64 protein-coding genes and 1 riboswitch (2 of these 65 running past the window's edge) are annotated in these 56,265 nt (G+C 52.3%); of the genes, 2 read left to right on the forward strand and 62 right to left on the reverse strand.

Annotated features, from left to right (window positions below; genetic code table 11):
* The 45 genes from flhA to smc all read right to left on the reverse strand — a co-directional run.
* Positions 1-1,765 carry the 5' portion of a flagellar biosynthesis protein FlhA gene (flhA, locus tag EVJ23_RS08250; protein WP_070327483.1) on the reverse strand. Its footprint begins 254 nt before the window's first position, so only the first 1,765 of its 2,019 coding nucleotides appear in the window; it begins with the start codon at positions 1,763-1,765; its stop codon lies beyond the left edge, outside the window.
* A 13-nt stretch (positions 1,766-1,778) separates the two neighbouring features.
* Positions 1,779-2,870 carry a flagellar biosynthesis protein FlhB gene (gene flhB, locus EVJ23_RS08255; protein ID WP_131465277.1) on the reverse strand — a complete coding sequence of 364 codons (1,092 nt, stop codon included), beginning with the start codon at positions 2,868-2,870 and terminating at the stop codon, positions 1,779-1,781.
* Positions 2,867-3,637 (reverse strand): flagellar biosynthetic protein FliR, encoded by a 771-nt coding sequence (fliR, locus tag EVJ23_RS08260; RefSeq protein WP_070327485.1) that lies wholly within the window; start codon positions 3,635-3,637, stop codon positions 2,867-2,869. The genes flhB and fliR overlap by 4 nt, the downstream gene beginning before the upstream one ends.
* The gene (gene fliQ, locus EVJ23_RS08265; protein ID WP_070327486.1) at positions 3,634-3,906 is read right to left on the reverse strand and encodes a flagellar biosynthesis protein FliQ; all 273 of its coding nucleotides are present in this window, start codon (positions 3,904-3,906) and stop codon (positions 3,634-3,636) included. Before fliQ ends, fliR begins: the two co-directional genes overlap by 4 nt.
* Before the next feature lie 11 nt (positions 3,907-3,917).
* Positions 3,918-4,583 (reverse strand): flagellar type III secretion system pore protein FliP, encoded by a 666-nt coding sequence (gene fliP / locus EVJ23_RS08270; RefSeq protein WP_016508219.1) that lies wholly within the window; start codon positions 4,581-4,583, stop codon positions 3,918-3,920.
* Positions 4,580-5,074 carry a flagellar biosynthetic protein FliO gene (locus EVJ23_RS08275; protein WP_070327487.1) on the reverse strand — a complete coding sequence of 165 codons (495 nt, stop codon included), beginning with the start codon at positions 5,072-5,074 and terminating at the stop codon, positions 4,580-4,582. The genes fliP and EVJ23_RS08275 overlap by 4 nt, the downstream gene beginning before the upstream one ends.
* Positions 5,071-5,436, reverse strand: coding sequence for a response regulator (locus tag EVJ23_RS08280; protein ID WP_035385909.1), 366 nt, complete (start codon positions 5,434-5,436; stop codon positions 5,071-5,073). Before EVJ23_RS08280 ends, EVJ23_RS08275 begins: the two co-directional genes overlap by 4 nt.
* A gap of 12 nt (positions 5,437-5,448) precedes the next feature.
* A complete protein-coding gene (fliY, locus tag EVJ23_RS08285) occupies positions 5,449-6,558 on the reverse strand; it encodes a flagellar motor switch phosphatase FliY (RefSeq protein ID WP_131465279.1) in 1,110 nt (369 codons plus the stop codon).
* The gene (fliM, locus tag EVJ23_RS08290) at positions 6,555-7,544 is read right to left on the reverse strand and encodes a flagellar motor switch protein FliM (RefSeq protein ID WP_070327489.1); all 990 of its coding nucleotides are present in this window, start codon (positions 7,542-7,544) and stop codon (positions 6,555-6,557) included. The genes fliY and fliM overlap by 4 nt, the downstream gene beginning before the upstream one ends.
* Positions 7,545-7,553: 9 nt before the next feature.
* Positions 7,554-8,003 (reverse strand): flagellar basal body-associated FliL family protein, encoded by a 450-nt coding sequence (locus EVJ23_RS08295; RefSeq protein ID WP_131440263.1) that lies wholly within the window; start codon positions 8,001-8,003, stop codon positions 7,554-7,556.
* Complete coding sequence (locus tag EVJ23_RS08300; RefSeq protein WP_016508262.1) at positions 7,996-8,214, reverse strand: flagellar FlbD family protein; 219 nt, start codon at positions 8,212-8,214, stop codon at positions 7,996-7,998. The genes EVJ23_RS08295 and EVJ23_RS08300 overlap by 8 nt, the downstream gene beginning before the upstream one ends.
* Positions 8,214-9,008, reverse strand: coding sequence for a flagellar basal body rod protein FlgG (gene flgG / locus EVJ23_RS08305; RefSeq protein WP_131465281.1), 795 nt, complete (start codon positions 9,006-9,008; stop codon positions 8,214-8,216). Before flgG ends, EVJ23_RS08300 begins: the two co-directional genes overlap by 1 nt.
* 12 nt (positions 9,009-9,020) lie before the next feature.
* A complete protein-coding gene (locus tag EVJ23_RS08310; RefSeq protein WP_071399604.1) occupies positions 9,021-9,455 on the reverse strand; it encodes a flagellar hook capping FlgD N-terminal domain-containing protein in 435 nt (144 codons plus the stop codon).
* Entirely contained in the window at positions 9,427-10,509 is a 1,083-nt protein-coding gene (locus tag EVJ23_RS08315) for a flagellar hook-length control protein FliK (RefSeq protein WP_236633733.1), read from the reverse strand. Before EVJ23_RS08315 ends, EVJ23_RS08310 begins: the two co-directional genes overlap by 29 nt.
* Before the next feature lie 22 nt (positions 10,510-10,531).
* Positions 10,532-11,098: a MotE family protein gene (locus EVJ23_RS08320; RefSeq protein WP_131465285.1), complete on the reverse strand. Its 567-nt coding sequence runs from the start codon at positions 11,096-11,098 to the stop codon at positions 10,532-10,534.
* A gap of 4 nt (positions 11,099-11,102) precedes the next feature.
* Complete coding sequence (locus tag EVJ23_RS08325; protein WP_016508248.1) at positions 11,103-11,537, reverse strand: flagellar FliJ family protein; 435 nt, start codon at positions 11,535-11,537, stop codon at positions 11,103-11,105.
* Complete coding sequence (fliI, locus tag EVJ23_RS08330) at positions 11,534-12,853, reverse strand: flagellar protein export ATPase FliI (RefSeq protein WP_070327495.1); 1,320 nt, start codon at positions 12,851-12,853, stop codon at positions 11,534-11,536. Before fliI ends, EVJ23_RS08325 begins: the two co-directional genes overlap by 4 nt.
* Positions 12,840-13,565, reverse strand: coding sequence for a FliH/SctL family protein (locus EVJ23_RS08335; protein WP_236633394.1), 726 nt, complete (start codon positions 13,563-13,565; stop codon positions 12,840-12,842). Before EVJ23_RS08335 ends, fliI begins: the two co-directional genes overlap by 14 nt.
* Entirely contained in the window at positions 13,549-14,556 is a 1,008-nt protein-coding gene (gene fliG, locus EVJ23_RS08340; RefSeq protein WP_083273965.1) for a flagellar motor switch protein FliG, read from the reverse strand. The genes EVJ23_RS08335 and fliG overlap by 17 nt, the downstream gene beginning before the upstream one ends.
* A 5-nt stretch (positions 14,557-14,561) precedes the next feature.
* Positions 14,562-16,130, reverse strand: coding sequence for a flagellar basal-body MS-ring/collar protein FliF (gene fliF, locus EVJ23_RS08345; protein WP_131465287.1), 1,569 nt, complete (start codon positions 16,128-16,130; stop codon positions 14,562-14,564).
* A gap of 21 nt (positions 16,131-16,151) precedes the next feature.
* Positions 16,152-16,436 carry a flagellar hook-basal body complex protein FliE gene (gene fliE, locus EVJ23_RS08350; RefSeq protein ID WP_016508240.1) on the reverse strand — a complete coding sequence of 95 codons (285 nt, stop codon included), beginning with the start codon at positions 16,434-16,436 and terminating at the stop codon, positions 16,152-16,154.
* 13 nt (positions 16,437-16,449) lie between these two features.
* Positions 16,450-16,878, reverse strand: coding sequence for a flagellar basal body rod protein FlgC (flgC, locus tag EVJ23_RS08355; RefSeq protein WP_070327498.1), 429 nt, complete (start codon positions 16,876-16,878; stop codon positions 16,450-16,452).
* Between the two features lie 2 nt (positions 16,879-16,880).
* Entirely contained in the window at positions 16,881-17,252 is a 372-nt protein-coding gene (flgB, locus tag EVJ23_RS08360) for a flagellar basal body rod protein FlgB (RefSeq protein WP_131465289.1), read from the reverse strand.
* Between the two features lie 275 nt (positions 17,253-17,527).
* Positions 17,528-18,307: a GTP-sensing pleiotropic transcriptional regulator CodY gene (gene codY / locus EVJ23_RS08365; RefSeq protein ID WP_016508279.1), complete on the reverse strand. Its 780-nt coding sequence runs from the start codon at positions 18,305-18,307 to the stop codon at positions 17,528-17,530.
* Between the two features lie 38 nt (positions 18,308-18,345).
* Positions 18,346-19,716 (reverse strand): ATP-dependent protease ATPase subunit HslU, encoded by a 1,371-nt coding sequence (gene hslU / locus EVJ23_RS08370; protein ID WP_070327500.1) that lies wholly within the window; start codon positions 19,714-19,716, stop codon positions 18,346-18,348.
* The gene (hslV, locus tag EVJ23_RS08375) at positions 19,713-20,261 is read right to left on the reverse strand and encodes an ATP-dependent protease subunit HslV (protein ID WP_070327501.1); all 549 of its coding nucleotides are present in this window, start codon (positions 20,259-20,261) and stop codon (positions 19,713-19,715) included. The genes hslU and hslV overlap by 4 nt, the downstream gene beginning before the upstream one ends.
* A gap of 11 nt (positions 20,262-20,272) precedes the next feature.
* Positions 20,273-21,154: a tyrosine-type recombinase/integrase gene (locus EVJ23_RS08380; RefSeq protein ID WP_131465291.1), complete on the reverse strand. Its 882-nt coding sequence runs from the start codon at positions 21,152-21,154 to the stop codon at positions 20,273-20,275.
* A 187-nt stretch (positions 21,155-21,341) separates the two neighbouring features.
* Entirely contained in the window at positions 21,342-22,649 is a 1,308-nt protein-coding gene (gene trmFO, locus EVJ23_RS08385) for an FADH(2)-oxidizing methylenetetrahydrofolate--tRNA-(uracil(54)-C(5))-methyltransferase TrmFO (RefSeq protein ID WP_370252239.1), read from the reverse strand.
* Positions 22,650-22,651: 2 nt separating this feature from the next.
* Positions 22,652-24,748 (reverse strand): type I DNA topoisomerase, encoded by a 2,097-nt coding sequence (gene topA / locus EVJ23_RS08390; RefSeq protein ID WP_070327504.1) that lies wholly within the window; start codon positions 24,746-24,748, stop codon positions 22,652-22,654.
* 65 nt (positions 24,749-24,813) lie between these two features.
* Positions 24,814-25,608: a DNA-processing protein DprA gene (dprA, locus tag EVJ23_RS08395; protein WP_236633734.1), complete on the reverse strand. Its 795-nt coding sequence runs from the start codon at positions 25,606-25,608 to the stop codon at positions 24,814-24,816.
* A 54-nt stretch (positions 25,609-25,662) separates the two neighbouring features.
* The gene (gene sucD / locus EVJ23_RS08400) at positions 25,663-26,580 is read right to left on the reverse strand and encodes a succinate--CoA ligase subunit alpha (protein ID WP_070327506.1); all 918 of its coding nucleotides are present in this window, start codon (positions 26,578-26,580) and stop codon (positions 25,663-25,665) included.
* A 12-nt stretch (positions 26,581-26,592) separates the two neighbouring features.
* Entirely contained in the window at positions 26,593-27,753 is a 1,161-nt protein-coding gene (gene sucC / locus EVJ23_RS08405) for an ADP-forming succinate--CoA ligase subunit beta (RefSeq protein ID WP_070327507.1), read from the reverse strand.
* A gap of 111 nt (positions 27,754-27,864) precedes the next feature.
* Complete coding sequence (locus EVJ23_RS08410; protein ID WP_016508266.1) at positions 27,865-28,131, reverse strand: EscU/YscU/HrcU family type III secretion system export apparatus switch protein; 267 nt, start codon at positions 28,129-28,131, stop codon at positions 27,865-27,867.
* Positions 28,131-28,976 (reverse strand): hypothetical protein, encoded by an 846-nt coding sequence (locus tag EVJ23_RS08415; protein ID WP_071399590.1) that lies wholly within the window; start codon positions 28,974-28,976, stop codon positions 28,131-28,133. Before EVJ23_RS08415 ends, EVJ23_RS08410 begins: the two co-directional genes overlap by 1 nt.
* Positions 28,977-28,989: 13 nt before the next feature.
* Complete coding sequence (locus tag EVJ23_RS08420; protein WP_236633735.1) at positions 28,990-29,745, reverse strand: ribonuclease HII; 756 nt, start codon at positions 29,743-29,745, stop codon at positions 28,990-28,992.
* A gap of 41 nt (positions 29,746-29,786) precedes the next feature.
* On the reverse strand, positions 29,787-30,647 hold the full coding sequence (gene ylqF / locus EVJ23_RS08425) for a ribosome biogenesis GTPase YlqF (RefSeq protein ID WP_131440287.1): 861 nt from the start codon (positions 30,645-30,647) through the stop codon (positions 29,787-29,789).
* Positions 30,648-30,659: 12 nt separating this feature from the next.
* A complete protein-coding gene (gene lepB, locus EVJ23_RS08430; RefSeq protein ID WP_016508241.1) occupies positions 30,660-31,202 on the reverse strand; it encodes a signal peptidase I in 543 nt (180 codons plus the stop codon).
* A gap of 80 nt (positions 31,203-31,282) precedes the next feature.
* A complete protein-coding gene (rplS, locus tag EVJ23_RS08435) occupies positions 31,283-31,636 on the reverse strand; it encodes a 50S ribosomal protein L19 (protein ID WP_070327950.1) in 354 nt (117 codons plus the stop codon).
* Between the two features lie 110 nt (positions 31,637-31,746).
* The gene (gene trmD / locus EVJ23_RS08440) at positions 31,747-32,466 is read right to left on the reverse strand and encodes a tRNA (guanosine(37)-N1)-methyltransferase TrmD (protein WP_131465296.1); all 720 of its coding nucleotides are present in this window, start codon (positions 32,464-32,466) and stop codon (positions 31,747-31,749) included.
* On the reverse strand, positions 32,456-32,974 hold the full coding sequence (rimM, locus tag EVJ23_RS08445) for a ribosome maturation factor RimM (RefSeq protein ID WP_070327511.1): 519 nt from the start codon (positions 32,972-32,974) through the stop codon (positions 32,456-32,458). The genes trmD and rimM overlap by 11 nt, the downstream gene beginning before the upstream one ends.
* A gap of 53 nt (positions 32,975-33,027) precedes the next feature.
* Positions 33,028-33,303: a 30S ribosomal protein S16 gene (gene rpsP / locus EVJ23_RS08450; RefSeq protein ID WP_021067098.1), complete on the reverse strand. Its 276-nt coding sequence runs from the start codon at positions 33,301-33,303 to the stop codon at positions 33,028-33,030.
* A gap of 81 nt (positions 33,304-33,384) precedes the next feature.
* The gene (ffh, locus tag EVJ23_RS08455; RefSeq protein WP_070327512.1) at positions 33,385-34,725 is read right to left on the reverse strand and encodes a signal recognition particle protein; all 1,341 of its coding nucleotides are present in this window, start codon (positions 34,723-34,725) and stop codon (positions 33,385-33,387) included.
* Between the two features lie 11 nt (positions 34,726-34,736).
* The gene (locus tag EVJ23_RS08460) at positions 34,737-35,060 is read right to left on the reverse strand and encodes a putative DNA-binding protein (protein WP_070327513.1); all 324 of its coding nucleotides are present in this window, start codon (positions 35,058-35,060) and stop codon (positions 34,737-34,739) included.
* Between the two features lie 96 nt (positions 35,061-35,156).
* A complete protein-coding gene (ftsY, locus tag EVJ23_RS08465; RefSeq protein WP_131465298.1) occupies positions 35,157-36,158 on the reverse strand; it encodes a signal recognition particle-docking protein FtsY in 1,002 nt (333 codons plus the stop codon).
* Positions 36,155-39,712 carry a chromosome segregation protein SMC gene (gene smc, locus EVJ23_RS08470; protein ID WP_236633736.1) on the reverse strand — a complete coding sequence of 1,186 codons (3,558 nt, stop codon included), beginning with the start codon at positions 39,710-39,712 and terminating at the stop codon, positions 36,155-36,157. Before smc ends, ftsY begins: the two co-directional genes overlap by 4 nt.
* Positions 39,713-39,827: 115 nt before the next feature.
* Here smc and EVJ23_RS08475 point away from each other — a divergent pair, with 115 nt between their 5' ends.
* Positions 39,828-40,022 (forward strand): DUF1128 family protein, encoded by a 195-nt coding sequence (locus tag EVJ23_RS08475; protein WP_016509709.1) that lies wholly within the window; start codon positions 39,828-39,830, stop codon positions 40,020-40,022.
* A gap of 38 nt (positions 40,023-40,060) precedes the next feature.
* Here EVJ23_RS08475 and rnc read toward each other — a convergent pair whose 3' ends face one another.
* From rnc to EVJ23_RS08530, 11 genes are all read right to left on the reverse strand, one after another.
* Positions 40,061-40,777 (reverse strand): ribonuclease III, encoded by a 717-nt coding sequence (rnc, locus tag EVJ23_RS08480; protein WP_070327951.1) that lies wholly within the window; start codon positions 40,775-40,777, stop codon positions 40,061-40,063.
* A gap of 121 nt (positions 40,778-40,898) precedes the next feature.
* Positions 40,899-41,138, reverse strand: coding sequence for an acyl carrier protein (acpP, locus tag EVJ23_RS08485; protein WP_016509693.1), 240 nt, complete (start codon positions 41,136-41,138; stop codon positions 40,899-40,901).
* Between the two features lie 59 nt (positions 41,139-41,197).
* Complete coding sequence (gene fabG, locus EVJ23_RS08490; RefSeq protein ID WP_070327516.1) at positions 41,198-41,938, reverse strand: 3-oxoacyl-[acyl-carrier-protein] reductase; 741 nt, start codon at positions 41,936-41,938, stop codon at positions 41,198-41,200.
* Positions 41,931-42,848, reverse strand: a complete 918-nt coding sequence (fabD, locus tag EVJ23_RS08495; protein WP_070327517.1) for an ACP S-malonyltransferase — start codon at positions 42,846-42,848, stop codon at positions 41,931-41,933. The genes fabG and fabD overlap by 8 nt, the downstream gene beginning before the upstream one ends.
* Positions 42,849-42,866: 18 nt before the next feature.
* On the reverse strand, positions 42,867-43,856 hold the full coding sequence (plsX, locus tag EVJ23_RS08500) for a phosphate acyltransferase PlsX (protein WP_070327518.1): 990 nt from the start codon (positions 43,854-43,856) through the stop codon (positions 42,867-42,869).
* On the reverse strand, positions 43,853-44,422 hold the full coding sequence (gene fapR / locus EVJ23_RS08505) for a transcription factor FapR (RefSeq protein ID WP_016509712.1): 570 nt from the start codon (positions 44,420-44,422) through the stop codon (positions 43,853-43,855). The genes plsX and fapR overlap by 4 nt, the downstream gene beginning before the upstream one ends.
* A gap of 85 nt (positions 44,423-44,507) precedes the next feature.
* Positions 44,508-46,538 carry an ATP-dependent DNA helicase RecG gene (recG, locus tag EVJ23_RS08510; protein WP_131465302.1) on the reverse strand — a complete coding sequence of 677 codons (2,031 nt, stop codon included), beginning with the start codon at positions 46,536-46,538 and terminating at the stop codon, positions 44,508-44,510.
* Positions 46,525-47,412 carry an L-serine ammonia-lyase, iron-sulfur-dependent, subunit alpha gene (gene sdaAA / locus EVJ23_RS08515; RefSeq protein WP_070327520.1) on the reverse strand — a complete coding sequence of 296 codons (888 nt, stop codon included), beginning with the start codon at positions 47,410-47,412 and terminating at the stop codon, positions 46,525-46,527. The genes recG and sdaAA overlap by 14 nt, the downstream gene beginning before the upstream one ends.
* 12 nt (positions 47,413-47,424) lie before the next feature.
* Positions 47,425-48,087 (reverse strand): L-serine ammonia-lyase, iron-sulfur-dependent subunit beta, encoded by a 663-nt coding sequence (sdaAB, locus tag EVJ23_RS08520; RefSeq protein ID WP_035386362.1) that lies wholly within the window; start codon positions 48,085-48,087, stop codon positions 47,425-47,427.
* Positions 48,088-48,150: 63 nt separating this feature from the next.
* A complete protein-coding gene (locus EVJ23_RS08525; protein ID WP_199749308.1) occupies positions 48,151-49,827 on the reverse strand; it encodes a DAK2 domain-containing protein in 1,677 nt (558 codons plus the stop codon).
* Between the two features lie 22 nt (positions 49,828-49,849).
* Positions 49,850-50,212: an Asp23/Gls24 family envelope stress response protein gene (locus EVJ23_RS08530; RefSeq protein ID WP_016509701.1), complete on the reverse strand. Its 363-nt coding sequence runs from the start codon at positions 50,210-50,212 to the stop codon at positions 49,850-49,852.
* A 252-nt stretch (positions 50,213-50,464) separates the two neighbouring features.
* On the opposite strand from EVJ23_RS08530, the gene rpmB reads away from it, so the two are divergent.
* Positions 50,465-50,653, forward strand: a complete 189-nt coding sequence (gene rpmB / locus EVJ23_RS08535) for a 50S ribosomal protein L28 (RefSeq protein ID WP_015881349.1) — start codon at positions 50,465-50,467, stop codon at positions 50,651-50,653.
* A 57-nt stretch (positions 50,654-50,710) separates the two neighbouring features.
* On the opposite strand, the gene EVJ23_RS08540 is transcribed toward rpmB, so the two are convergent.
* The 6 genes from EVJ23_RS08540 to EVJ23_RS08565 form a co-directional block, all read right to left on the reverse strand.
* Positions 50,711-51,298 carry a thiamine diphosphokinase gene (locus EVJ23_RS08540; RefSeq protein WP_070327523.1) on the reverse strand — a complete coding sequence of 196 codons (588 nt, stop codon included), beginning with the start codon at positions 51,296-51,298 and terminating at the stop codon, positions 50,711-50,713.
* Entirely contained in the window at positions 51,298-51,870 is a 573-nt protein-coding gene (gene thiT / locus EVJ23_RS08545) for an energy-coupled thiamine transporter ThiT (protein ID WP_070327524.1), read from the reverse strand. Before thiT ends, EVJ23_RS08540 begins: the two co-directional genes overlap by 1 nt.
* 74 nt (positions 51,871-51,944) lie before the next feature.
* Positions 51,945-52,044, reverse strand: a riboswitch (TPP riboswitch).
* Positions 52,045-52,063: 19 nt separating this feature from the next.
* The gene (rpe, locus tag EVJ23_RS08550; protein ID WP_070327525.1) at positions 52,064-52,720 is read right to left on the reverse strand and encodes a ribulose-phosphate 3-epimerase; all 657 of its coding nucleotides are present in this window, start codon (positions 52,718-52,720) and stop codon (positions 52,064-52,066) included.
* 1 nt (position 52,721) lies between these two features.
* Complete coding sequence (gene rsgA / locus EVJ23_RS08555; protein ID WP_070327526.1) at positions 52,722-53,606, reverse strand: ribosome small subunit-dependent GTPase A; 885 nt, start codon at positions 53,604-53,606, stop codon at positions 52,722-52,724.
* Positions 53,607-53,649: 43 nt separating this feature from the next.
* Positions 53,650-55,587 carry a Stk1 family PASTA domain-containing Ser/Thr kinase gene (pknB, locus tag EVJ23_RS08560; RefSeq protein ID WP_070327527.1) on the reverse strand — a complete coding sequence of 646 codons (1,938 nt, stop codon included), beginning with the start codon at positions 55,585-55,587 and terminating at the stop codon, positions 53,650-53,652.
* Positions 55,588-55,592: 5 nt separating this feature from the next.
* A protein-coding gene (locus EVJ23_RS08565; protein ID WP_070327528.1) for a Stp1/IreP family PP2C-type Ser/Thr phosphatase crosses the window boundary here: on the reverse strand, positions 55,593-56,265 show its 3' portion. Its footprint extends 62 nt past the window's final position; only the last 673 of its 735 coding nucleotides appear in the window; its start codon lies beyond the right edge, outside the window — the gene reads right to left on this strand; its stop codon occupies positions 55,593-55,595.

Below are 56,265 nucleotides of genomic sequence, written 5' to 3' on the forward strand. Positions count from 1 at the left end.
GAATAAGTTGCTCGGTCTGCCCACCGAGTGTGACGACGTAGAGTGGACCGTCCGGCGGGCTGACTTGGTCAGTCAACTGTCGGGCGAGTCCTTGACGACAGTATTCGCCTAATATATCAGCGTCTTTCGTCACTTTTCCATAATCGGCCATCGTCTCAAACAAGAGCGGCAAGTTGCGAATCGAGACGTGCTCTTTCAATAGATGACGAAGTACTTTTTGGATATCTCCGATCGAGAGCACGGATGGGGTCACATCTTCGACGAGCACCGGATGCGTCTCTTTCAAATGCTCGACGAGTTGTTTCGTCTCTTCCCGTCCGAGTAGGTCGGACGCATGTTTCTTGAGCGTCTCAGTTAAATGCGTGGCGACGACTGAAGGTGGGTCGACGACGGTGTAACCGCTCATCTCGGCCCGCGTCCGCGTCTCTTCATCGATCCAGAGAGCGGGCAATCCGAAAGCCGGTTCCGTCGTTTCAATCCCGTACACTTCAGGGTCTTCAATTCCAGGGCTCATCGCCAAGTAGTGATCGAGTAATAACTCACCTTCTGCGACGACATTGCCTTTCACTTTGATCCGGTAAGCGTTCGGTGACAGTTGCAGGTGGTCACGGATTCGAACTGTCGGTAAGATGAATCCGAGTTCGAGTGCGAGTTGACGGCGGATCATGACGACACGGTCGAGCAGGTCGCCGCCTTGCGATTCATCCGCGAGTGGGATCAGCCCGTAGCCGAACTCGAACTCGATCGCATCGATTTGCAGGAGCGAGACGACGGTCTCGGTCGGTGCCGCTGGTTCCTCATCCGGTAGCGGTTCAGCAATCGCTTGCTTCAGGCTGCGGCGCATCGAGTATGCCCCGAAGAATGTCGCACCCGCGATCAGCGTCGTCACTGGAAGTAAACTTGGCGACACGAAACCGAGCAAGAAGATGACCGTGCCCGCGATATAGAGCAACGTCGGATTTTGACCGAGCTGGTCGACCACGTCTTCCCCGAGATTGCCGTCCGAGACGGCACGGGTGACGATGATCCCGGTCGCCGTCGAAATGAGGAGGGCCGGAATCTGACTGACGAGCCCATCCCCGATTGTCATAAGCGAGAACGTCGTAAACGACTCACCGACAGGTAATCCCATTTGGACAACGCCGATGATGATACCGAAAATCAAGTTGATGACGACGATAATGATTCCGGCAATGGCGTCACCTTTTACGAATTTCGAGGCCCCGTCCATCGAACCATAAAAATCAGCCTCGCTTTGAATCTTTTTACGGCGGATTTGGGCGTCTTTGTCATCGATCAACCCAGAGTTCAAATCGGCATCGATTGCCATTTGTTTCCCTGGCATCGCGTCGAGTGTGAATCGAGCCGAGACTTCCGATACCCGTTCGGCACCTTTCGTGATGACGACGAATTGGATGATGACGAGAATGAGGAATACGACAAATCCGACGAGAACGTTTCCGCCGATGACGAAGTTCCCGAACGTCGCAATGACTTCCCCACCATATCCGGTCGAGAGGATCGAGCGGGTCGTCGACACGTTCAGCCCGAGACGGAACAGCGTGACGATCAGCAAGAGAGACGGGAAGACAGAGAAATCAAGCGCTTCCCGGGCGTTCATCGCCACGAGTAAAATCATGAGGGCGATCAATATATTTATAATGATAAGAAAATCTAGTAAGAACCCCGGTAACGGGATGACCAGCATGACGACAATCATAAGAACGCCAATCAATACTGCGAAATCTTTAGCTTTTACAGCCAACGCATACTCCTCCTCAAGACGGTTGTTTCAGTTGATAGACGAACGCCAGCACTTCGGCGATCGCCTGATAAAACGACTCGTCGACGACTTCTCCGATGTCTAGCTGCGCATAGAGCGCACGGGCCAGTGGTTTATTTTCCACGATCGGGATATCGTGCTCTTTTGCGACGTCACGAATATTGAAAGCGACTTGGTCGACCCCTTTGGCGACGACGAGCGGCGCAAAGTCTTTCGTATCGTCATAACGGATGACGACAGCGAAATGGGTCGGGTTGGTGATGACGACGTCCGCGTTCGGAATCTCTTGCATCATACGCCGCATCGCCATCTCCCGTTGTTGTTGTTTGATTTTCGACTTGATGAGCGGGTCGCCTTCACTGTTCTTATACTCGTCTTTAATGTCTTGTTTCGACATACGGATCGACTTTTCAAAATCGAACCGTTGATAAAAGAAGTCGAGCAGTGCGAGCGCGAGCAACGCGACACTGACCCACAGCCCGAGTTCGATCGTGATCGCAGCGAGTGCGACGACCGATTCACGAACATGTTCGACGGCCATGCGTGACAATTCTTTTTGGTTTTGCCAAAGTATAGCGACCGCAGTCGTCAGGATAATCAATAATTTGAATAAGGACTTTAAAAATTCGACGACTGCTTTCATGCTGATGATGCGCTTGACCCCTTTGAGCGGGTCAATCCGCTCTAACTTTGGTTGAATCGCCTCTGTTGAGAACAGTGAACCGATTTGAAAATAGTTGATTAAAATACCGAACACGACCGCAACGATCAAGAACGGTGCTAAAATGATCCCGGCGCGAATGACCAAATCAATCATCATCCCGGACATGCCTTCTGATAAGTCGTACAGCAAATATGTTGGACCGAGTAGCTCTTTCGTCAGGCCAAACAACTGCTGACCGACAAAAGGTCCGAGAAAAGATAACATGAGGAACATCGCGAACAAGGCGAACGCTCCGGTCAGATCGGCTGATTTCGCAACTTGTCCTTTTTTACGCGAGTCTTCTCGTTTTCGAGGTGTTGCTTTTTCCGTTTTTTCTCCTGCAAAAAACTGAAGATCGACCGATAAAGAGTATAGAGGCTTCATTGAGCGTCTCCTAACAACGTCATAAAATCACGTAATATCTCTTGCAACACCGGGATGAATTGGCTGATCCCATTCAGCGTCAATCCCATCATCATGACCATCACGGAAAACCCGGCGATCAATTTGAACGAGAACCCGATGGCAAAAATGTTGAACTGCGGGGCCGATTTTGCTAAGAAGCCAAGCGCCAAGTCGACGAGAAGCAGCGATGCCATGAGCGGGAACGCGAGTTGCAATGCGACCATCATCGTCATCGTGACGACCTTCACGGCCATCATGAGCGATGCTTCGCTAAAGTTGATCATCGGCTGACCAGGCGGATAAATTTGAAAGCTGTAATAGATACCGTCGATTAACAGTAAGTGCAAATTACTTGATAGCATGATGAACAGCGTAAAGATGTAATAAAATCGTCCGATCAACGGCGACTGTCCGCCAAACATCGGGTCATACGCTGACGCCATCGCCAGACCGAGCTGCAAATCGATGATTCCCCCGGCAATCTGCGGGGCAAAAAATAAGATATTGATCAAAATGCCGAGCAGAAGTCCAATCAGCACTTCGTACAGCACTTGAACGATGAAGGCTTGCCCAAGTTCGAGCGGCTCTGTTACCGTGAACATCGCATAATAAGCTAAAAAAGCACTAAACGCGACACGGTGCATGACCGGGAGCTGCCTTGAAGAAAATAAAGGCACACTTACGAAAAATCCGGATAGACGAGCAAACGTCAATCCATATAAGCTAATGAAATCGACCGCATTCATTTCGAGGCGACCTCGACCATCAGTTCAAAGATCATCCGCGTAAATCCTTCCATCTGTTGCAGCATCCACGGCGCGAAAACGACGAGCCCGATAAAGACCGCGACTAGCTTTGGAACGAACGATAGCGTCTGTTCTTGAATTTGAGTCGTCGCCTGTAAAATCGAGATGACGAGTCCGACGACGAGGGCGATCAAAAGAAGTGGCATCGAAATTTTTAATAATGTCCATACACTCTCTGTCGCCAAATAGATGACCATTTCATGCGTCATAATCGTTCCTCCTACATACTTCTAAGCAATGATTCCACGATTAAGTGCCATCCATCCACTAATACAAACAACAACAATTTGAACGGCAGAGCGATCATGACCGGTGGAAGCATCATCATCCCCATCGACATGAGCACACTCGCCACGACCATATCAATGATTAAAAAAGGCAAGAAAATCATAAAGCCGATTTGAAACGCCGTCTTGAGCTCACTGATGGCGTAAGCTGGTACCATCGCGAGCAAAGGAACGTCTTCGACCGACTCCGGTTGCTCATAATTCCCGTATTTGATAAACAGTTGCAAATCTTCCTGTCGCGTATACTTTGCCATGAATCGTTTCATCGTGTTACCGGCTTCCTCGAACGCCTCATCTTGACTGATCTCGTCGTCCATATATGGAGACAACGCCTTGTCGTTTAAATCAGATAAGACCGGAGACATGACGAACAGCGTGATGAACAAGGCGAGCCCGATGATCAATTGGTTCGGTGGGGTCTGTTGTGTCCCTAAGGCTGGCCGAATGAATGAAAGAACGACGACGACACGTGTAAAACAAGTCATCAAAATCAAGAATGACGGCGCCAGCGTGAGCAGTGTCAATACGACCAATAATTTAATCGAAGTCGACGTGCTGTCCGGCGTTTCTAAATTGATCAGTTGTTCAATCGTCGTCATTGCTTCTTCCTCACTTCTTCAATCTGTGACAGTTGTTGTTTGAACGTATCTAAGAACGTTGATGTGTTCGAAGTGTTCAGTGAAGGCGCGTCATACGCTGCTTCATCAATCGATTCCGCATCGATTCGATCAATCAATTGAATCGATTCACCGACACCGAGCACGTATACTTGCTCCCCTAACTTGACGAGCTGCACCGAGCGGTCCTTCCCAAGCGGTACCCCGCCGAGATGTTTCATATGTTGCGCCGTCTTCACACCTTGCGTCCGTGCGTTTAACCAACGCATCAAGACGAGGAATCCTCCAATTACGACAACTAAACTCAAAACGACCTTGACCAACGTCCCGACCGTCGAGACGGTCGTAGGGACAGATTGATCTTTGGCTTCAGGCTGCTGTTGTTCGAACTGTTTATCCACGGTGGCGGCCTCGACCGTGGCCGGCACAGACAGCCCGACCACGAGCAGGAAAATCAACCACCACTTGTTCATTGTGCGACCGTTTTCGAAACTGCCTCGACGACACGTTCCGCGTTGAACGGTTTCACGATGAAGTCTTTCGCTCCCGCTTGGATCGCATCGATGACCATCGCCTGTTGTCCCATCGCCGAACACATGATGACTTTGGCGTTCGAATCGAACCCGCGAATTTCTTTCAATGCCGCCAGGCCGTCCATTTCTGGCATCGTGATGTCGAGAGTGACGAGATCTGGCGTGAGTTCACGGTATTTTGCGACCGCGTCAATACCGTTCTCTGCCTCGCCGACCACTTCAAACCCGTTCTTCGTTAAAATGTCTTTAATCATCATGCGCATGAACGCCGCATCATCTACCACCAAAATTTTTGCACTCATTATTCTTCCTCCTTAAACGATTCCAATCCGCTCATGCGGTTGGATGATTTCTGTCACACGTACCCCGAAGTTCTCTTCGATGACGACGACTTCGCCGCGGGCAATGCGTTGTTGGTTCACATAAATATCGACAGGTTCCCCCGCCAATTTATCAAGTTCAATGATCGACCCTTGCGACAGTTCGAGCACTTCTCGCACTGACCGTTTCGTCCGGCCGAGTTCGACCGTCACGTTGAGCGGCACATCATACAGCAAGCCTAGGTTTGCCGGCACCGAATCGTTTGACGTCGGGGCGTGGAGTGGCATGAACTCGGCTTGGCTGACCGCCACTTCTGGGGCTGACGTTTTTTCAGTGCGTACCGGAGCAGGTGCCGGAGCTTTCGCTGGTGTGACCGCCGCTTGAACTTTCGGCTGCTCTTGTTTAGGCGCGGCCGGGGCTGACGTCGTAGCTGCAATCAGTTCGTTGACGAGTTGCTTCCCGAATTGAATCGGGGCAATTTGGACAATTTTTGAATCAATCAACGTGCCGACTTTCAAATTGAACTCGATCAGCACCATCGTCTCCCAAAGCTCAAGCCGGTCAATGATCGTTTGATTTTTCGTCGCATCGAACACTTCGACGAGCGGCGGCGAAATATCAATCTTTTTAGAGAACACGGTCGAGAGCGATGTGGCCGCAGCCCCCATCATTTGGTTCATCGCTTCTTGAACGGCCGATAACCGAATCTCATCGAGCCCGTCCGGATCGACGCCGATCCCGGTCCCACCGAGCATCAAATCAGAAATGATGGCCGCGTCTTCGCGGGTCAAGACGAGGACGTTCTCCCCTTTCAACCCTTCGGTGTAACCGACCCGAAGCGCCACGTGAGGTGTCGGATAACGCTCTCTGAGCTCATCGATCGTCACTTCACTGACGACCGGGGTCGTGATTTCTACTTTTTGTTGCAGTAACGTCGACAGCGCCGTCGCGGAATTTCCGAACGAGATATTTCCAATCTCTCCGAGGGCGTCGCTTTCCATCGAGTCGAGATGTTCTTCGCTCTCGTCTACCGGTTTTGGCGAACTGTCGTTCGTTCCTCGTAATAACGCGTCAATTTCATCTTGTGACAACATCTCACTCATTGCTCTTCCTCCTTCACCCGGTGAAGCACTTGGACCGCCATCCGCTTCCCACTCACACCGACTTGCCCTCTGAACACTTTATTTTCCCCTACTAGGACGGATAGCGGGTCTTTCACTAGTTGATCGAGCGTCAAACAGTCACCGATTTCTAAATGCAACAAGTCACCGAACGTGATTGTCGTCTCCCCGAGCAGGGACACGACTTCTACCGTCGAGTTCATCAATTGGGCTTTGAGCGGTTCTTGACTGTTCCCGCTCGCATTGCGGCGGTTCGCCTCCTGCATCCAGTAATGACTCGATAGTTTCGATAGCACCGGCTCGATCGTCACGAACGGCAAGCAGACGTTAATCGTCCCGCTCACTTCTCCGATCGTGACCCCGATCGAAATGAGCACGACCGTCTCGTTTGGTGACACGAGTTGAAGGAACTGTGGGTTCACTTCAACGGCCGTCATTTCGGACTTGATTTCGGCAATCGACTCCCACGCTTCCCCGTAACCGGCAAAAGCTCGTTTATATAGCTGGGTCAAGATTCGCATCTCGATTTCAGTGAAGCTTTCGACTTTTTCAATCTCGACGCCAGGTCCCCCGAGCAGTCGATCCAACATCGCGTAAGAGATGTTCGGATTGACTTCGATGATGAACCGACCGTTAAGCGGGGGCGCCTCGATCAAGTTGATCATCGTCATACTCGGAATCGAATGAATGAACTCATCGTATGGAAGCTGTTCGACTGAATTGACCGTGAACTGGACATACGTCCGAAGTTGGGCCGAGAAAAATGTCGTCAGCATCCGTGTGAAGTGTTCATGGATCCGGGTCAAGCTACGAATTTGATCTTTAGAGAAACGGACGGCCCGTTTGAAGTCATACTGCCGTACTTTTCGTTCTTCTTCTTGATTCAAAAAGGAATCGGCTTCGACATCTCCACTGCTTAGCGCTGATAACAGGGCATCAATTTCTTGTTGAGACAGTACTTCTCCCATGATGCCACCTCACTGTATAATTTTCTTCGTCATATAGACGCGCTGGACCTCACCTTTTTCCAGCAGTCCGTTTAATTGCTCGCGAAGGGATTGCTCGAATTTCTGCATATCTTCCTTCGTCGTGAGCTGTGCCTTCGTCATCCCGGCCAAATCACCAAGGATGACGTTATGGACTTGGAACTTACGAAGTTCAAGATCTTCTTTCGTCTCAGCCGCATCGGTCACAATCGTGAATTGGACGTTGATGAACCGTTCGTCTTGAATGTTCGTCGTCATATCCTCGGTCGTGAAGCTGCGCTCGGCGAGTTCTTCTGCCGTCACTGGTTTCGTTTTAGCCGTCACGTTGTCACCGAATACATATTTATAAGTCATAAACCCAGCGCCCCCCATGACGAGCAGGACGACGAGCAGGATGAGCACCATTTTCATGGCGCCTCCTTTTGGTTTTTCTTCACTCATCTTCTTCACCTCTTGTGACTGTCGTTCCCATCAACCCGATCGAGCCGTAAAATGCCGTCGTCCGATCGATGATTTGATCTTTCGTCTCTGTGACGATATAAGTCTTGCCGTTATACAAATGAATGATCGTGTCAGGTTCGGCCTTGACCGTCTCGATGAACAAGGCGTTCAAGACAAATTCCTCACCCCGCAATGTCGTGACGCGTATCATCAGCGTTTCAAGTTGACGAGTTCTTGTAAAATCTCGTCTGACGTTGTGATGATCCGTGTGTTCGCCTGGAATCCACGTTGCGCGATAATCATTTCGGTGAACTCTTCAGACAAGTCGACGTTCGACATCTCGAGGGCGCCCGAGACGAGTTCACCACGTCCATCTTCGCCTGGAATTCCTGGGTTTGGATCCCCTGAGTTTTGCGATTGAATATAGTTGTTCGCTCCGACTTTTGATAGACCGGCGTTATTGGCAAACGTGACGACTTGAATTTGACCGACGTCTGTTGAAACGCCCGCAGCATTGACATAACTGACTTGTCCGTCTTTTCCAATCGATAGTGACTTCGCTCCGGCAGGCACAGTGATTTTAGCGCCCGCTGTGCTAAGGACGTAAGCCCCATCACCATTGACGATATCCCCGGCATTATCTGTATAAAAGTTACCGGCCCGTGTGTATTGGGTTTGGCCGTTAACGTTTACTGCGAAGAAGCCTTCACCGGAGATCCCGACATCGAGCGCCCGACCTGAGTTTTGCATCGCGCCTTGGTTATAGACGTTATCGACCGTAGCCATCGTGCCCCCGAGACCGACTTCTTTCGGGTTGATCCCGCCGGCTGTTAATCCGTTACCGCCTGAAGCGCTACCGACTTGCTGGCTGACGAGGTCTTTGAACGTGACGCGGCCTTTTTTATACCCGAACGTGTTGACGTTGGCGATGTTGTTACCGACGACATCAAGCTTTGACTGGAAGTTCTTTAATCCACTGATTCCTGAGTACATTGCTCTTAACATGATGAATCCCCCTTATGCTTGTTTGATGGACGTAATATTGTAGACGCTTACCGAGCTGCCGTCTTCGAGATCGGCCATGTAACCTGACTCATCCGTTCTTGAAATCGAGACGACACGTCCCGATCCTTTGATCGTCTCCGTCTCAGTCTCCGTTTTATGGTCGACTGTCTTGCCGATCATATTACTGAACTCGGAAATCGAAGCCATGTGGCGATCGACGAGTACTGAATCAAGTTGCTTTGAAATCGTCTGCATTTGTTCGAGTGATGAAAATTGAGCCATTTGTGAGATGAACTCGCGATCTTCCATCGGTGACATCGGGTCTTGGTTGCCAAGCTGGGCCATCAATAGCTTTAAGAACATGTCCTTATCGTATTGGTTCGTCGCTTTAGGCAGCGATTGATCGGGTAACGTATAATCATTCGTCTTCGGTTGGATGGTCGTCATCGTCGGGTTCCCCTTTCGGTTGTTCCTGTTGTTCTGGTTCAGGTTGGTCTGACTCGCTAAACGTCGATGATTTCGCTTCGAGCGCTTGTTGCGTCAAACTCACTTCGACCCGGATATGCTGCGACAGCGGCTGGAGCGTCTGTTGCAGTTGTTGCAGTTGCGACTGGAGCAACTGTTTTGCTTCTTGGTTGCTCGCGAACAGCTTGACGACGAGTTCACCGTTATGGCGCTCGAGTTTGACGACGAGTTCACCTAGCTGTTCCGGATATAGGCGAACGGTGAACACTTTCGACCCATCGGCCCCGCTTCGGAACGGTGCTCTTTGAAGAGCAGCCTCGATTCGGGCTTGGAGGTTCTCCGGAAGCGACCCTTTAGACGCGTACATGACCATTTCCGAGTCGATCTGTGGTCGTGACCACGTCATGCCTTTCGGCAACCAGTCGACGCTTTCTTTTCCAGCTTGCGGTAATACATTCGCCGGCGTTTCATTTTGATAAGGGAGGGGAATATGTTTTGAAGTCTGGGTTAAACTCCCTTTAAATTGCGAAACGATTTGCTGGATAACTTGGACGTTCTCGTTTACGGTTGGCTGGTTTTGTTTTCCGGCCAACGCCTCGCGTTCCGTCTTTCCTAACATCATCGCGCCCGGTAAAATCGTTTGGGCGGCAGCTAACGTGGTTACGACGTCTGACGAGACCGTTTCCTCGATTGTTCCTGTGCCTGCACCTGCTTGGGCGATGATGCCGATATAGGCGTCCATGAACTTACGATAGGCGTCTTGTGGCAAAGACTTTAACCACTCTAAGCTATCGGGTTGTTGTAACCACTGTTCAAGCTGGCTCGACAAGTTCTCGAGCGGAAGGGCGCTATCTGTCACAATTGGCGCATTCGGTGCGAGTGTCGTCGGCGCAGCTTCCAACTCAGCCAACGCTTCCGTCGAGGCGCCGAGCATCGATGAAAGCAGGTCTAAAAACTGTCCGGTCGGGGTAGATCCTGTCTCCCCGCCTTTCGCTGTCGTTCCTTGGACCGCTTGAGCAAATAAGGCGATATTCATCATCTCTTCCTCCTTTCACGTTTCATTGGAGCAATTGCGTGACGACGGCAGCCTGTTGCGCATCCATCCGTCCCAATATGTCGGCCTGTTGTTTCGGCGACAGTTCTTTTAAGATCGTCGCTACTTGCGGGCTCTCGAGTTCGTTCATGATCGCGGCAGCTTGTTTAGCGGACATTTCTTCATAGACACGAGACACGTTCGACGTGTCTTCCTCCACTTCCTCTTCCGCAGTGGCTCCGAGTTCAGACACGAGTCGGTCCCGCTCTTTGATCAAGTCCGATACTTCTTCTTGTCTCGCTTTCACTTCATTCGTCAATTCGACGTTTTCCGTGCGAAGTTTTTCAATCTCAGCGTTCGCGACTTTTAATCGATTCGTCGTGTCCGCGTCAATGCCGGTGACATTGACTTTTGTTTCAACTGCCTCATCTTTGTCTGCCTGTTCGCGCGTTTCTATAAACGGCACCGATAATAGCGGCCGGTCCATCGCATAGTTCATGACGACGATTCCGCCGACGAGTAAAAAGATTGCCGGGACGAGGACAAGAGCGACCAAGAGCTGTCTACCTCGCTTATTGTTCTCTTTTTCCATCAGCTTACTTCCCTTTCCCGTGATGAATCACTGCCAACTCATCGATAAAATGTTGTTCGGTGAGTTTCGAGACGGCCACTTCATTTTGGCTGACCTTCTCATGCAACGTTACATATTTTTTCTCTTCGACAACTTTTCCGAGCAAACGCTCTTGAGCCAGATTGTAACGGTTCCGCGACTGTTGCACGACGAGTTGTTGCGTCTCAATTTGACGCTTTAACTGTTCCCTCGCCTTTTCACGATATTGGAACATGAGCAGATCAATCACACCAGATTGTTCATCTTGACTCTTCATGAGCGTCTCATACGTCACGACTAATCGATACAGCGTCTCCATCTCGGCTTCGAATCGCGCCTTATGACCTCTCATCTCTGTCGCCGATTCTTCTTTTGCATGCTCGGCAATCGGCATGATGCGTTCTAACAACAGCTTGTTCATGATTCACCTCTCGCAATTCCGACAAGACGATCGAGCGTCTGCTCGATCGATGCCTCTTCTTCAATCGACTGTTTTAAAAATGTGAGCAGTCCCGGATATTCATCGATTGCTGTATCGATCGCAGGATTCGTGCCCTTTTTATAGGCTCCGATGTTAATCAAGTCTTCCGCGTCTAGATAAGTGGCGAGCCAACTCCGAAACGTCTGCGCGGCATCGCGATGTACAGGTGAAGCAATCTGGTTCATGACCCGACTGATCGATTTTAAGACATGGATCGCCGGAAACTGCCCTCGGTTGGCGAGCGAACGGTCCATCACGAAGTGACCGTCTAAAATCCCACGGACGGCATCCGCGATTGGTTCGTTCATATCGTCCCCATCAACGAGGACGGTATAAAACGCCGTGATCGAACCGGTGACGGACGTCCCGCTCCGCTCTAGCAGTTGCGGAAGCATCGCGAACACGGAAGGCGTATATCCTTTCGATGTCGGTGGTTCTCCGGTCGCTAGCCCGATCTCTCGTTGGGCCATCGCGAATCGGGTCACTGAGTCCATCATAAGGACGACCTCTTTGCCTTGGTCCCGGAAGTACTCTGCGATCGCCGTCGCCGTGTAAGCGCCCTTCAAACGCACGAGCGGGGGTTGATCGCTCGTCGCTACGATGACGACCGATCGAGCCATGCCTTCAGGACCAAGTTCTTTTTCGATGAACTCTTTTACTTCTCGTCCCCGTTCGCCAATCAATGCGATCACGTTTATATCTGCCGATGAGCGTTTAGCGATCATGCCAAGCAATGTCGATTTCCCGACGCCTGATCCCGCAAACAAACCGACACGTTGGCCTTTCCCGACCGTCAATAACCCGTCGATGATCCGGACCCCGGTCGATAAAACGTCTAAAATGCGTGGACGTTCTAACGGGTTCGGCGGTTTTCGAAGAACATCGTAGCGTTTCCCAGTCGGCATCGCTTCACCCGATAAAGGGCGCCCGAGCCCGTCAAGGACTTGACCGATCAGTTCGAACCCGACCGGTACTTGGAGCATGTGCCCCGTCCCTTTGACGATACAACCTGGGGCGATCTGTGTCGTTTCTCCGTAAGGCATGAGCAAGACGCGCTCTTCATTGAAGCCGACGACCTCGGTTTCAACCGTTTGGCCGGACGGTAACTCGATCAGGCAGCGCTCACCGATAAACGCGCTCGGACCGTTCGATTCGATCATCAGCCCGACGACGCGGCAGACACGACCGACTTTACGCACATACTCATCTTCTGGAGCAGCGGTGATTGTGTCGAATACGCGGTCAATAAGCGCCATCGGATAGAACCTCCTCAATCTTGGAACGGATTCGTTCAAAACTGTACGATACGTCGAGCTCGTTGCCATGATGTGGCGTCTCGATCCGCACGCTCGTCTCTGTCAACGAGACATCGGCCCGATATTTCAACGGCGGCATCTGTTCGGATTGCCACATCGACTCGAAACGTTGGATTGACGCTAGTCGCGTCGGGTGGACGAAGACGGTCAACGCTTCGGCATCGATCTGGCGAAGCAGTTGTTCGCGGATCATGTCGGCGAACAACGCCTCCTCGTTTCGGACGAGATCGGTCGTGACACGTGCACTGATCTCGACGGCCAAATCAACTAACTTCGTTTCGGCATCTCGCCATTTCTGTTCGAACAAGTTCTCAAGTTCGGCGCTGACCATGTTCAATCGGGCCGTCAGCTCATCGAACTCTGACTTTCCTTCTTGACGTCCTAGGTCAAAACCTGACCCGTACCCCTCCTGATAAGCAGCCTCAAGCGTTTGTTCTCGTAACAGTTCAAGCTCATGTTCCACTGCTTCACGGTGTAGCTTGATCGCTTCTTCCTCTTGGCGGAGGGAAGCGTACCTTACTTCTAACTCTTGTTCATGATTACGTTCGACCATAACCTCTGAAATCGGTTCAAGGAATGGCCGCGAATCAATTCGTTGTGGTTCGAGCGGCATCGCTCGTTGACGTTTGATTACGTTAGACAACGATGTCATCTCCTCCACCACGGCTAATCACGATTTCTCCGACATCTTCTAGGCGGCGGATGATTCCGACGATGCGGCTTTGTGCTTCTTCGACGTCACGCAGTCTGACCGGTCCCATGAACTCCATATCTTCCTTGAACGTATCGACCATTCGTTGCGACATGTTTTTGAAGATGATCTGTTTGACCTCTTCGGAAGATACTTTGAGCGCGAGCAGAAGGTCGTCGTTGGCGACTTCGCGAATAATCCGTTGAATCGCACGCGAGTCGAGCGTGACGATATCTTCGAAGACGAACATCCGCTTTTTGATTTCTTCCGCGAGTTCCGGGTCTTCGATCTCGAGCGCGTCAAGAATCGTCCGCTCCGTCGTCCGGTCGACACCGTTAAGCACTTCGACGACTGCCTCGATCCCACCGGATTGGGCGTAATCTTGCATATCGGTTTGTGATAAGTTCTTTTCAAGAATCTGTTCGATTTCATGAATGACGTCCGGGTTGAGGCGATCCATCGTCGCGATTCGTTTCGCGACCTCCGACTGAATCTCTGGTGGAAGTTCCGACAAGATTTGCCCGGACTTGACCGGTTCAAGATGAGCCAAGATTAAGGCGATCGTCTGCGGGTGCTCGTTTTGAATAAAGTTGAGCAACTGCTTCGGATCGGCTTTTCGGGCAAATTCAAACGGTCGGACTTGCAGCGTCGAAGTGAGACGATGAATCAACGCCATCGCCTTCTCTTCTCCGACCGCTTTCTCTAAAACCGTTTTCGCAAACCCGATGCCACCTTGGGTGATATAACTCTGTGCCATCGCCAGGTCATGAAATTCTCCTAAAATGGCTTCCTTTTGTTCAGACGACACTTTTCGGAGTGCCGATATTTGTAGCGTCAACTGCTCCATCTCTTCTTCGGACAGGTGTTTATATACACTTGCCGCCACTTCAGGTCCAAGCGAGATCATGAGCATGGCCGCTTTTTCTCGGTTCGGTTGTTTTGCGTAGTTCACAGTACTCACTCCTCAGACATCCAAGTACGAAGAAGCTTGGCGAACTCTTCTGGATTACTCTCTGCCAATTTCTCCAACTGTTTCTTCTTGACGGCACCTTCGCCTCGCTCTTCCAAGTCGAGATCGGGTACTTCGTCTTCATACGGTACTTCCCATTCATTCGTTTCCGAAACCGGTTGCTGATTCCGTCTTCGCATGGCGAAGAATAGAAGTGCGAGCAAGACGACGGCACCAGCTGCGGCTGCATACATCCACCACGCTGTCGGCTGTTCTGCCACTGCCGTTTCTTCCGTTTCAGCGAACGGTCGTGACACGACGACGACTTTCTGTTCGAGTTCCGCTTCTGTCAACGCCTCGCCCGTTTTAGCGAGCGACGTCCGGATGATTGAATACATCATCGTCTCAAGGTCGCCCTCAAGTTGCGGGTCGATTGCTTGAGCGCCGTCTGGCGGCTCGACGATCAATTGAACACCGAGGTCACGGATCGTGTAGGGGGCGTTCTGAATTTGTTTCGTGATGCGATTGACCTCATAGTTGATGATTTCATGGTTTTTTTCGCTTTCTTCTTCCCCGGTTCCAGTGGCAGCCGGGAAGTTGACGGTATCGTTCTCGCCGGTCCCTGCCGCTGCTGCCGCACCGGTACCCCCCGTATACGCTTCAGCGATCCGTTCAGCAGACGTCACAATCCCTTCCATCGTATCCTCGTTGACCGGGGTTACCAGGTTTTGCTCTTCTGCCGATTGGGTCGTGTCGATGTCGGCCGTGACCGAGACGAGCACGCTACGTTCTCCGAGTAAGACCGAGAGCATTTGTTGAATCTGTTGACGTACGTCTTTCTCGACTTGGCGCTTCAATGCTAACGGGTCGGTCGAAGTCCCACCGGCCATCGTCGATTGATCCAAATCGTAATACGTGAAATATTGGTCCATGACCGAGATGTTCTCCGGTTTTAAGTTCGGAACACTCTTACTGATCAAATGATAAAGTCCTTTGACCGTCGCCGGCTCAAGATTCGTACCTGCTCCTAAATTTAGGACGATCGAAGCCGTCGGCTCCCCTTGGTCTTCGGCCAAGAACACCGATTTCTCCGGAAGCGAGATAATAACTTTTGCTTGGTTGATTCCTTCGATTTGTGTAATCAAACGTTCGAGTTCGGTTTGCATCGCGCTTCGTTCGATGACTGCCATTTCTCGATCCGTCGTTCCAAATCCGGCGTTCTCACTGAAGAAGCTGTAATCGATCGCGCCTGACTTTGGAATCCCGGCGGCTGCCAAGTTAACTTTCAATTGGTCGACTTGCTCGCTCGGCACGTAGACGCTGACACCGTTCGATGTCGCTTTGATTTCTGACTTCACCCCATCAGCCGTCAGCTTTTCTGTCACTTCTCCGGCCTCTTGGGCCGAGAGGTTCGTGTAGAGAGGAGCCATGTTCGGGCGCGAGAGCCAAACCGTCAAGAGCACCGCGACGACAAGTATGCCGACGATGACTATGCCCCAAATGATTTTACGTTTTGTTTGCATCGCCTTCAGTGGGCCGGCCAGTGAGCTGAATTGTTCTTTTAACTTATCATTCATCGCAACTCGTCATCCTCTTCATTAAACTTGCATTCGCATCATTTCTTGATAGGCCTCAACCGCTTTATTTCGCACCTCAATGGCGAGTTGCATCGCAATCGACGACTCTTCGCTTTGGATCATGACTTGGTGAAGATCGGCTTTACCGACGGCGAGGTCTTTCCGTGCCGTACTCGTTGCCTGTTGAACTTCATTGAGCGACTGCATCGCTTCATTCAAATATGACCCAAACTGAGACGGTGTCTCTTTCACTGTCGGCAGAGCCGCGGTCTGGTTACCGATTAATTGAATCGGGTTAATTTGCATAGTCTGTCACTCCTTATCCTTTACCGATTTCGAGCGCTTTGACGAGCATCGCTTTTGACGCATTCATCGCTGCAATGTTCGCTTCATATGATCTTGTCGCACCTGTCAAATCAACCATTTCTTTTAACAGGTCGACGTTTGGCATCTGAACGTATCCCCGTTCATCCGCATCCGGGTGACTCGGGTCATATGTGAGTTTGTAAGGACTTTCGTCTTCGACGATGCCTGAAACTTTGACGCCTCCGCTCACCGCCGACAGCTGTTGACGAAACGGCGCTTCTTGGAGCACCGTCATTTTCCGTGTATACGGCTGCCATTCCCCATCGACAAGTTTGCCGCGAGTTGTCTGGGCGTTCGCGATGTTCGCCGACACCGTATCCATCCGAAGGCGCTGAGACATGAGTGCCGAAGCGGATATGTGAAAACTATCGAACATACCCATAATTAACGTCCTCCTCTAATAACGGTTTTAAGTCCACCGAGTCGACGGTTCAATTGTTCCATCATCGCCTCATACTGCAGTTGGTTACGGGCCAGTTCACTCATCTCATAATCGAGATCGACACTGTTCCCGTCACTTCGCATCGCTCCTCCGGCCCGGTCAACGATTTTCGTTGCACCACCGCGGTCACTCGGACGGCCACCGGCTAACTTTAGGCGCATCTCGTTGCTTAACGTCTGTTCGAACACAGCCTGTTTCGCTTTAAAGTTCGGCGTATCGATGTTCGACAAGTTATGACTGATCACTTTTTGATTCATGACCGAATGATTGATCGCTTGCTTCATTAATTGATAATCTGTGCCGATCCAATTCATGCGTCTCACTCACTTTCACTTAAAAGAATGCATGTATATACCTTATTTGGAAATTCTACTACTTCATTGAAACAAATCTGTAACAGTTCTGAAAGATATTTTTATTAAAACAGGTAAATGGTATCGTCTGTTTTTGTCGAATTCACGACATATTCTGAAAATAATTACTTTTGCACTAAAAAAAGACGCCCTTTTTCACAAAGGGACGCCTTTTTGCAACTAAAGTCCTAATTGATAGGACTTTTAGCTATAATCTAACGGATATTCGCTCGATTTTAATTTGATTTCAGCTTCTGCAATTCAAACAAGAAGTTATCATTTAATATCTTGATATACGTTCCTTTCATTCCGAGCGAACGTGACTCGATGACGCCAGCGCTTTCAAGCTTGCGCAACGCGTTGACGATCACAGAGCGAGTAATTCCCACTCTATCGGCAATTTTGGAAGCAACTAACAGGCCTTCATTACCCCCAAGTTCTTCAAATATATGCTCGATTGCTTCAAGCTCTGAATAAGACAACGAATTGATCGCCATTTGGACAACGGCTTTCTTGCGCGCCGACGCCTCTGCTTCCGCTGCTTTCTCACGGAGGATCTCCATTCCGACGACTGTCGCGCTATATTCTGCGAGGACGAGGTCGTCTTCAGTGAACTCGTTGTTCAGTCTGCCGAGAACGAGTGTACCGAGTCGTTCCCCGCCACCGATGATCGGGACGATCGTCGTCATTGAATCAAGGAACAGCTCACGGTTCTCGACCGGGAACGCCGTATACTCGCTATCGATGCCGATATTTTCCGTCGTCTCTTTCACGTTGAACAAGTTCGATGCGTACGGTTCAGGGAACTGACGATCGACTAGGAACGCCTTCATCCGCTCGTTCTCAATCTGTTGTTTAATGGCGAAACCGAGCAAGCGACCGCGACGGCTCACGATGAACGTGTTCGCTTCGAGTACTTCACGCATCTTATCTGCCATCTCTTTAAAGTCGACGTGCGCGCTCGCCTCTTGCTGAAGCATCGTGTTCAATTGACGTGTTTTATCTAGTAAGTTCATAATTCTAATTTTCCTCCCTGTATGTGCATACAGAATTCTTATAAAATAAATTGACTAAGGTCTCGATCTTCCGCGATCGAGCCGACTTTTTCTTTCACATACGCCGGTGTGATCTCGACGTGTGTTTGTGGCATGTCGGCCGCCTCAAACGATAAGTCCTCGAGCACGCGCTCCATGATCGTATAGAGACGGCGCGCTCCGATATCATCGGTTTCTCGGTTGACGTGCGTGGCGATCTTCGCGATCTCTTCGATAGCCGAGTGGGTAAATTCGACGCTGATCTCCTCTGACTCGAGAAGGGCCTTGTACTGCTTGATGAGCGCTTGTGACGGCTCCGTCAGAATTTTGACGAAATCTTCCTCGGTCAGGCTACTCAACTCGACACGGATCGGGAAACGACCTTGCAGTTCAGGAATCAGATCTGACGGCTTCGCCATATGGAAAGCACCTGCCGCGATGAATAACACGTGATCCGTTTTGACGGGACCATATTTTGTGACGACGGTCGAGCCCTCGACAATCGGCAAGATGTCTCGCTGCACACCTTCACGAGAGACGCCAGCATGGTCTTGTGACTTCGTCGCGATTTTATCGATCTCATCGACGAAGATGATGCCCATCTGTTCGCTGCGTCGTACGGCCTCGTCATGTACTTCATTCATGTCGAGCAAACTTTCCGCCTCTTCGGCAACGATGAGCGGGCGAGCCTCTCGAACCGGGAGCTTCCGCTTCTTCCGCTTTTTCGGGACGATTTGGCCGAGCATGTCTTGAAGATTCGATAAGCCTTCCATCCCTTGTCCTTGAAACAAATCAACTGTCTGTTTCTCTTCAAGGTTGACTTCGATCAATCGCTCTTCGAGTTCGCCGAGTTCAAGCAACTTACGTAATTGAGACCGATCAGTCGATTGATCGTCCGTCGGTTCTTGCGTCTTCTGTCCTTGACCGCCAAACAGCGCTTCGAACGGGTTTGCGGCTGTCGGCTCAACTTTAGCCTTACCTTGCAGTGCATCGAGAATACGTTCGGTCGCAGCGGCTTCCGCTGGTTCCTTCACGTCTTCTTTCTTTTCTTCCTTCACGAGGCGCACCGAGTCTTCAACAAGGTCTCGGACCATCGATTCGACGTCCCGTCCGACGTATCCGACTTCAGTGAATTTTGTCGCTTCGACTTTCACGAACGGGGCACCGACGAGCTTGGCAAGACGTCTCGCGATCTCCGTCTTCCCGACACCGGTCGGACCGATCATTAAAATGTTCTTCGGTGTGACTTCGTCGCGTAAGTCAGCACTTAGCTTCTGGCGACGGTAACGGTTGCGCAGTGCAATCGCGACCGCACGTTTGGCATCTTTTTGCCCGATGACGAACCGGTCTAGCTCAGCTACGATTTGACGTGGTGTCAATTCACGTTTCATTCTGTATCGCCTCCGATCGTTTCTACGATAACTTGGTCGTTCGTATAGACGCATAATTCACCGGCAATCTCTAGGGCGGCGCGAGCAATCTGTTCGGCTGTTTTCTCCGGTGAGTGACGTACGAGAGCGCGTCCCGCTGCTAGCGCATAATTCCCACCTGAACCGATCGCAAGGATGCCATCGTCCGGTTCGATCACTTCGCCGCTCCCGGACACGAGTAAGAGATGTTCCGCATCCATGACGATGAGAAGCGCCTCGAGCTGACGAAGCATCTTGTCGCCACGCCACTCTTTGGCGAGTTCGACTGCCGCTCGCGGTAAGTTCCCGTTATACATCTCGAGTTTTGATTCAAACTTTTCAAATAACGTGAACGCATCGGCCACGCTACCGGCAAAACCGGCCACGACTTTCCCGCCGTATAACCGTCTCACTTTTTTAGCCTTGTTTTTCATGATGACGGCGTTGCCAAACGTGACTTGCCCATCTCCGCTCATCGCACATTTTCCGTCGTGCCGGACTGCGAAAATAGTTGTTGCATGAAACATAGAATGACCCCCTACTTTCTCGGATGTGTGGCTTGATAGACCGCTCGCAGGCGTTCAGTCGATACGTGTGTGTAACGACCGGTCGTCGATAGTGACTCATGTCCGAGCAACTCTTGGACGGCACGTAAATCGGCCCCGCGTTCGAGCAGGTCGGTCGCAAAACTATGACGTAACGAATGCGGTGTTAACGGTTTTTGAAGTCCGCCGAGTTTCCGGAGTCGCTTCATCACGTAACGAATTTGGTCTGTTGTCACTCGATTCCCTTTTTGACTAACGAATAATGCCGTTTCGTGTGCCGCGGCGCAGTTTTGCCTTACCTCAAGGTAATGCTCCAACGATTCGACGGCAAATTGCCCGAGCGGGATGTAACGTTCTTTCTTGCCTTTCCCGATGACATGAACGAATGAGAGCGCCGCATCATATGACGATATGTCCATGCCACAAAGTTCGGCGACACGCATCCCGGTCCCGTACAACACTTCGACAAGCGCGACATCACGTGCCCGCAAGAACGGGTCGTCTTGGCCGTTTGCCGTCATGAGCAGGTGTTCGACCTCGCTCGGTACGGCAAACGTCGGCAGCGTCTTGCGACGTTTCGGCGACGTCAAGTCATGAAACAGCGGTTCACTCCCGGTTTCTCGAGCCACAAATTTCCCGAACTGTTTGAGGCAGGAGATTTTTTGGGAAACGGTCGTCGTCGCCGCTTCATTCTCGTAAAGGACATATAAATAACGCCGCGCCGACTGCACATCAAATGGCTCTTGATGTGTCGATTGGCAATAAGCGGCGTACTGTTCGAGTGTTTGTTCGTAAGAGCGTTTCGTATGAGGCGACAGTCTTCGTTCGACTTGGCAATAGCGTAAAAATGATTGTTGATCCTCAGCGAATCCCATCCTCTCGCCCCCTTGCTTTCAGCTTAAAAACGCATGTTCCCGTCAAATCGAAATTAGCATAGCATACAGAATCAGAGGTGACAATAGAAACCCCTTCAATAATCTGAAAATTTTCAAAGTATTGCACAAATTACACAATTGAAATTTAAATTCACAAAAAAAGGAACCAAAAATTGGCTCCTTTCCCTTAAATCTCTTTATATTGCTGAATCGTCTCAAGGGCACGATTCGCATAGCGCTCATAGCGTTCTTGCTTTTTCATCTTCTTCGGCGCATCTTCGAGCGACGGCACGAGACCGAAGTTTGCATTCATCGGTTGGAAGTGCTTCCCGTCTGTCGTCGTGATGTAATGCGCCATCGAACCGAGCATCGTCTCGCGCGGGAGGACGAGCAGCTCTTCACCGGCAACCATCTTCGCCGCGTTGATTCCGGCGAGTAGTCCTGACGCGGCTGACTCGACGTAGCCTTCGACACCGGTCATCTGACCGGCGAAAAATAGCGTATCGCGAGTACGGGCCTGATACGTCGGTTTCAACAGGCTCGGTGAATTGATGAACGTGTTCCGGTGCATGACACCGTAACGGACGATCTCCGCATTCTCGAGACCTGGGATCAATTGAATGATCCGTTTTTGCTCGCCCCACTTGAGGTGGGTTTGGAACCCGACCAAGTTATAGAGCGTTCCGGCCGAATTGTCTTGGCGGAGTTGGACGACCGCAAACGGACGTTTACCTGTTTTCGGGTCTTCGAGTCCGACCGGTTTCATCGGTCCGAACAAGAGCGTCTTCTTCCCGCGTTGAGCGATCACTTCAAACGGCATGCAGCCTTCGAAGTAAATCTCTTTCTCAAACTCTTTGAGCGGTACGACTTCGGCTTTGACGAGCTCTTCGTAAAACAGATTAAACTCTTCTTCCGTCATCGGACAGTTGAGATAAGCCGCCTCGCCTTTGTCATAACGTGACTTCAAGTAGACCTTCTCTCGGTCGATCGTCTCTCCGTCTAATATCGGAGCGGCCGCATCGTAGAAGTATAAATAATCTTCACCGGTGAAAGCTTTCAATGAAGCAGACAAGTCAGGAGACGTGAGCGGTCCCGTCGCCATGATGACGATCCCGTCCGGAATCTGTTTAATCTCTTCGTTGTGTACCGTCACGAGCGGATGATTCTTGAGCGTGTCGGTGACGAAGCCCGCGAAGTCGTGACGGTCGACGGCGAGGGCGCCACCGGCCGGAACGCTTGCCGTATCCGCCGCTTTCAAGATGAGCGAGTCGAGTGTGCGCATCTCTTCTTTTAACACACCGACCGCATTTTGAAGTCCGTTCGCCCGAAGCGAGTTCGAGCAGACCAGTTCAGCAAACTGATCCGTATGGTGCGCCGGCGTCTGTCGGACTGGTCTCATTTCATACAAATCGACTTGAATCCCGCGTTTTGCGAGTTGCCAAGCCGCCTCGGAGCCGGCGAGGCCCGCTCCGATCACAGTTACACGTTGCTGCAAGGTTAATCCTCCTCTAACTGATGTACCTCGGTATGGGTACAGTTCGTGCATTGATATTTGACGCCATCTTTAATCTTTTTCTCAACCATCAACTTACCGCATTCAGGACACGGTTTCGCGACCGGTTTGTCCCATGAGACGAACTCACAGTCTGGATAGTTCGAGCAGCCATAGAACAGGCGACCTTTCTTACTGCGGCGCTCGACGACTTGTCCGTCTTTACAGTTCGGGCACGGGACGCCGATTTCGACTTGAACCGGCTTCGTGTTCGTACAGTTCGGGAATCCAGAACAAGCCATGAACTTGCCGTACCGTCCCATCTTGATGACCATCGGCGAACCGCAGATCTCACAATCGATACCGGCTGGCTCGTCTTTCACTTCGATCTTCTCAATTTCGGATTCGGCCCGTTTCAAACGTTTCTCGAATGACCGGTAAATCGGGGCAACGACTTCCGTCCACTCGACTTCTTCATTGGCGATCGAATCAAGAAGCGTCTCCATGTCGGCTGTGAACTGTACCGTGATGAAGTCGTTAAAGTACTCATCGATCATCTCGATGACAAGTTCTCCGAGCTCGGTCGGAATGAATTTTTTCTCTTCAAGCACGACGTAACCGCGCTTTTGGATCGTGTCGAGTGTCGGCGCGTAAGTCGACGGACGACCGATGCCGAGCTCTTCCATCGCTCGGACGAGTCTCGCTTCACTGTAACGCGGTGGTGGCTGGGTGAAGTGTTGCTTCGGCTCGACCGTCTCGAATGCGACCATGTCGTCGACTTCAAGCGGCGGAAGCAATCCTTCCCGCTCTAAGTTCGTGTCTTCGATATCGTCGTCTTTTGACTCGATATACACTTTCATGAAACCTGGGAATTTGACGGTCGATCCGTTGGCACGGAAAATCATGCCGTTCGATTCGACGTCGATTTTCACCGTATCAAGAATTGCTGGCGCCATTTGACTCGCGACCAACCGTTCCCAGATGAGTTTATACAATCGGAGTTGATCCCGTGACAAGTACGCCTTCATCGAAGCCGGGTCACGTAACGCCGACGTCGGCCGGATTGCCTCGTGGGCATCCTGTGCGTTCGCCGCTTTTTTCTCTTTCTGCTTTTGAGAGGCGACGTACTCTGCACCAAACGTCGATTCGATATACGATTTCGCTTCGTCTTTCGCCAAGTCAGAAATTCGTGTCGAGTCGGTACGCATATACGTGATCAACCCGACAGTCCCTTCTTTCTTACCAAGGTCGATTCCTTCGTAAAGCTGTTGGGCGAGCATCATCGTCTTCTTGGCGCGGAAGTTCAGTTTCCGGGCCGCATCTTGTTGGAGTGAACTTGTCGTGAACGGTAGCGATGCGTTACGCTTCCGCTCTTTCTTCGTGACATCGATGACTTTGAATGACTCATCGATCGTCTTGAGGACGGCGTCGGCATCCGCTTCCGTCTTCAACTCCATCTTTTTCCCGTCTTTTCCGTAGAACGATGTCTCAAACGTCTCACCCTCATGGTTGAGCATCAGTTTAATCGTCCAGTACTCTTCCGGGTCAAAGGCGTTGATTTCACGTTCGCGGTCGATGATCATTTTGACAGCGACGGATTGAACACGACCGGCTGACAAACCTTTTTTGACTTTCTTCCATAACAACGGGCTCATCCCGTATCCGACAAGACGGTCGAGAATCCGTCGCGCCTGTTGGGCGTCGACGAGATCGTGATTGATCTTGCGTGGATGTTTAAATGATTCTTTAATCGCATCTTTTGTGATCTCGTTGAAGACGACACGACATTCTGTCGTTTCATCGACGCCGAGGGCACGGGCTAAGTGCCAGGCGATTGCTTCCCCTTCGCGATCCGGGTCAGCCGCGAGAAAAATTTTCGTCGCTTTTTTAGCGGCCGTCTTCAGTTCTTTTAACACTGGGCCTTTTCCACGGATCGTGATGTACTTCGGTTCAAAGTCATGTTCAACGTCGACACCGAGTTGACTTTTCGGTAAATCGATGACGTGACCCATGGACGCTTTGACCGTGTAGTTTGATCCTAAATAACGTTTAATTGTCTTTGCTTTCGCAGGTGATTCGACGATCACCAAATATTTTGCCATACATCTGCTCCCCTTTTGGAGGTCATTTAAATCCCTACCATAATATTCATGTTACCGACCGTTTGTCAACGTGCAATCATCGCACCATTCAAAATTTGGTCGGGATTCGTCAAAGGAATCGCTCCTTCTTCAATCAATTTATTCGGTCCTTCCGCTAACGGATCGAGCGGACTTCCCGGCACCGCAAACACCGTCTTGCCTTGCTCGAGCGCATGACTCACCGTATTCATCGTCCCGCTCTTTCGTCTCGCTTGGACGACGACGAGCCGGTCGCCTAATCCACTGACAATTCGATTTCGTTCTAAAAATTGAAATTTTTTGACAGGTGTTTCCGGAGTATATTCACTGAGGAGCAATCCTTGTTTCGAGATCTGGTCGAACAGTTGGTGATGAACATGTGGATACATGTGCGAAAAGCCGGAACCGAGGACCGCAATCGTCGGTCGGTTCCGCCTGACTGCCAACTCATGAACGAGTCCGTCAATACCGAGCGCACCGCCTGAAATCGATACAGTTTCTTCTATTAAAGGGTGTAAATATTCAACGAGCGGTCGACTGATCCGATTCAATTCACGACTCCCGACCAAAGCGGTCGTTTGTTCTTGTAGTACCTCTAAATCGCCCTGATAAAACAAACAGTACGGAGGGTTGGGGATATGTAATAGCATTCGTGGGAACAATTCGTCCTCCCACGTCAAAAAACGGTCATACGTGACCGTTGAACGGAACGCCCGATTCGCTTTTTTCCATACGTTCGGATGGAACGAATTCCGTTCCGTCAGCCCCGAATTTGATAAGTAATGATGGACGAACTCGACCGGCAAACGTTCTGCCGCAAAACGAGCTATTGTTTGATTCATCACAATCTCCTTTAAAAAAATGAGGGATGCGCGCACCCCTCATTCCGATTGGTCTTACGTCGTCGGTTGTCCCGTGACACAAGCATCATACAGACCTTCATTTTTAAGCACACGGATGAGTGTCTCACCGATGACAGCAGGTGTCTCGGCGACTTCGATCCCGTTTGCGTTTAACGTCTTGATCTTTTCAGCGGCCGTTCCTTTTCCGCCTGAGATGATCGCTCCAGCGTGGCCCATCCGTTTGCCTTCAGGAGCCGTCTGACCACCGATGAAACCGATGACCGGTTTCGTCATGTTCGCCTTGACCCATTCAGCGGCTTCTTCTTCAGCCGTCCCACCGATCTCGCCGATCATGATGACCGCAAGCGTGTCTTCATCTTCGTTGAACGCTTGGAGCGTGTCGATGAAGTTCGTCCCGTTGACCGGGTCCCCACCGATCCCGACCGCAGTCGATTGGCCGATTCCGGCCGTCGTCAACTGATGGACCGCTTCATACGTGAGCGTCCCTGAACGTGAGACGATGCCGACATGGCCTTTCGTGTGGATGTAGCCTGGCATGATGCCAAGTTTCGCCTCACCCGGCGTGATGATCCCTGGGCAGTTCGGTCCGATCAAACGGGCCGGTTTGTCCTCGAGATAGCGGCTCACTTGGATCATGTCGATGACAGGAATCCCTTCCGTGATACAGATGATGAGTTCGATGCCGCTATCAGCCGCCTCCATGATCGAGTCGGCCGCGAAAGCTGGTGGCACGTAGATGATCGATGCGTTCGCACCGGTCGCCTCGACCGCGTCAGAGACAGTGTTAAACACAGGTACGTTGTCGAGTACGGTCGTACCACCTTTACCAGGTGTGACCCCGCCGACCAGTTTCGTGTTATACGCTAGCATCTGTTCGCCGTGGAACATACCTTGTTTCCCCGTGATCCCTTGAATGATCACTTTTGTATCTTGATTCACCCAAATACTCATGTCGTTTCCCCCTTATCGAACGAGTGCCGCGATTTTTTCTGCCCCATCATCCATCGAGGTCGCAGAAGTGATCGCAAGTCCAGATTCATCGAGAATGCGTCTTCCCGCATCCACGTTTGTTCCTTCTAAGCGGACGACGAGTGGCAAGTCGAGTCCGATTTCTTTTGTCGCCGCGACGATTCCTTCGGCGATGATGTCACACTTCATGATGCCACCGAAGATGTTGACGAAGATTCCTTTGACTTGGTCATCCGACAAAATCAATTTGAACGCTTCTGTGACTTTTTCTTTTGTCGCACCGCCGCCTACATCGAGGAAGTTAGCGGGTTCGGCGCCGTAGTGCTTGATGATATCCATCGTCGCCATGGCGAGGCCGGCACCGTTTACGAGACAGCCGATATTGCCGTCAAGGGCGATATAGCTAAGGTCGTGTTTCGACGCCTCGACTTCACGCGGATCTTCTTCCGTCGTGTCACGAAGATCGACGATGTCGGTATGACGATAAAGCGCGTTGCTGTCAAAGTTCAATTTCGCATCGAGCGCGACGACGTTACCGTCTTTCGTCGTGACGAGCGGGTTGATCTCCGCAATCGTGCAGTCCGTCTCGACGTACACTTTATAAAGCTTCATGACCATGTCGCTAAACTTGTTGACGAGTTTAGTCGGCACTTCCATCTTGAAAGCAAGACGGCGCGCCTGGAACGGACGGAGTCCGACGACCGGGTCGACGATTTCTTTATGAATCTTTTCAGGAGTATGTTCAGCGACTTCTTCGATGTCCATACCGCCTTCAGATGAACCCATGATGACAATTCGGCCGATCGAACGGTCAAGCACAAGTCCTAAGTAAAATTCTTGATCGATGGCAGAACCTTCTTCGATATAGAGGCGCTGCACGACTTTTCCTTCAGGTCCAGTCTGGTGCGTGACGAGCGTCTTACCGAGAATCTCTGTCGCGTACTGTTTTACTTCTTCATCCGTTCTGGCAAGTTTGACGCCGCCGGCTTTCCCGCGGCCACCTGCGTGGATCTGTGCTTTGACTACTTTCAATTCACCGTCTAGCTTGGCGGCGGCGGCAACTGCTTCTTCTACCGTGAAAGCCGGATAGCCCGTAGGTACGGCCACTCCAAACGTTCTAAGCAATTCTTTCGCCTGATACTCATGGATATTCATTTAGTTTCCCCCTTAGTCCCCTTTAATATCGGCATATCTATTGTAACGAAAAACTGAAAGCGCTGTCTATCGTTCTTGCTTTAAGTTTTCATCTTTTTTTCACATCTACCCCTAGACATTTTCGATTTTACCTTGTTCCATCTGATAGAGAAACACAAAAAGCTCGGCGATCACTTGATACAGGTCGTCCGGAATATGCTCTTCGATCTGTAACGCCGACAGGAGTGACAACAGCGCCGGGTCTTCATGGATCGGGATACCGTTCTCTTGTGCGAGGGCGAGCATCCGTTCGGCGACGAGGCCGCCGCCCTTCGCGACGACGCGCGGAGATTCCATCGATTGTTCGTAAGACAAGGCGATTGCTTTTTTACGGTCCATCATACATGAAAATCCACCTTTCCTAACGGGGCGAACGTCTCGGGGAGCGATTCTTGTCTCACTTCGAACGAGAATCGGGACAGTTCATAGCCGTTCGCTTTGAGCGCACTGCCGAGCAGCGGCTCGTACGCTTTGATGAACGGGGACAAGTCGTGTTGTTCGTTGAATACTTTCACGGTGACGTGCCGCTTTTGAACGAGCAGGTCGATGCCCGTCTCGCCGAAGCGAGGCGTTTCTAGAAATAAGACGATACGGGCATGGTCTGCGTCGATCATCTCGCTTTTCGGGGCCTCAAGCCGGAACCTGACTTGTTCGAACGGTCCTAATTGCGGTATGTGAAATGCTTGGACGACGAACGGCGGCGTCTGGACCGCGTTGAACGTCTCTTGGGCCCGCACGAACTGTTCAAACTTCGGGTCGCCTTTCGCCTTGAACAGTTCCCCGACGAGCTGTTTGACGTCACTTCCGGCCCCGCTCTCGAGCAGTTGCCGTCCCATCGCTTTGACGGATTCCGGTGTCTGGATGGCCTCTTTTGAGAAGCGGCCGAGTTGTTCTAGGAGTAACGTCACCGGTGTCTTCCCGGCCTGGGCCGGTTCCGCCGTAGGCGGCATCACTTTCAGGACGAGTTTCGGCTCGAGCTCGGTGACGACCATCTTGTACGTGACGTTCTCTTTAACGTCTGCGTTCACCCCGACCCGGAACAGTCCTTGCGGCAGTTGCATGACCGCTTCGTTCCCGGGCAAGAGCTGGAGTACCCTGCCGACGACCGTGTTGCCGACGAGCAGCTGACGCGACGTCTGTTCGGTGACTTTGAACGGCAGGACGCCTTGGTGATCGATCCGCATCGGGCTCCCCCTTTCATATCATATGTTTAATCGGTGCGAACGACTTGCGATGAATCGGTGTGATGCCGCGCTCGTTCAACGCGTTCAAATGAAGTTCCGTCCCGTATCCGGCGTTGCGTTCGAAACCGTATCCCGGATACGTCGCGGCGAACTCTTCCATCATCTTGTCGCGGACGACTTTGGCGACGACGCTCGCCGCCGCGATCGAGACGCTCAACTCGTCCCCTTTAATGAGCGACGTCTGCGGCAAATCGAGCTCGAGTGTCATCGCGTCAATCAAGAGCGCGTCGGCCCCGTCAAGCTGTCGGACCGCCTCGGTCATCGCGAGCTTCGTCGCTTCATAAATATTGATTTGATCGATCACTTCTGCGTCGACGATTCCGACCCCGACGAATGCCTCGTCGAGGATCCTTGCATATGCTCGTGCCCGTGCCGCTTTCGTCATCTTCTTTGAATCGTTCAGTCCCGGGCTGTAAAAATCGTCCGGCAAGACGACGGCCGCCGCGACGACAGGACCCGCGAGCGGTCCCCGCCCGACCTCGTCGATGCCAGCGACCAACTTGAAGCCTTGCTGTTTCAGCTCGGCCTCATACTGCAGGCGGCGTGTATAGTCGTCCCGCTCGTCCCGCTCCGCGTCAAACCGTCTCTGACGTTGCTGCAGGAGTGCCTGGACGCCCGCGCGCGGGTCATCCTTCAGTTCGGCCCGGACATCGTCCCACTCTTCATATCGGACGGTTTTTAGCCGTTGTTTAATCTCTTGAATCGTCACGATCTGCCTCCTATCCAAAAAAGCCCTGTTTTCACAGGACTTCACGCCATATTATGATCTGCCGGCGTCTCAAGCGAGACACGTCCGATCTTCTCATGACGAAGCTCGTTCAATAATAGTTCGCTCGCTTTTTCGAAATCGACGTAGCCGCCGCTGAGAAGGCCACGTTTTTTCCCGATCAACTCGAGCAGTTCGACCGCGTCTTCCGGCAAGTCGTCGAGTTTAAACCGCTCTTTCAACTGTTCCGGGTAACGGGCGCGCAGTTCACGCGCTGCATACATCGCGATGTCATCAAGGTTTAAAATGTCGTCCTTGATCGCACCCGTAGCAGCTAAGCGATATCCGACCATCTGGTCCTCGAACTTCGGCCACAGAATACCAGGCGTGTCGAGCAGTTCCATCTCGCCGCCTTTCATCTTGATCCATTGCTGCCGTTTCGTCACACCAGGGCGGTCCCCGGTGATGGCGATGTTGCGCCCGGCGAGCCGGTTGATCAGTGTCGACTTCCCGACGTTCGGGATGCCGATGATGAGGGCGCGGATCGGGCCAGGATTACGGCCTTTCTCACGCATGCGGTCGTGCTTGTCTTGCATGAGCTTCTCTGCGCCCGTCATGAGCTGCTTTAAGCCTTTGCTATGCTTCGCATCGACGGCGACGACTTCGATGTCGTCACGCTTCAGGGCGCGCATCCAGGCGTCGGTGACGGCTTGATCGGCCATGTCAGCCTTGTTCAACACGATCAGCCGCGGTTTACCCGCCGTGATCTCATCGACCATCGGATTTCGGCTCGATTGCGGAACACGTGCATCGACGAGTTCGATGACGACGTCAATCAGTTTTAACTTCTCTGTTACTTGTCTTCGCGCCTTGGCCATGTGGCCAGGGAACCATTGAATTGCCAAAAAAACACCACCCTATTCTTCTACCGTCCCGAAGTCACCCATCGGCCAGAACACAAAGTTCGTTTTGCCGACGACGCTTTCTTTCGAGACAAAGCCGATTTCACGGCTGTCTTTCGAGTTTTGTCGGTTATCTCCCATAACGAAGTATGAGCCTTCCGGTACGACCGCTTCACCTGTCACTTGTTCGAGCGTAAAGTTCTCGGTTAGAGGAAAGCCGTTCATTTGGGCTTGAAAATCCTCTAAATACGGTTCTTCGACTGCTTCTCCGTTCAAGTAGAGCGTATCGTCCCGATATTCAAGCGTATCGCCAGGAATGGCGATGACGCGTTTAATATAGTCCTTTGATTCAGTCGCATGAAAGACGATAATATCGCCCCGGTCGAGTTCACCGACGTAGTTAGAGATTTTGCTGACGATCATCCGATCGGCGTTTTGGAGCGTCGGCATCATCGACTCACCTTCGACGATGACAGGTACAAAGATGAACGTCCGGATCACGAACGCGATGACGAGCGCCACTACGATTGCTTTAAGCCAACTGAACACTTCTTTCAAATTGCCTCACTCCTCTGTCCGTTTGAACTTATTGTACTAGAAAAAAAGAAGCTTGTCGCAAGCGACAAGCTTTCCCCATCTTAACGACGGATTTCTTTAATACGTGCTGCTTTACCGCGAAGGTTGCGGAGGTAGTAAAGTTTCGCACGGCGAACTTTACCGTAACGAACGACTTCGATTTGCGCGACACGCGGTGAGTGAAGCGGGAATGCACGCTCAACACCTACGCCGTAAGAAATCTTACGGACTGTGAATGTTTCGCTGATGCCGCCACCTTTACGCTTGATGACTACGCCTTCGAAGATCTGGATACGCTCACGCGTTCCCTCTACGACTTTAACGTGGACACGTACTGTGTCACCAGGACGGAAAGCAGGGACGTCCGATTTGAATTGTTCTTCTGTGATTTCACGGAACAGTTTTTGTGCGTTCATGAATTGATCTCCTTTTTCTTCAATGTTCATATCTTCGTTTGCCTCGGCATCCAATAGCGGAACATCGGTAATCGGTGGGGCTAACCCACATGCTCAAACATAGCATAATTTTATGAATCGCGCAACGATTCGATGAAGTTTTTATCGGCCGGCGACAGATCGATTTGGTCTAACAGTTCCGGTCGACGCCTGAACGTTCGTTCGAGCGAACGCTCGCGGCGCCACGACTCGATTTTGGCGTGATTGCCCGACAGCAGGACGTCCGGGACTTTGAGGCCGCGGAAGTCAGCCGGTCTCGTATAATGCGGATATTCGAGCAGTCCGGTCGAGAACGAGTCGTCCTCGTGGCTCGCTTGATCGCCGAGCACTTCCGGGATGAGGCGAACCGTCGCGTCGATCATGACCATCGCCGCGAGTTCACCACCGGTCATCACGAAGTCTCCAATCGACACTTCGTCTGTCGCGAGTTCGTCGTGGATCCGTTGGTCGAATCCTTCGTAATGTCCGCATAAGAAGATCAAATGCTCTTCGTTCGCCCATTCTTCGGCGACACGTTGATTGAACGGTCGCCCCGTCGGCGTCGTCACGATGACGCGCGGCTTCGACTTTGCGAGCGAATCGAACGCATCAAACATCGGCTGCGGCGTGAGTAGCATCCCGGCGCCGCCTCCGTACGGAGCATCATCGACTTTATGATGTTTGTTCGTCGAGAAGTCACGGAAGTTCGTGAACTGCACTTCGACTTGGCCGAGTGTCCGGGCACGCCCGACGATCGAATGATCAAGCGGGGCGAACATTTCCGGGAACAAGGTCAAGACATCAATTTTCATCGTCGATCATTCCAGGGATCGGCGTGATGATGACACGTTTCGCTTCGACGTCGATGTCTTTGACGACCGACTCGATGTACGGGATGAGCGCATCCGTCTTGCCGGGACGCTTGATGACCCAGACGTCGTTCGCGCCATTGGTCTCAAAGATGTCCTCGACGACACCGATCACTTCTCCGTCGACGACGGCCTCGCATCCGATGATCTCGTGGTAGTAAAATTCATGCTCCGGAAGCTCGTGGACGTTTCCGGCATGGACGTAGAGCGACATCCCTTTGTACTTCTCGACGAGATTGATGTTGTCTAGCCCTTTGAACGTGACGAGATGGAACTGTTTGTGCGGACGATACGTCGTCACTTCGAGCGGCATCTTCTTCCCGTCGACGTCAAGGTAGAGCGTCTCACCAATTTTAAAGCGTTCTTCTGGAAAATCAGTCGCGGCGAGCAACTTCAATTCCCCTTTTAAACCGTGCGTGTTGGCGATTTTGCCTACGTTTAACCAATCCATCATAAAACCTCCTCAAAAAAATAGGCCGACCTCATAAAAGGTCGGCCACAGGGTTACTTCGCGTTTTTCGCGTTGTGGAATTTCTCCATGATCCCTGCTTTAGAGAACAAGTTGCGGACTGTGTCAGATGGCTTCGCGCCGTCTGCCAACCATTTGAGCGCGAGTTCTTCGTTGATGCGAACTTCTGCTTCTGGTTTTGCAACCGGGTTGTAGTGACCGAGTTGTTCGATGAAACGGCCATCACGTGGTGAACGTGAATCTGCTACAACGATCCGGTAAAAAGGTGATTTATTTGCGCCCATGCGCTTGAGACGAATTTTAACTGCCATGGTAATATACCTCCATTATGTGTTTAAGAATTGACAACTTTAATAGTATACTGCTTTTTTGCCTGACTGACAAAAGTTTTCTTAGAAGAATGGAAGGCCGAGACCTTTTTTCTTCCCTTTCATTTGTCCTGACATCTGCTTCATGAGCTTCTTCATGTCATCGAACTGTTTGATGAGACGGTTCACTTCCTGGATGGAACGACCGCTCCCTTTTGCGATCCGCTTGCGACGACTGGCGTTGAGCACTTCAGGATTCGTGCGCTCATGCTTCGTCATCGACCGGATGATTGCCTCGACATGATCGAGTTGCTTCTCGTCGATTTGGACGTTCTTCAACCCTTTCATCTTACCTGCACCAGGTAACATCGAGAGTAATTCATCAATTGGGCCCATGTTTTTCACTTGACCCAATTGCTCGATAAAATCATCGAACGTGAACGATGCATCACGAATTTTGCTTTCAAGCTCTTTCGCGGCATCTTGGTCCATTTGTGACTCCGCTTTTTCGATGAGCGTGAGCACGTCACCCATTCCAAGGATCCGTGACGCCATGCGCTCCGGATAGAAAGGTTCGAGGGCATCCAACTTTTCACCGAGACCGACGAACTTAATCGGCGCTCCCGTGACTGCCTTGATTGAAAGGGCTGCCCCACCACGTGTATCACCGTCGAGTTTTGTCAACACGACGCCGGTAATTCCGAGCAAATCATTAAAGCGATCGGCCACGTTGACCGCATCTTGACCCGTCATCGCATCGACGACGAGGAAGATTTCATTCGGTTTGGCGATCGTTTTCACATTTTCGAGTTCGCCCATGAGCGTCTCGTCGATATGAAGACGACCGGCCGTATCTATCAACACGAAATCGTGATGATTAACTTTGGCGTGCTCGAGCGCTTTTGTGACGATTTCTTCCGGCGTCACTTGATCGCCAAGTGAGAACACCGGTAAATCGAGTTGCTTGCCGAGAGTCTCGAGCTGTTTGATGGCCGCCGGCCGATAAATATCAGCAGCGACGAGAAGCGGACTCCGGTTATGCTTTTTGCGAATCAAGTTCGCGAGCTTTCCGGTCGTCGTCGTCTTACCCGCACCTTGTAATCCGACCATCATGACGACTGTCGGTGGTTTTGAACTAAAGGTGATCGGGACGACGTCACTCCCCATCAAGGTCGTTAATTCTTCATGAACGATCTTGACGACTTGTTGTCCAGGTGTCAACGATTTCATGACGTCTTGGCCGATTGACCGTTCTTTCACGTCGTTGACGAACTGTTTGACCACTTTGAAGTTAACGTCGGCCTCAAGGAGCGCGAGACGAACTTCTCTCATCATCTCTTTGACGTCTGCTTCGGAAATCTTACCTTTCCCCCGCATTTTCGCCAATGTCGATTGCAACCGTTCTGATAATCCTTCAAATGCCATGCTTCAGCCCCCTACTCTAAATTCTCAAGCGCCGAAACCGTCTCCGTCACGTCGGGCATTTGCTCGACTTGACGTCTGAGCGTTTGGAGAAGCAGTTGCCGTTGCTCGAATTTCTCAAACAGCTCCAGCTTTTCTTCATACTGCTCAAGCATTGCTTCGGTACGCTTTATGTTATCGTAGACCGCTTGACGGCTGACTTCAAACTCTTCCGCAATCTCTCCGAGCGAGTAGTCATCTAGGTAATAAAGAGACATGTAGTTGCGCTGTTTCGGCGTGAGAAGCGCTTGATAAAAATCGAATAAGTAGTTCATTCGATTCGTCTTTTCGAGCGACATACCTCTCACCTCCACATGTTAAGTGAAATCCCTTTACAACTAACAATAGTACAGCCGTCCTAACGTCTTGTCAAGTTTTTTTCTTAACAGTGAAAGTTAGGCGAGGTCATCGTTTGTCTGGTTTTTTTCTTCAAATACGTCACCGAATAGTCCGAGGACGAACTGCTCTGGGTCGAACGCCTGTAAATCATCAATTTTTTCACCGAGACCGACGTATTTGACCGGAATATCGAGCTCGTTTCTGATCGCGAGGACGATGCCGCCTTTGGCCGTCCCGTCTAACTTCGTAAGCACGATCCCGCTCACGTTCGTCGCTTCCTGAAACGCCTTCGCTTGAAGCATCGCGTTCTGTCCCGTCGTCGCGTCTAACGCGAGCAAGACTTCGTGCGGACCGTTTGGCACTTCGCGTTCGATGACCCGTTTCACTTTCTCGAGCTCTTTCATCAAGTTGACCTTGTTTTGGAGTCGTCCTGCCGTATCGCAAATCAAGACGTCGACACCGCGTGACTTCGCGGCTTGGACAGCATCAAACACGACCGCGGCCGGATCTGACCCTTCCGCTTGGCGAATGACGGGGACACCGGCACGTTCACCCCATACTTGCAGCTGGTCGATCGCGCCGGCCCGGAACGTATCTCCCGCCGCAAGCATGACCGAACGACCTTCTGCTTTCAACTGATGGGCGAGTTTTCCGATTGTCGTCGTCTTGCCGACACCGTTCACACCGACGAACAAGATGACGGTCAACCCGTCCTGCATGTTCAACTCGCGGTCTGACTCGTCTTCTTGTAGACGTTTCGCCACGACTTCGACGAGGGCGTCGCGGACGGCGGCCGGGTCTTTCAAATTGCGACGCTTCACTTCTTCTTTTAAATCTTCGACGAGGTCCATCGTCGTCGTGACGCCGACGTCCGCCTGGATGAGCAAATCTTCAAGTTCATCGAAGAAGTCCTCATCGACTTCACGGAACCGATAGACGAGGTCGTTGACGGCGCTCGCAAACCCGTCACGTGTTTTCGTCAACCCGTCTGTAAACTTTTGCGACACCTCTTGTGTCGAGGTCGTCAATTTATCTTTTAATTTTTTAAAAAAACTCAAGTCAATTCCTCCATCTCTTCATCTGTCTCGACGACACGTTTCGCTTCTGATAATTCGACCGAAAGTACCTCCGAGACACCGTTTTGTTGCATCGTCACGCCATAGAGCGTGTCGGCCGCCTCCATCGTCCCTTTACGGTGGGTGATGATGACGAACTGTGTATCGATCGACAACGTGCGGACGTATTCACCGAACCGGTGGACGTTCGCCTCGTCGAGCGCTGCTTCGACCTCGTCGAGCACGCAGAACGGGACAGGGCGCGTCTTTAAAATCGCAAATAAGAGCGCGATCGCGGTCAGTGCCCGTTCGCCACCAGACAACAGACTTAACGTCTGTAACTTTTTGCCGGGCGGTTTGGCGACGATATCGATCCCTGTGTTTAATAAATCAGTCGCATCGACGAGTTTAAGGTCGGCCTCGCCGCCTCCGAAAAGTTCTTTGAACGTCTGTTTGAAATGCGTGCGGACGGTCGCATACGTCTCGTTGAACAACCGTGTCACTTCTCGGTCCATTTCGGAGATGACGTCGTACAGGTCCTGTTTCGCATTGACGAGATCGTCTCGCTGTTCAGACAAGAACGTGAACCGTTCATTGACGAGTTCAAACTCTTCGATCGCACTCAAGTTGACAGGTCCAATCTCCTCGATTTGACGGACGAGCAACTTGAACTCTTCTTTCGCCTCGTCGAGCGGGATCGATAATACCGGGAGCAGGTCATAGACGAGTCCACGTTCTTCGAGGGCGTCTAGTTTCCACTGCTGTTTCAACTCGAGTTCATTCGCCTCAGTTTCAAGCTTACGGACGTCGGCCTCGAATTGGCGGCGAACGTCCGTCGCCTGCTGTTCACGCTGTCTGAGGATACGATGTGACTCTTCCTCTGTTTTCAGCGTTTGCGACTGCGCTTCAATTCGCCCTTTCAACACTTTCATCTGCTCCGTCGCCTCGTCATGCTCGATTCGAAGTTCCGCGGATGAGACGATCCGTCCGCTTTCGAGCCGCTCGAGTTCGTGTTTGATTTGATTGAGTCGGGTTGTCTGTTTGTCGACTTCGGCAACGAGCCGTTCGACTTCCGTATTCACCCGATCCAGGTCAAGCGTATGACGTTGCAGGTCGAGCTCGTTTAGACGGATTGCTTCTTGCAATTGCCCCGTCGTCTCCGCGCCTTTCGCCTGCTCCGCACGCAACTGCTCGAGCTCTGTCCGCAGCGACGTCTGCAACACTTCCGTCGCCTCGAGTTCACTTGCGAGGCGCGTCAATTCTGCCGAAGATGTTTCAATCGTATGCGTATAGCGATTCATCTCGTGATCGAACAGTTCGAGTTGTGCTTTCGCGTCCTGGGTCGTCCGCTCTAATTCCCGGAACGAGGTCTCTAACGCCCGGAGCGTCTCTTCCTCTTGCCGTTTCCGTGTTCTGAGCGTGTGGAGCGACTGTTTGAGGCGACTCGTCTCCGCTTCATACTCCGTCACACGAAGCTGCTGTTCGTGCAGCATGGCCAACCCTTGCGTCAATCCTTGTTTCAAATCATCGAGCTCTCTTGACTGGGTGAACAGGGCGACGCCTTGTTTCCGGCTCCCCCCTGTCATCGAACCACCGACGTTGACGATATCGCCGTCGAGCGTGACGATCCGGTAGCGATAGCCCGTCGTCTGAGCGATCCGGTTCGCGACCTCGAGCGTCTTGGCCACGATGACGGCCCCGAGCAAGGACCGTTTCAATTTGTCAAACAAAGGTTCCGTCGTCACGAGATCGGATGCGATGCCGACGAAGCCATCCATCGCCTCGAGACGATGGGCGACCTCGCTCGGGATAAAGCGCTCTTTCACCGTCGTCATCGGGACGAACGTAGCCCGCCCGGCATTAGCCCGGCGCAACTTGTCGATCTCACGGCGGCCGACCGCTTCATCTTCAACGACGACGTGTTGTTGCGTTTGACCGAGTGCCGTCTCGATGGCGGCCTCATATGATGGGAGCACTTGAATCAGCTCTGCAACCGCTCCGAGCACACCGCTCGCACGGTCTTTCAATACGAATTTGACGGCATGGAAATACCCTTCATATGATTGCTTCATCCGCTCTAACATGTCGATCCGGTCTTCGGTCTTTTGACGGCGCCGGTCGAGGTCATGATACGATTGTTCGGCTCGCGACAACTTTTCTCGGAGCGCGACTTCCTTAGCGACCAATGCCTCTTCTTCGGCCAGCAGTTCCTGCCAAGCCGTACGTACCGCTTCAAGACGATCTCGGTTTGCATCGAGCGAGGCGGTCTGTTCGGTTCGAACATCAAGCCGGTCCTTGTTCTCACGCAGGAGACGTGCTTTCGCTTCCTCTGCCTGTTCGATGTCACGTCGTTCCCGTTTCTGTTGGTTGCTGAGCGTGGCTCGTGTCGTTGCTAGTTCGAACGCTTCACTTTGAAGCTGTTCGATCTCCGCGTTGAAATCGCGAGTCGCCGCCGTAAGCTTCCGCGCGAGCTCGTCACGTGTCACCTCAACGGTCTGCAACGCTTCTGACTTCAAGTCTTTGTCCGTTTGAGCGACCGACAATCGCGACTGCAATTGCTCTGTCTCTTCGACCAACTCCGCGCGTTGGCGCTCGAGTCGTTCTTTCGTCTCTGCCCCATGCTCTTCTCGCGCTTTGGCGAGTTTAATATCTCCCGAGAGCCGTTCGAGCTCAGTCGCTTGAAGACGCTCATCCTGATGGAGCGTCTCGAGGACGGCACGATGCTCGGTCAATGTTTCCTCGAGCGCGGCCCGTTCGGTGACGAGCGCGTTCAGCGCCGCTTCTTGGTTGCGTAACTGTTCTTCTGCTGCCGTCTGTTGTGTTGTGGCGAAAGTGATTTTCGCCTTGAGCTCGGTGATCTCGGCACCGAGAATCCCGGTCTCGAGGTCGTCATGCCGCGCCTTGGCGACTTGGAACTCTCGAGCGAGTGCCGCTTGTTCACGAAGCGGTTCGACCCGATCGGCAAGTTCATATAAGATATCGTCGACGCGCGACAAGTTCAGCTCTGTGTCTTGCAACTTTCGTTCCGCTTGTTTTTTGCGTTGGCGGTACTTCAGCACGCCGGCCGCTTCTTCAATGACGGCGCGGCGATCTTCCGGTTTACCCGAGATGACTTGTTCGACCCGTCCTTGCCCGATGATCGCAAACGCATCACGGGACAAACCCGTATCCATGAACAAGTCGATGACGTCTTTCAGGCGGCACGGCTTTTTATTCATGAAATAGTCGCTGTCGCCACTGCGCGTCACGCGTCTCGTCACGCTCACTTCTTCATACGGCAGGCGCAAGTGCGCATCGCTATTATCTAAAACGAGCGTCACTTCGGCGACGTTGCGGTGGTTCTCGCCTTCGCTACCGGCAAAGATGACATCTTCCATTTTCGCCCCACGGAGCGATTTGGCCGACTGTTCGCCTAGTACCCAGCGAACAGCGTCCGATATATTTGATTTCCCGCTCCCGTTCGGTCCAACCACGGCTGTCACACCGGGACGGAAATCTAGTTCAATCCGCTTGGCAAACGATTTAAAGCCAGCGAGTTCGATTCGTTTTAAGTGCATCGTGACCATCCTATCCTAAGTAAGCATTCATTCGTTTATTTTACCACAGTTGCTAGTTCGTCAAAATGCTAGAATCATGCTATTCTAAAAAGAACTGTAGAAAGGGGTACTACACATGACGAATGAACAAATGATCGAGGAAATCCTCGATAAAATGAACATCATCAACCGCGGTGCGATCAAGGCGGAAGAATATAACAAAGCCGATGCATCGGCCGTGAAAGAGATTTACGACTACGTGATGAACCGGTCATCACTCTCGATCTCTGAAGTCGACGGTCTCGTCGAGGAACTTGGCCAATTGACGTAACCAAAAGGAGTGGACCCGCGCGGGTCCACTCCTTTTTTTTATAGGCCGGCGTATCGCCGATTGAATTCGATCAACGCTTCTTTAGCCGCGATCTGCTCGGCTTCTTTCTTCGAACGACCGATCCCTTCGCCGACGATATCGTCACTGAGACGAGCGTGGGAGACGAATTCACGGCTATGGGCCGGACCGCGTTCTTCGATGATCGTATACGTGACCGGGCCGAGCCCTTCGCGCTGTACACTCTCTTGAAGTTGACTCTTATAATCGGTCTGCTCTTCAAACACACCGGCTAAGACTTTCGGAAAAACCGCTTCGGCGAGGAACTGTTCTACTGGTTCGATCCCTTGGTCAAGGTAGAGGGCGGCGATGTATGATTCGAACACATCGGCGAGTAACGCGGGACGTTTCCGTCCGCCTGTCAGCTCTTCCCCTTTTCCAAGCAAGATAAAATCAGAGAAAGCGTAGGCTTCGGCAAAGTTCACGAGCGACGGCTCACAAACGATTGCCGCCCGTAACTTCGTTAATTCCCCCTCGGAGCGCTCCGGATACGTCTCATATAAAAACCGGGACACTGTCAACTCGAGCACCGCGTCTCCTAAAAACTCTAACCGTTCATTGTCTTTTTTCAAACCGCGTTGTTCATTGACATATGATGAATGGGTGAACGCCTGCATTAACAGTTCTTGGTTCGTAAACTTCACACCAAGTCGTTCCTCGAGTGACGTGAACTTCTCCACGATGCGTGCTCGCTCCACTTCATTTCGTCGGCGTCTTTGCGCCGACCCTTGACGGTCGAACCGTCGCTTATCCTTTGTCATAAGTCCCTCCGTGTATAAGCACAAGCCCACCGCTCATTATGAGCGGTGGGAGGCTTGATTACAATTTTGTTTCGATGTAAGACACGACGTCGCCCACAGTTGCAAGCTTCTCGGCATCTTCGTCTTCGATTGTGATATCGAACTTGTCTTCAAGGTCCATGACCATTTCCATCACTTCGAGCGAGTCCGCACCGAGGTCGTCTTTAAATGATTTTTCGGCTGTGATTTCAGAAACGTCTTTCCCGAGTTTCTCTGCTACTGCTGCTTGTACGTCTACTAAGATTTGTTCTTTTGTCATGATAAAATCCCTCCAAAGTAAATTATATTAAATGTACTACAATTGGTAAAGTTCTGTTTTTACGCCATCGTCATGCCGCCGTCGACGGCGATCGTCTGCCCGGTCACGTAAGCGGCCTCGCTTGACGCGAGAAACGAGACGATGCTCGCCACGTCTTCGACTTGGCCGAAGCGATTGAACGGAATTTGTCCGAGCGTCGCTTCGCGCTGCGCGTCTGTCAACGCACCGGTCATGTCGGTCTCGATAAAGCCTGGACAGACCGCGTTCACCGTCACGTGACGGGCCGCGAGCTCGCGCGCCACCGATTTCGTGAGTCCGATGAGTCCAGCTTTCGCTGCCGCATAGTTCGCTTGTCCGGCGTTCCCCGTGATTCCGACGACCGAGGCGATGTTGATGATGCGCCCTGATTTCGACTTGAGGAGCGGACGCGTCGCCGCTTGCGACGTCAAGAACGCGCCTTTCAAGTTCGTCGCGAGCACATCGTCAAAGTCGGTCTCTTTCATGCGCATGAGCAGACCGTCTCGTGTGATCCCGGCGTTGTTGACGAGGCAATCCAAACGGCCGAACGTATCGACTGCCGTCTTGACGAGTGCTTTCACATCGTCAGCGTTCGAGACGTCCGCTTTGACGGCGATCGCCTCGCTGCCCGCCGCTTCAATGGCTGCAACGACTGCTTTTGCTTGCTCGACACTACCCGAGTAATTGACGACGACTCGAAAGCCGTCTTCCCCTAAACGCTTCGCGATGGCGGCCCCGATACCCCGGGACGCACCCGTCACGATTGCTACTTGGTCATGCACGCACTTCTCCCCCTAACGCTGCAACCTCTTCTAACGTCGTCACTTGTTTAAGTGTTACGTTTTTATCGATTCGTTTGATGAGCCCGGACAACGGTGACGTCGAACCGAACTCGATGAACGTATCGACCCCCTCAGCAATCGCTTTCCGGACACAGTCCTCAAACCGGACCGAGGCGTACAGTTGCTCGGTGAGAAGCGCTTTTAGTTTCTCGGCGTCAGTATGGACCGCCGCGTCGACGTTCGAAATGATCCCAATCGTCGCATCTTTGAACGGTGACGATGCGAGCACATCTTTAAACCGTGTCGCAGCAGGCATCATATACGAGCTATGAAACGCGCCTGACACGTCTAGCGGCAACACGCGTTTCGCCCCAGCCTGTTTTAAGTCTGTCTCTGCTTGTTTGACCGCGTCGACGTGACCCGAAATGACGAACTGGCCCGGACAGTTGTAATTGGCGATTTGTACAAGGTTTCCGCTGGCACTGATCTTCTCGGTCAAGTGGAACGCTTCTGCGACATCGGTCATGCCGATGACCGCTGCCATCGTTCCGTCCTTCACCTCGGACATGAGCTTACCGCGCTCACGTACGAGCACACACGCTTCTTCGAGATCGATGACGCCCGCGACGACGAGTGCCGCATACTCACCGACACTATGGCCAATCACGACGTCCGGTTTGGCACCGGTCTTCCCGTGTGCGAGCGCGAGCAGCGCCGCGTGCGCCACGATGGCAGGTTGTGCGACTTCCGTTTGTTGAAGCTCTTCTTTTGATCCGGCCGCCATGACGTCGAGTAAATCAAATCCGAGTCGACGATCGATCGCTTGCATCTGTTCAGGATCGTCTAAGAACGTTTGACCCATACCGACTGTTTGTGACCCTTGGCCGGGAAATATCCACGCTTCTCTCATGTACTCACCTTCTTTACGTTAGTCTGTTGCTTTCGCTTGTTTGATCTTCGCGACGACATCATGGTCAACCATGATTTTCGCCTGTTTGAGCGCACTCATGATGGCTAGTGCGTCACTCGACCCGTGCGCTTTGATGACGGGGGCGTTGATTCCGAACAAGCCCGCACCACCTTGCTCACGATAATCTAATGTTTGTTTCAAGTTTTTCAGTTTCGGTTTTAAGACGAGAGCGGCAAGCTTCGAGACAATATCGCTCGTGAACTGTTCTTTCAACATTTTCATGAGCATTGACGAAGCACCCTCCACACCTTTCAATAAAATGTTTCCGGCAAATCCTTCTGTCACGATGACATCGACGTCACCTGACATCGCCTCGCGGGCCTCGACGTTTCCGACGAAGTGGACCGGAGCCTGTTCGAGGAGGGGGAACGCTTCTTTCGTCAGCGCGTTTCCTTTCCCAGCCTCCGTCCCAATGTTTAGGAGCGCGACACGTGGGCGCTTGATGCCGCGGACGTGCTCGGCGTATAGCGAACCCATGATCGCGTAATCAACCAAATGTTCTGCCTTAGCGTCCGGATTGGCCCCGACATCTAAGACGACGACACCGCTACCCGTATATGTAGGGAACGTTGGCGACAGTGCCGGACGTTCGATTCCAGGAATCCGACCGATGACAAAAAGCGAAACCGCCATGAGCGCCCCGGTGTTCCCGGCCGATACGAGTCCATCTGCTTTCCCGTCTTTGACGAGCTGAGCCGCTACGACGAGCGAGCTGTCTTTTTTCCGGCGAACCGCCCGGACCGGTTCATCTTCGCCTGTGATGACTTCGCTCGCAGGAACGATTGTAATCCGCGGGTCGGTCAACCCGTAGGACGCAAGCTTCACTCCATCACCGACTAGAAACAGTTCCATCTGCTCGTCCGGAAAACTTTCAGCAAATTGTTTTACGCCGTCCACGATTGCTTTTGGGGCATGATCCCCACCCATTGCATCAATTGCTAACTTCATACTTGTTCCTCCTCACCGCGACGATAAATCGTGAAGTCTCCGCTAAAGACACACTCTTCGCCGACATAACTATCCACTGAGACGTCCGTCCGTCCGTCTCGACGCAGTTTGACAACACGAGCCTTGGCAACGACTCGCTCTCCGAGATGAACTTGGCGACTAAACCGGATTTCCGCTTTAGTGGTCAACGCCAGTTCGTCGTCGATGAGCGCCACCGCTAACGAGTTGGCCTGAGCGAACAAGACGTGTCCACGGGCGATCTCATTGCGGCTAAAGACGTGTTCTCTTTCCATGTCGAGAACCGAGATGGCCGATTCGTCGAGTTTCAAGTCAATCATATCACCGATGACCTCGCTCATTGCGAGCGACTTCACTTCATCGAGGTGCTCTGAAGCAACATGCTTGATCCGTTCCCGGACTTCAGGAATTTTAAGCTCCATCCGATCAAGACGGATCGTTTGAATGCTGACGGCGAACTGCTTCGACAGTTCGTCGTCTTTAATGAACGGGTTATGTTCAATCGTTTCTTGCAGTAAGCGTTGCCGCTCCTTCTTAGGTACCCGCATTCAGTTCCCTCCTAAACTCTTCCCTAAAGAACTTAATACCTGGTACTAATAGCAGTATATATTCTTTAGTTTTAATTTTCAAGTGTTATTCTAACCTTTCGCCGACAAGTAAGTCGAGTCGCTTCAAGTATTGACGCAGCGGTCTGTACGAGGACTCCTGCCAAAACGTCTCGCTGCCGAGCAAGCGGACGGCGTCTTGCATCGCCACTTCCATCACTTTGAGGTCGAGGACCGGGTCGGCGACACGGAAACTCGGCAACCCGCTTTGGGCTGTCCCAAAGAAGTCGCCGGCGCCGCGGAGTTCTAAATCTTTTTCCGCTAACACGAATCCGTCGTTCGTCTCCGTCATCGTCTTCAAGCGGAGCTTCCCGACATCAGACTTCGGGTCTCCTACTAATATACAATAAGATTGATGTGCGCCTCGACCGACGCGCCCCCGTAACTGATGGAGCTGGGCCAAACCGAACCGTTCCGCATCGTGGATCACGATGAGCGAGGCGTTCGGCACGTTTACCCCGACCTCGACGACCGTCGTCGACACGAGAATTTGCAGTGAGTTGTCAGCGAACGCCTCCATCACTTCATCTTTCTCGGCACTCGACAGTTTTCCGTGCATGAGTCCGACCGCATAGTTCGGGAATCGCTCATTGAGTAAATGATACAACTCAGTTGCGCTCTCGACTTCGAGCGTATCGGATTCCTCGATCAATGGCGCGATGACGTACGCTTGATGTCCGAGTGACAGTTCGCGCTCGACCATCGTATGCACCCGGTCGATTTGATCCGTTTTCGCCCAATACGTCTCGATCGGCTTCCGGCCTGCCGGCATCTCATCGATCGTCGACACATCCATCTCCCCGAACGCGCTGATCGCGAGCGTCCGCGGAATCGGCGTCGCCGTCATATACAAGACGTCCGCAAGATCGGCCTTGTCTCGTAACATTTTCCGCTGCTCGACGCCGAACCGGTGTTGCTCGTCCGTGATCGCCAAGTGCAGACGCGAAAACTCAACCGGCCCTTGAATCAAGGCGTGCGTGCCGACGATGATGTCGACGTCACCGGCTTTGATCGCTTCGAGCAACGTAGCGCGCGCCTTCCCTTTGACCGAACTCGTCAATAAGGCGACACGGATCCCGTACGGCTCGAACAGTTGTTCAAGCGAAGCGACATGCTGCTCGGCCAAAATTTCGGTCGGCACCATGAGCGCGCCTTGATAACCCGCGTTCACTGTCGCATACAAGGCGATCGCGGCAACGACTGTCTTCCCGCTCCCGACATCCCCTTGCAACAGGCGATTCATGCGTTCAGGCTTCTCGATATCACTCACGATCTCACGAATGACGCGCGTCTGTGCACCCGTCAACGGGAAAGCGAGCCGCTTGACGAACTCGTTCAGTTGCGTTTTTTCGAGCGTGAGCGCCCTCCCTTTCCCGGAACGCTCCATCTTTCGAAACGCCTGAAGCTTCAATTGATAGAGCAGGCATTCTTCGTACACATAACTGCGGCGCGCTTGTTTGTACATCTCGATCGAATCAGGGAAATGCATCCCTCTGAGCATCGACGCCCGGTCCTCCAAGCGGTAACGCAAGCGGATTGATTCCGGCAGTCGGTCCTCAAACGTCGTCGTCTGATCGAAGGCGAGTTTGACGATTCGACTGAAATTCTTTTGCGTCAATCCGGCCCGAAGCGAATAGATCGGCTGTAACCCGTCCGCGAGCTCACCGAACTCGAGATCGGTCGCACTGATCGTCATCCGGTTCATATCCCATTTCCCTTTGACCGTAACCGTCGCACCAAGCGCCAATTTGTCTTTATAGAAAGCGCGGTTGAACATCGTCACATGGACGACGTAGCGCTCTTCTAACAACAGCCGGAACTGAAGTCGATTTTTGCCTTTACTATAATAGCGGACGAGCGGTTCCGCTTGAACGGTACCACTCCATTTGACGAGGTCCCCGTGGACTGCCGTCGTCACGGTACCGCTGTTATAATTTTCATAACGAAACGGGACGTGCTCTAGCACGTCCTCGATTCGTTCGAGACCCATCGTCTCTAATTTTTTGGCCATCTCTGGCCCGACCCCTCGGAGCGTCGTCAACGCGTCACTGTTTGGCATTTTCTTTCTCTCCAAAAATATTGCGTTCGATCCGACGTGCTGTCGGTGTGTTGGCGAGTCCGCCCCGTGCCGTCTCTTTCAAGGCGGTCGGCATCATTTGACCGATCTCGTACATCGCTGAGATGACTTCATCGCACGGGATGCGGGACGTGATGCCGGCGAGCGCCATATCAGCCGCGACGACCGCGTTCGCCCCACCCATGGCGTTCCGTTTGACGCAAGGTACTTCGACAAGACCCGCTACCGGATCGCAGACGAGCCCGAGCATGTTTTTCAAGGCGATCGCAAACGCCGTCGCCGACTGTTCCGGTGTCCCGCCGGCCGCTTCGACGATGGCTGCTGCAGCCATACCGGTCGCGGAACCGACTTCGGCCTGACAGCCTCCGGCCGCACCCGAAATCGAGGCGTTGTTCGCGACGACGAATCCGAACGCGCCCGAGGTGAACAAATACCGAATCATCGCATCGCGGTCCATCTCGAGACGGTCCTTGACCGCAAATAGCGTCCCCGGTACGACCCCGGCGCTCCCCGCCGTCGGTGTCGCGCAAATCCGTCCCATCGCCGCATTCACTTCGTTCGTGCCGATCGCTTTGGCGACGGCATCTAAAATCAAGTCACCGGCAAGTGATTTGCCCGACCGGACATAGTCTTGCATGAGCACGGCGTCATTCCCAGTCAGCCCCGTCACAGACGTCACGCCTTGCATCGCCCGCTCGACCGCTTCTTCCATCACTTCAAGGTTACGTTCCATCATCGCCATGACCTCTTCTCGTGTCGAGCGTCTGACGTGGACTTCTTGCTCGATCATCACTTCAGAGATCGGAATGTTTCGTTCCGTTGCCGTCCGTACTAATTCTTCTACTGATTTAAACATAGTCGTTTCTCCTTATTCCCCAAAGATGGCTACCCGTTCGATTTGAGGTAACCGTTCCAGTTCCGCTAATACATCTTTTGGCATCGGTTCATCCATTTCAATCGCCATCAAGGCTTGCTTGCCTTTTTCATGACGGCTCACTTCCATATGCCCGATGTTCAGTTCGTGCTTGGCGAGTATGCCCGTCACGGCCGCGATCGCCCCGAAGCGATCGTGATGCAAGACGACGAGTGCCGGTCCACCGCCGGAAAGCTTGAGCGGGAATCCGTTCAATTCGGTGATTTCAATCGTGCCACCGCCAATCGAGATCCCAACGATCTCAAACGTTCCCTCCGCGTCCTCGAGATGAACCCGAGCCGTGTTCGGATGATCCGTGAGCGCGTCGCTCGTCTCAAAGACGACTTCGATTCCCCGCTCTTTCGCGATGTCGAGCGCTTGCGGGATGCGAAGATCGAACGTATCGAACCCCATGATGCCTCCGACGATGGCGACATCTGTCCCATGACCTCGATACGTGTCGGCGAACGACCCGTAAAACGTGATCCGCGCGAGGTCCGGCGTTCGGCCGAACAGTTTGCCGGCCATAAGACCGATGCGTGCGGCTCCGGCCGTATGCGAACTCGATGGTCCGACCATGACCGGTCCGATAATATCAAACACACTGCGATATTTCATCGCATTTCCCCCTTTCAAAAAAACCCTACCTTCATTATACAGAAGGCAGGGCTGAGATACAGCTTATTCCACACTAAAAATGTAGGAGTAGAGCGGTTGTTTACCGTCGTGAACTTCGATTTCAATCTCATCGTTCTTCGATTCGATGTAAGCCGAGAGTGCTGCGACGTCTTCCGCCGACGAACCTTCGCCCGTCAAAATCGTGACAATCTCATCATCCGCGTCCACAAGTGCATCTACGAGCGCTTTTGCCGCTTCTAGACTCGATTTTGATGATGCGACGATTTTCTTCTCAGCAATCGCCATATGATCATCTTTACGAATCTCGACACCGTCGATACTCGTGTCACGGACAGCGTATGTCACTTGTCCTGACTTGACCGTAGTTGCGGCCGTCTTCATGACCGACTCGTTCGTCTCGACATCCGCTTCAGGATTGAACGCGATGGCAGCCGCTAGTCCTTGTGGTACCGTCTTCGTCGGAATGACCGAGACGCCGCAAGGTGCGACCGATGCCGCTTGCTCAGCGGCCATGATGATGTTCGAGTTGTTCGGGAAGATGAAGACGTGCTCGGCGTTCGCCGCTTCAATCGCTTTGACGATGTCTTCCGTCGACGGGTTCATCGTCTGCCCGCCTTCGATGACATGTGCGGCACCGAGCGAACGGAACAGTTCACTGACACCTTCACCCATGGCGACGGTGACGATCGCGTAAGGCACTTTCGCTTTGACGGCAGTCGCTTGAACGCCGTGCTGGTTGGCACCGTGCTCTTCTTCAAGAATCGTCGAATGCTGTTGACGCATGTTCTCGATCTTGACCGCGACAAGCTCACCAAAACGTTGTCCTTTCGTGATGACGTCGCCCGGCGTCTCGACGTGAACGTGGACTTTGAGCAATTCTTCGTCGGCGACGACAAGGAGCGAGTCTCCGAGTTCAGACAACTCGTTACGGAACACGTCCTCATCGAACGGAGTCTGTTTCAACTTTTCGTCTTGGAAACGGACCATGATCTCCGTGCAATATCCAAATTCGATATCTTCCGTCGACATGAAACCTTGCGCAGCATGGTGTTCTGCCTCAACGAGGGCATCCATGACCGGTGCGTGCGGCTTCTCGAGCTCTTTCCCTTCAAGGCTCGCGAGGAACCCTTCATAGATGACGAGGAGACCTTGACCGCCTGAGTCGACGACACCGACTTCTTTTAAGACCGGCAACAAATCAGGTGTCCGCTCGAGCGACGCTTTCGCTTCCGTGATCACTTGCTCCATGAACTCATTGAAGTCGCTCGTCGACTCAGAGGCACGGAGCGCTTCGTCGGCCGCTTCACGAGCAACCGTCAAAATCGTTCCTTCAACCGGTTTCATAACCGCCTTGTATGCCGTGTCGACGCCACGTTTGAGTGCCTCGGCAAAGTCGAGTGTCGACAATTCTGTCTTTCCTTCGATCGATTTACCGAAACCACGGAATAATTGGCTCAAAATAACACCCGAATTCCCACGGGCCCCCATAAGTAGGCCGCGGGCAAACTTCGATGACACGTCAGCGATGTTCGCTGTGTCGAGTGCGGCCACTTCCTTCGCACCTGAAGTCATCGTCAAATTCATGTTCGTTCCCGTGTCGCCGTCTGGGACCGGGAAGACGTTAAGCGAATCCACGTAATCTGCATTTTGGCTCAAGTTGGCTGCACCGTTTGCGACCATTTGCGCAAACACCAATCCATCTAAACGTTTTAACCCCACACCAAATCCTCCTTCGTTCTCGTCAGTCATTCGTCAGACGAACGCCTTGTACGAATATATTTACCGACGAAACGTTTAATCCTAAAGTTTCACCGAGCGTGTATTTTACACGACTTTGCACGTTGTAAGCGACTTCCGACACTTTCGTCCCGTAGCTCACGATGATGTGCATATCGATATGTACGTCTTCTCCATCTTGACGTACGACAACGCCACGCGCATAATTCTCACGTTTGAGCAGTTCTGCGATCCCGTCTTTCAGTTGAGCTTGTGACGCCATTCCTACGACGCCGAAACATTCCATCGCCGCACCGCCCGCGAGTGTCGCGACCACGTCGTTCGTGATATCAATATTGCCATATGTTGTCTTCATTTCAATTGCCATATGGAGTAGCCTCCTTTATTCGGAATGATTCCTACAGTATATTCTACAATAAGTACCTAGTTATTAAAAGGACATGCCCCTAAACTCGGTCAATTGTAACCGCAACCCTCATTCATTATTAAAATCCTCATCCGTAATGTCAAGTTTTTTTCTTGTCATCCGGTTATTTTCTAGTTGCATCGTGAAAAAACCCATGCTAATATAAACGAGTGTCTATTAGGACGAACCCACATAAAAAAGGAGGGGAAACGCATGGCACGTAAATGCTACGTAACAGGTAAGTCACCTAAGTCAGGTAACAACCGTTCGCACGCACTCAACAAGACAAAACGTACTTGGGGTGTAAACGTACAAAAAGTTCGCATTCTCGTTGACGGTAAACCTAAACGAGTTTGGGTTTCAGCTCGCGCTCTTAAATCAGGTCTCGTTGAACGCGTATAATTACCATACACGAACGAAATAAATCCCAGCGGCATGCGCCGATGGGATTTTTTTTGTTTATTTCTTTATATACATAATCAAGACGTTGCCGCTATGAACGAGCAAATCCGCCTCTTCCGCCGACCACTCGTTTGAGATCGTCAGCGCCTCATGGCTGACGACGTCATGGTTCTCGAGCGGGTACTTGACGCCACGAATCGAGACCGAGGCCCGTTTCCAAGGTACGAGCGACAAGTAATGGTCAGGACGACGCGGGAGGCGATAGTCCCCTTTTCCGACGAGGCGCACTTCTTGCCCGTCTGCGAACAACCGCATCTCGGGGTACGCCTCGAGCAGACCGACGTTGCTGAGCGTCATATCGAGTCTGCCCCCGAGTGCACCGTACACGTCGATCACGTCCGCCCCTTTCCCTCGTGCCGCCTCGAGAGCGATCTCAAGGTCGGTCACGTCTTTTTCAGACGGATAACGGACAGCTTCCTCCGGCACGGTGCCTGTGAACGAATCAAAGTCACCGACGAGCAGGTCCGGCTTCATCCCACGGTCGAGCAGCGTATGATAGCCGCCGTCGACGCCGATGACGTAATCGGCGTTCCGAGGAAGCTCAGGGACCGCTTCCGGGCTCGCAGCCACAATCAAGACACGCATTATCTGATGTCCCGTGTCGCGAGCGTCGCGAAACGCGGCGCCGACGTGAACAAGAGCACGATCACGACCGCCGAGACGAGGAACGACGGCAACATATACGTCAAGTTATAGCCGAGCGAGTACAAGACGACCGGTCCTTCCGCATACTCGGCGAAGAAGACGATGCCGGAGACGACGTGCGCAACGTAGCGGAGCGCCGAGCCGATCAACGCCCCGAGAATCAAATAGAACGTGAGCGTTTTCTTGGCGCCGTCTTTTGCCGACTGTTTGACTTGCCCGGCGAAGATGCCGGCGACTCCGACGAGGCCGTAGGCGACCGTGTAGTCGAGTAAAAACTGGACCGGCGTGAAGATATAGGCCCCAAATAACAGTTGTAGCGTCCCGACGAGCGCGCCTGTCGCGAGTCCGCCTCTCAATCCATGCCGATAAGCCATCACGAGAATCGGCAGCATCGCCAAGCTGACTGCTCCGCCTTGCGGCAACCGATATGGGATGAGCATGTCAAAGATCAGTCCGAGCGAGGCGAACAGCGAGATTTCAATGAGCGCCTGTAGTTTTAAACGTTGTTTCATCTTATTCCCTCCTTGATATGAGTGAACGACAAAAAGCAGCATGACGTAAACGCCATGCTGCTATCGTGTAGCAACGTGCATTTTCGCCACATCCCTACGTCCGTGTGAACGGAACAGGTTCAAAGGGTTAGCTCATGCCTCTCAGCCACAGATGTGACACCCCTTGCGACAATATTTGTTGTTCTACAGACGATTATACACGAGACGCGTTGCGAATGCTATCGATTGCGTCTTTATAGCTCGGTTCGTTATAGATGGCTGAACCGGCAACGAGGACGTCGGCACCTGCGTCGATACAAAGTTTTGCCGTCGCAGGATTTACCCCGCCATCAATCTCGATCTCGAAGTCGAGACGACGCGCTTGGCGCATCTCGCTGAGCGCCGCGATCTTCGGGACGACCGCTTCGATGAACGCTTGGCCGCCAAAGCCAGGGTTCACGGTCATGAGCAACACCATATCGACATCACCGAGCACGTGCTCGATTGATGACAACGGCGTATGTGGGTTCAAGACGACACCACACTTGGCGCCGGCTCCTTTGATTTGTTGCAATACGCGATGCAAATGGTTTGTCGCCTCGACATGGACCGTGACGATATCGGCGCCTGCTTGAACGAAGTCCTCGACGAACCGTTCCGGTTGGTCGATCATCAAATGGACGTCTAATACCATGTCCGACTTGTCACGCAAACTTTTGAGTACCGGCAGTCCAATCGAGATGTTCGGCACGAACTGACCGTCCATGACGTCAAAATGAATGTAATCGGCCCCTGCTTCTTGGACCGCTTTGACCTCTGCCTCAAGGTTGGCAAAATCGGCCGACAGGATCGATGGTGCGATTTTAATCATGTTAGTACCTCCGTTGTCTATCTTTTAATTCCTCCATAAACGTAACATAGTTCGCATAGCGGGTGGAAGCGATTTCTCCGGCCTCGACCGCCGCTTTGACGGCACAACCTGGCTCGTTCAAATGGGCGCAACCACGGAATTTACAGTCATCGTGCCGCAAGACGAATTCAGGGAAACACCAACGCATCTCCTCGACTTCAAGTTCTTCCGGGAACTCAAGACTCGAGAATCCAGGTGTATCGGCGACGAACCCGTCCGCGAGTGTGATGAGCGTGACGTGACGCGTCGTATGCTTCCCGCGGCCAAGCGCTTTCGAAATTTTACCAGTCGCGAGTTCGAGCTCCGGTGCGACCGCGTTCAGCAACGAACTCTTCCCGACGCCGGTCTGTCCGGCGAACACGCTCGTCTTGTCTTTGAACGCGCTGCGGATGAGCTCGATTCCAGCTCCGTCTTCGGTCGACGTCTCAATGACTTGATAGCCGATCGAACGGTATAGCGCTGCCGCCGCACTAATTTTTTCTTTTTCAGCTTCTAGCAACAAGTCCATCTTCGTCAACACGATGATTGGGTGAACTTGCTTCGATTCGATCAAAATGAGAAAGCGGTCAAGCAAATGAAACGAGAACGCCGGCTCTTTCACGGAAAAGAGCAGAAACGCCTGATCGATGTTGGCGATCGGCGGACGGACGAGATGGTTCGACCGCTCATCGACAGCCATGATGTAGCCGGTCCCGTCCCCTTGGTCTTGAATATCGACGTCGTCCCCGACGACGGGCGAAATGTTTCGGTTCCGGAAGTTTCCCCGGGCGCGACATCTGATTTCAACTTTCGTTTCGGTCATGACATCATAAAATCCACCTTGCAAGCGAATAATCGTTCCTTTCATCCTGTTTCCTCCTTAGAAAAGAGGTGACGCGCACGCCACCTCTTCATTGTGAATCTTTTGCTTGGGCGTATGTCACCGTATCGGTCCGAACGACTTCTCCCTCGACTTCAATCGTCGCGGTACCGACTTCGTCCGGAGCAATGACGAGCGTATAGGAATACGTCGTCGTTTCTGTGATCATATCACGCAACACTTCGATCTCACCACGGGCATCGACGGTACGGATGACGACTTCGACCGGCTCCGCCTCTTCACCTTCTGCCGGCGGTTCGATTTCGACGTCCACTTCTCGCTCGATCGAGATGTCGGTCGGCTCGACCCCTTGTGAGACGATGACCGTCAGTTCCGTTCCCGGGTCGACCGCCGTCCCTGACGTCGGAAGTTGACGAATGATTTGATTCGCTGGGATGCTCGTCGAATACTCATCGCGTTTCACGATTTTCAAGTTGTTTTGCTCGGCATAAGTTGACGCCTCTTCGAACGTGTAGCCCGTCAAATTGGCGAGCTCGATTTTATTGCTGCCGGTCGAGACGACGAGCGTGACCGTCTCTTCCGACGCGATAACTTCTTCACCTGGCGTGATCGACTGCGAAATCACATCTCCGCTGTCGACCGTTTCGGACGCTTCGGATTGGATTTCAATATCTGTGAAATCAAGATCTTTCAACGTTCGTTCCGCTGCTGTTTGAGACAACCCTTCGACGTCAGGCATCTCGACCGTCTCTTTCCCAGCAGACACGACGATGGTGACGACCGTTCCACGCTTCGGCTTCCGTCCAGGTTGCGGGTTTTGCGAAATCACGTCGCCTTCAGACACGTTGTCACTCACTCGGTCCGTCGTCTCAACGACGAATCCGGATGCTTCCAGTTCAGTCGTCGCATCACCGACGCTCATACCGACGACATCAGGCACGACGGCACGTGACATTTCATCTGCAACCACATACGCGGCAACCCCGCCACCAATCAATAGAAGCACGAGCAATAGCCAGAGCCACCACTTCTTTTTCTTTTGTTTCTTCGGCGTCGCTGATTCCGGCTCGACTGCAGCTGCCGGCTGCTTGACGACTTCTTTCGGTTCTTCCGGGACGACAGGCGCCATGACGAGCGTCTGATCAAACTCGTCTTGTTCTGTCGGCATCCGTTTCGGTTCGTCCGCGCGGTCTGGGCTGAGCGACGTCAAGCAGTCTTTTTTAAAAGCAGCGACCGAGGCATGTCGTGCCCCCGGCGATTTGGCGAGCGCCTGCATAATACAGTTCTCAAGCGCTTGCGGAATTTTAGGGTTCAAGTCGAGCGGTCGGATCGGATCATCTTGCAAATGTTGCAACGCGACCGCGACCGGGGTCTCACCGATGAACGGGACTCGTCCTGTCACAAGTTCGTACAGCACCGCACCGAGCGAATAAATGTCTGACTTCTCATCGGCAAACTTGCCACGCGCTTGTTCCGGAGAGAAGTAGTGGACCGACCCGAGGACTGACATCGTATGGGTCAGCGTCGCGTTCGACATGGCCACGGCAATCCCGAAATCGGTCACTTTGACGTTCCCGTTTTGGTCGATCATCATGTTTTGCGGTTTGATATCCCGATGAATGATGCGATGGGCATGGGCATGATCGATCGCATCACAGATCTGTCCCATGATCCGTAACGCTTCCTCGATTGATATGTACTCTTCCTGTAAATATTGTTTGAGCGTCATACCATCGACATGTTCCATGACGATGTAATAAATGTCTTGTTCATCTCCGACGTCATAAATGGCGACGATGTTTGGATGGTTCAGACTGGTTGCCGCATGGGCTTCTCGTTCGAACCGGCGTATAAATTGTTCGTTATGCGAGAATTCAGATCGTAACACCTTAATGGCGACGGTTCGGTTTAAAATCTCATCGTGAGCCCGGTAGACATTTGCCATGCCGCCGCTACCGATTTGTTGTTCGATCCGATAACGATCGTTGATTCGTTCTCCACTTCGCATCGGATTCATCCTCTCTTTCTATCTGTAAATTGGACGAGCGCCACAGTGATGTTGTCGCTCCCACCCAATCGGTTGGCTTGATCGATCAACATGTCCGCCTTAGCGTCCGCAGAGATGGGACGAGTTAAGGCGTGTTTGATGGCTTCATCTGTCAGGTGAGTCGTCAAGCCATCCGTACAGATTAAAATCGTGTCGAACTCGGGGTCGGCAAACACTTGCAGATCAGGTTCGACGTGCTCTTTTGAGCCGATCGCACGGGTGATAATATTTCGTTTCGGGTGGATCCGCATTTCTTCTTCCGTCAATTCCCCAAGTTGTTTTAGCACGTTGACGTAAGAATGGTCTTCCGTCAATTGTTGGAGTGTTCCGCCACGAAGGGCGTAGACGCGGCTATCGCCGATGTGCACGATGACAATCGTTTCGTCATGCCAACAGACGCCAGCGATGGTCGTCCCCATCATGACGAGATTAGACTGCTTCGCGAATTCAAGCACTTGCTCATTTGCCAGCTCCACGTTATCACGGAACCACGTCTCCATCGCTAACGGTGTGGCCGGAAGCGTCGGAAAGGCGCGACGAAACTGCTCGATGACGAGCCCGCTCGCGACCTCTCCTGCCTCATGCCCCCCCATGCCGTCGGCGACGAGGGCGATCCCGGCATGCTCGTCCCCTAAAATC

This window comes from Exiguobacterium sp. SH1S1 (genome assembly GCF_004337245.1).
GTDB lineage: Bacteria > Bacillota > Bacilli > Exiguobacteriales > Exiguobacteriaceae > Exiguobacterium > Exiguobacterium aurantiacum_A.

What these genes read in the sequence shown, in the direction of transcription:
- flhB (WP_131465277.1), bottom strand. Translation starts at nt 2,870, where the DNA reads ATGAAGCCTCTATACTCTTTATCGGTCGATCTTCAGTTTTTTGCAGGA.
- fliR (WP_070327485.1), bottom strand. Translation starts at nt 3,637, where the DNA reads ATGAATGCGGTCGATTTCATTAGCTTATATGGATTGACGTTTGCTCGT.
- fliQ (WP_070327486.1), bottom strand. Translation starts at nt 3,906, where the DNA reads ATGACGCATGAAATGGTCATCTATTTGGCGACAGAGAGTGTATGGACA.
- fliP (WP_016508219.1), bottom strand. Translation starts at nt 4,583, where the DNA reads ATGACGACGATTGAACAACTGATCAATTTAGAAACGCCGGACAGCACG.
- EVJ23_RS08275 (WP_070327487.1), bottom strand. Translation starts at nt 5,074, where the DNA reads ATGAACAAGTGGTGGTTGATTTTCCTGCTCGTGGTCGGGCTGTCTGTG.
- EVJ23_RS08280 (WP_035385909.1), bottom strand. Translation starts at nt 5,436, where the DNA reads ATGAGTGCAAAAATTTTGGTGGTAGATGATGCGGCGTTCATGCGCATG.
- fliY (WP_131465279.1), bottom strand. Translation starts at nt 6,558, where the DNA reads ATGAGTGAGATGTTGTCACAAGATGAAATTGACGCGTTATTACGAGGA.
- fliM (WP_070327489.1), bottom strand. Translation starts at nt 7,544, where the DNA reads ATGGGAGAAGTACTGTCTCAACAAGAAATTGATGCCCTGTTATCAGCG.
- EVJ23_RS08295 (WP_131440263.1), bottom strand. Translation starts at nt 8,003, where the DNA reads ATGAGTGAAGAAAAACCAAAAGGAGGCGCCATGAAAATGGTGCTCATC.
- EVJ23_RS08300 (WP_016508262.1), bottom strand. Translation starts at nt 8,214, where the DNA reads ATGATACGCGTCACGACATTGCGGGGTGAGGAATTTGTCTTGAACGCC.
- flgG (WP_131465281.1), bottom strand. Translation starts at nt 9,008, where the DNA reads ATGTTAAGAGCAATGTACTCAGGAATCAGTGGATTAAAGAACTTCCAG.
- EVJ23_RS08310 (WP_071399604.1), bottom strand. Translation starts at nt 9,455, where the DNA reads ATGACGACCATCCAACCGAAGACGAATGATTATACGTTACCCGATCAA.
- EVJ23_RS08315 (WP_236633733.1), bottom strand. Translation starts at nt 10,509, where the DNA reads ATGAATATCGCCTTATTTGCTCAAGCGGTCCAAGGAACGACAGCGAAA.
- EVJ23_RS08320 (WP_131465285.1), bottom strand. Translation starts at nt 11,098, where the DNA reads ATGGAAAAAGAGAACAATAAGCGAGGTAGACAGCTCTTGGTCGCTCTT.
- EVJ23_RS08325 (WP_016508248.1), bottom strand. Translation starts at nt 11,537, where the DNA reads ATGAACAAGCTGTTGTTAGAACGCATCATGCCGATTGCCGAGCATGCA.
- fliI (WP_070327495.1), bottom strand. Translation starts at nt 12,853, where the DNA reads ATGGCGCTTATTGACCGCGTATTCGACACAATCACCGCTGCTCCAGAA.
- EVJ23_RS08335 (WP_236633394.1), bottom strand. Translation starts at nt 13,565, where the DNA reads ATGACATCGTTGTCTAACGTAATCAAACGTCAACGAGCGATGCCGCTC.
- fliF (WP_131465287.1), bottom strand. Translation starts at nt 16,130, where the DNA reads ATGAATGATAAGTTAAAAGAACAATTCAGCTCACTGGCCGGCCCACTG.
- fliE (WP_016508240.1), bottom strand. Translation starts at nt 16,436, where the DNA reads ATGCAAATTAACCCGATTCAATTAATCGGTAACCAGACCGCGGCTCTG.
- flgC (WP_070327498.1), bottom strand. Translation starts at nt 16,878, where the DNA reads ATGGGTATGTTCGATAGTTTTCACATATCCGCTTCGGCACTCATGTCT.
- flgB (WP_131465289.1), bottom strand. Translation starts at nt 17,252, where the DNA reads ATGAATTGGATCGGCACAGATTATCAATTAATGAAGCAAGCGATCAAT.
- codY (WP_016508279.1), bottom strand. Translation starts at nt 18,307, where the DNA reads ATGAACTTACTAGATAAAACACGTCAATTGAACACGATGCTTCAGCAA.
- hslU (WP_070327500.1), bottom strand. Translation starts at nt 19,716, where the DNA reads ATGAAACGTGAATTGACACCACGTCAAATCGTAGCTGAGCTAGACCGG.
- hslV (WP_070327501.1), bottom strand. Translation starts at nt 20,261, where the DNA reads ATGTTTCATGCAACAACTATTTTCGCAGTCCGGCACGACGGAAAATGT.
- EVJ23_RS08380 (WP_131465291.1), bottom strand. Translation starts at nt 21,154, where the DNA reads ATGGGATTCGCTGAGGATCAACAATCATTTTTACGCTATTGCCAAGTC.
- topA (WP_070327504.1), bottom strand. Translation starts at nt 24,748, where the DNA reads ATGGCAAAATATTTGGTGATCGTCGAATCACCTGCGAAAGCAAAGACA.
- dprA (WP_236633734.1), bottom strand. Translation starts at nt 25,608, where the DNA reads ATGAATCAAACAATAGCTCGTTTTGCGGCAGAACGTTTGCCGGTCGAG.
- sucD (WP_070327506.1), bottom strand. Translation starts at nt 26,580, where the DNA reads ATGAGTATTTGGGTGAATCAAGATACAAAAGTGATCATTCAAGGGATC.
- sucC (WP_070327507.1), bottom strand. Translation starts at nt 27,753, where the DNA reads ATGAATATCCATGAGTATCAGGCGAAAGAATTGCTTAGAACGTTTGGA.
- EVJ23_RS08410 (WP_016508266.1), bottom strand. Translation starts at nt 28,131, where the DNA reads ATGGACCGTAAAAAAGCAATCGCCTTGTCTTACGAACAATCGATGGAA.
- EVJ23_RS08415 (WP_071399590.1), bottom strand. Translation starts at nt 28,976, where the DNA reads ATGCGGATCGATCACCAAGGCGTCCTGCCGTTCAAAGTCACCGAACAG.
- rplS (WP_070327950.1), bottom strand. Translation starts at nt 31,636, where the DNA reads ATGAACGCACAAAAACTGTTCCGTGAAATCACAGAAGAACAATTCAAA.
- trmD (WP_131465296.1), bottom strand. Translation starts at nt 32,466, where the DNA reads ATGAAAATTGATGTCTTGACCTTGTTCCCGGAAATGTTCGCCCCGCTT.
- rimM (WP_070327511.1), bottom strand. Translation starts at nt 32,974, where the DNA reads ATGGATTGGTTAAACGTAGGCAAAATCGCCAACACGCACGGTTTAAAA.
- rpsP (WP_021067098.1), bottom strand. Translation starts at nt 33,303, where the DNA reads ATGGCAGTTAAAATTCGTCTCAAGCGCATGGGCGCAAATAAATCACCT.
- ffh (WP_070327512.1), bottom strand. Translation starts at nt 34,725, where the DNA reads ATGGCATTTGAAGGATTATCAGAACGGTTGCAATCGACATTGGCGAAA.
- EVJ23_RS08460 (WP_070327513.1), bottom strand. Translation starts at nt 35,060, where the DNA reads ATGTCGCTCGAAAAGACGAATCGAATGAACTACTTATTCGATTTTTAT.
- smc (WP_236633736.1), bottom strand. Translation starts at nt 39,712, where the DNA reads ATGCACTTAAAACGAATCGAACTCGCTGGCTTTAAATCGTTTGCCAAG.
- EVJ23_RS08475 (WP_016509709.1), top strand. Translation starts at nt 39,828, where the DNA reads ATGACGAATGAACAAATGATCGAGGAAATCCTCGATAAAATGAACATC.
- acpP (WP_016509693.1), bottom strand. Translation starts at nt 41,138, where the DNA reads ATGACAAAAGAACAAATCTTAGTAGACGTACAAGCAGCAGTAGCAGAG.
- fabD (WP_070327517.1), bottom strand. Translation starts at nt 42,848, where the DNA reads ATGAGAGAAGCGTGGATATTTCCCGGCCAAGGGTCACAAACAGTCGGT.
- plsX (WP_070327518.1), bottom strand. Translation starts at nt 43,856, where the DNA reads ATGAAGTTAGCAATTGATGCAATGGGTGGGGATCATGCCCCAAAAGCA.
- fapR (WP_016509712.1), bottom strand. Translation starts at nt 44,422, where the DNA reads ATGCGGGTACCTAAGAAGGAGCGGCAACGCTTACTGCAAGAAACGATT.
- recG (WP_131465302.1), bottom strand. Translation starts at nt 46,538, where the DNA reads ATGCCAAACAGTGACGCGTTGACGACGCTCCGAGGGGTCGGGCCAGAG.
- sdaAA (WP_070327520.1), bottom strand. Translation starts at nt 47,412, where the DNA reads ATGTTTAAATCAGTAGAAGAATTAGTACGGACGGCAACGGAACGAAAC.
- sdaAB (WP_035386362.1), bottom strand. Translation starts at nt 48,087, where the DNA reads ATGAAATATCGCAGTGTGTTTGATATTATCGGACCGGTCATGGTCGGA.
- EVJ23_RS08530 (WP_016509701.1), bottom strand. Translation starts at nt 50,212, where the DNA reads ATGGCAATTGAAATGAAGACAACATATGGCAATATTGATATCACGAAC.
- rpmB (WP_015881349.1), top strand. Translation starts at nt 50,465, where the DNA reads ATGGCACGTAAATGCTACGTAACAGGTAAGTCACCTAAGTCAGGTAAC.
- EVJ23_RS08540 (WP_070327523.1), bottom strand. Translation starts at nt 51,298, where the DNA reads ATGCGTGTCTTGATTGTGGCTGCGAGCCCGGAAGCGGTCCCTGAGCTT.
- thiT (WP_070327524.1), bottom strand. Translation starts at nt 51,870, where the DNA reads ATGAAACAACGTTTAAAACTACAGGCGCTCATTGAAATCTCGCTGTTC.
- rpe (WP_070327525.1), bottom strand. Translation starts at nt 52,720, where the DNA reads ATGATTAAAATCGCACCATCGATCCTGTCGGCCGATTTTGCCAACCTT.
- rsgA (WP_070327526.1), bottom strand. Translation starts at nt 53,606, where the DNA reads ATGAAAGGAACGATTATTCGCTTGCAAGGTGGATTTTATGATGTCATG.
- pknB (WP_070327527.1), bottom strand. Translation starts at nt 55,587, where the DNA reads ATGCGAAGTGGAGAACGAATCAACGATCGTTATCGGATCGAACAACAA.